The sequence below is a fragment of the Pseudomonas sp. SDO5522_S412 genome (assembly GCF_054071215.1).
This window is the reverse complement of the sequence record NZ_JBSVWQ010000013.1, coordinates 1-57,671: the sequence shown is the minus strand read 5'-3', so window position 1 is coordinate 57,671 and position 57,671 is coordinate 1. Positions and strand designations below refer to the sequence as shown.

Genomic DNA, 57,671 nt, shown 5'->3' with positions numbered 1-57,671 from the left:
TGCCCAGATGCGTGTCCAGCCGCAGGCCCATGAGCCGGGCCTGCTCTTTGAGTTGCGGTCGCAACTCCCGCAGATGCTGGTCGATACGCCCGCTTTGATAGAGCCGCGCAATCGCGCGCTGGCGGATAGAGGACAACCGGAATGCGCGCAACAGGAACTGGCGCTGCAGCTCGCCGCTGAGGTGGCGCGACAGCAAATAGCCAAACGGCGCTTCCGGCCCGAGCATCTTCTCGAACGTGGAAAACACCATCAGCCGCTCGGGATTGGCCAGGTCCCGTAACGCGGTGATTGGCTGCCCGAAGCCGAGGTCACCATGGCTGTCATTTTCTAACAACCAACAGCCATGCTGGTCCAGCAATCGCACTAGCTGCAGGCGATCATGGGTGGGCAGGACTACGCCGGACGGCAGGCTGACACCGGATGACAGCAACGCCAGCTGCACCGGCTCGGTGCTGAGCAATTGCTCGAACAACGCCAGGTCCAGGCCGTCGTCCGCCGTGAATGGCAATTCGAGAACCCTCACGCCTGCCCCCTGCAACAACCGCAGGATCAGCCAGTCACACGGGGATTCGACGATGATCGCAGCGCCTTTGAGACCCAGCACCTCGATCAGGATTTCCAGTACCCCGCGCAAGTCGGCGCCGATGTATACCTCGTCCGCCTGCCAGCAACGGGTCGGCGACGAGGTATAGCGCGCCGCGAGCGTCGCCCGCAGTTCCCACACGCCACAGGGCTGCGACCATGGCTGCAGATGATGCGGGTAATGCCGCAACAGTTCGCGCTCGAGCAGCAACAGCGCTGCGTCCAGTGACGCCGCAAGTGCCGGTTCATCGGCGCTGAGCACGCGCATTCCCGGACGTCGCGCACTGGCATAGAGGCGCTCCAGCAGGTCGCCACCGCTGCTGCCTGGCGGTTTATTCAACACCGGCCAGGCGTAGTAGCCCGACTTGGGCACCGAGTACACCCGGCCCTCCTTCTCGAGCAACGAATAAGCGTATTGAATGGTCGAGATCGACACATTCAGGCGCTCCGCCAGCTGCCGCAATGATGGCAGTTTTACCCGGGCATCCGTGCCCACCTCGCCGATGAGGTTGATCATGTAGCGATACACCGCCTGGTAGGCGAAGTCGGTTTGCCGGTCGTCCCTGAGGTTCATCGCTGGTCACCCGCCGCCACCCGCTTAACGCCCCGCCAGTTGGTAGGCTGCCAGGGCGGGAGCATCTTGCTGTGGCGTCTCGGCCATGCCCGGCACGCCGGTGGCTGGCCGCTTGCGATAGAGATGTTGCAGCAGGTCGATCGGCAACCCGCTGATGTCGATGGCCCATTGCACCAGCATCTCGGCCACCGGCTTGCCTTGCAGCGCCTTGTGCAGCTCGGGAAGTGCCACCAGCATGCCGGGGTGGCATTGGCGCAAAAAGCTTTCGAGGCGCTCGCCGTGACGGATAAACGGCGAAAACATCAGGCAGTTCAGCTGGCTTTCATCCAATCCGAAGAGCGCCTGGGCGTAGTCGGCCGCCAGCGCTCGGCCATCCTGGGTCGCTGCCTGGGCAATCAGGTGTTCGGGAATCTGCTTGCGCCGCATGAACAGCGCGGCCTGCTGCATGAAGCCCTGTGCGCCCTCCTCGTAATCCAGTTCCCGTAGGCACTCGGCCTGCAGGCCCCGCAGATGGGCCATCAGCAACGGGTTCGCATAGCTCGCGTGGCTGAAATGAAAGCCAATCTCGTCCGGTTCATAGCCCATGAACTGACGCAACAGCGGCCCGGAGGTGTATTCGGCCGCGTCCTTAAGGTCGGCAGCGCCGATATAGGCCAAGTGGCGATGGTTGTCCGTGTCGGACTTATCGGCGACGGCGTAGCGCTCGCCGTAAAGGTCGCAGTAATAGGCGTTGCTCCACTCGTCCATGCGCGCGAACAGCCCGCTGAGCACCAGGGGCTGGCGCGGCGGGATCTCTGCACCGCTCGCCAGCGCGGCCTTCTTCAGCCACGCCAGGTACTCCCGCTGCTTGCGCGCGGAGTCACCGCTGACCAGCGCGTGCACGCCGCCATTGCAAGTGGTGACGCGCTGGTAAAAGTCACCGAGGGCCAGGTAGGCGTCGTTGCACAGGGTTTGGCGAAGATCTCCCGAAGTCAGGTGCCCCACCATCAGCATATTGCGCCGGCTGGTGTCGCGCGCCGCACTGGAGGCCGGCCGCAGGTGGTTGAACGGCAAGACTTCCTGATTCTCGACCATCAGCAATTCGACACGCGCATCGTCATGCAGGAACAGCGCGCTGTAGCCGCGGTGCAGCGTGTCCAGGGCATTTTGCGACATGCCGGCATGGCGCAAGGTCGCGACCCGCAGTTGAAACGTCCGTGGCGCCCGGCCTGCAAGCGTCAGCTGGGCTGCGCGCAACAACGCCAGGACATAGCTGCTGCCGGCGCCTGCGCCGTGAGCGACCAGCACCTTGTATTCACCGATCCGCTCCATGCCTCCTGCCGCTACCACGATTCGTTGAATCAATAACTGGAGCGAGGTACGTTCTGTTCGAGAGAAATGCCCTATCAAGCGTTGCAATACTTGTTGATAGACATAGTTCATGGCTTGTTCGTGAATAGCGCTCATAGTTCTACTACCTGAGTTGAAATATCAGTTTCGGGCAATCGTTGACGGCATTTGCCTGACCTGTTGTTTCTGTAGGGGCGTTACAACATGTGACATTCAATGGAGATTAGCACCGGGCCCTACCTGCCAAGCCTGCCTTTGGGGGCTTCCAGTCCCGAAAAGGCGCCAAGCCAAGGGGCACGCAGCCCAAACCGAAAGTCTTAGGAACGCTCTGACAACTTCCTACGCTGCTTTAACTTACAAACTAGAGAAGCATCCGACATAACCCACTTCAATATTGATGTTCCGGCAAAACAGCCATGGGAAACATTATTGGGCTTGACGGATGTACGGGGTGATTTCATATATTCAATCATTGCTCAATCCTTGAGATAAAAGTGACGGGGCAATTATCGGCACTTGAATAATGATTAACAGATACAGAACGCCGGCTAAAACCGGTTCAGATGGGGGCTTGCATGGGGTATCGAGTGTGCAGACACGACAACGCCGCGCTGGGATTCAGGGCGGCGTCAGGGGCATACATCTGGTTTATCGGGCTGAAGTACTGAAATCCCGATTCAAGCGGTGGGCAGGTTAAGTCCTGTCAAATGGCGCATTTGCCCCATGCGCCCGGGGGCAGGAATACTCGCTTGAGAATATTCCCACAGATCAAACAGTTTCTACCTGCAAGGCAACCCGTTCACGGCACGGACATTCGTCCATATAGCGGTGCGCTTCAACGAACTGGCTGAACGGAAATACCGTGGTTTTCAGCGGTACCAGCACCTTGTCGGCGGTCAGTTGGTTGATGTCACGCAAGGCTCGCTGCAAGGCCACCTGGTCCTGGATGATGCCCAGTTCCGGTTTGCCGGTGAAGTTGCCTATGCAGTGCACAAAGAACTGAATGTTCTTCTGGAACGCCGCACAGGCCGGGAATGGCGTCTGGTTGCCACCTTGCAGGCCGTACAGCACCAGGCTGCCACGCGGCGCCAGCACATCACCCAGCAACGACATCTGCGGGCCACCCAAGCCATCGAACACCACGTCTACGCCGCGGTTGTCGGTGAACTTGTTGACTTGCATCAGCAGGTCCTGCTCTTCGGTGACGATGACCTTCTCGGCCCCGAGGGACAGCAGGTATTCGCGCTCATCACTGGTCTTGGTGGCGGCAATCACCCGCACCCCCAGGGCTTTGCCCAGCTGCACAAACGATGGGCCGGCACAGTGGCTGGCGTCCGTTACCAGGGCGAATTGCCCGGGTTTGACCCGCGCCAGGTCCATGTACGCAAAGTAGGCAATCAGCAGCGGCGTGTAGTGCACGCTGGCTTCGATCGGGCTCAGGACATCCGGGTAGCGGGTCAGGGCCGAGCGCGGCAGAACGATCTGTTCGCCGTACACCGGGTAGTCATTCGGGCTCTCGGCCGGGAAGCTGGCGACCTTGTCACCCACCGCCAGGTCGTCGACACCCTCGCCAACGGCCACAACCACGCCGGCCATTTCATGGCCAAGGCCGGAAGGCAAGCGGGCATGGGACGACGCCAGGTTCTGGCGCCACAGAATGTCGTACCAGCTGATGCCAATCGCCTCGACGCGCACCTGCACTTCGCCCGGTGCGGGCTTAGCGGCTGCATGCTCTTCGCATTTGAGCACCTCGGCCGGACCAAACTTGTGAAAACGGATCGTGCGGGACATCGCAAACCTCGTCAAAGTAACCTCTATTGCCATGAACTCTATCTGGGCTTTCGGGGCAAGACCACCGGTCGCCGTTAATAGTCGACATGCCTGTCATTGATTCCGCACATACGGAAAAGGTGCCAAGCCATGTAGGAAAACTGAATTAGCCGGTGCAGAGTACCAGCCTTTCCCCGTAAGATTCATGCCGGTCATTGTTCTTATATGACCGCTCCCGTCAAGTTTACTGACGCCGCCTGGGACACAAGATGAACCGTAACGACCTGCGTCGTGTCGACCTCAACCTGTTGATCGTATTCGAAACCTTGATGCATGAGCGCAGTGTGACCCGCGCTGCCGAGAAACTGTTCCTTGGCCAGCCGGCCATCAGCGCAGCCCTGTCACGCCTGCGCGGCCTGTTCGACGACCCGTTGTTCGTGCGTACCGGACGCAGCATGGAGCCCTCGGCCCGTGCGGTAGAAATCTTCGCCCTGCTCTCCCCGGCCCTGGACTCGATTTCCACGGCCGTCAGCCGCGCCTCCGAATTCGACCCGGCCACCAGCACCGCGGTATTCCGCATCGGCCTGTCGGACGACGTCGAATTCGCCCTGCTGCCGCTGCTGCTCAAGCGCCTGCGGGCCGAAGCCCCCGGCATTGTGCTGGTAGTGCGCCGCGTCAACTACATCCTGATGCCCGGCCTGCTGGCCTCCGGCGAAATCTCCATCGGCGTGAGCTACACCACCGATTTGCCGGCCAACGCCAAGCGCAAGGTATTGCGCCGCAGCAAGCCGATGCTGCTGCGAGCCGACAGCATGCCGGGTTCCATGAGCCTGGATGACTTCTGCGCCCGGCCCCATGCCCTGGTGTCGTTTGCCGGGGATTTGAGCGGGTTTCTGGATGAAGAACTGGAAAAACTGGGCCGCAAGCGCCACGTAGTCCTGGCTGTGCCGCAGTTCAATGGGCTCGGGACATTGCTGGCGGGCACCGATATTGTCGCGACCGTGCCGGACTATGCCGCTGAAGCGTTGACTTCAGCGGGTGGCTTGCGGGCTGAGGAGCCGCCACTGCCGGTGCGCACCTTTGAATTGCACATGGCGTGGCGTGGGTCACAGGACAATGATCCGGGGGAACGGTGGTTAAGGTCGCGGATTCAGATGTTTTTCGGGGACCCCGAGAGTTTGTAACTGAATTCCACAGAGTTCCAAAAACCTTTAATAACATCGGGTTATAGGATTTTTTCGTCCACTACCGCTTGCCTGAATCCACTGGATTCTAGCGCCCTTGGGGGCAAAATCAGGGTCAATTTCGGTTCCTTGAAAAAGTATGCCCCCACCGATGCCCTCCACTACTGCGGTTGTTTTCAAGCGAAAACTCAGCGACGCCATCATCCGCACGCTGACCGGGCCCGGTAAGCACTGTCGGCAAGTCCCCCTCCAAACGCTGGCGATTAAAATATCGGCTGCACGGCAAGGAGAACCGTTTCTCGATCGGTGCTTACCCCGATATCGGGCTGAAAGAGGCGTGCGAAATTGCCCGCGGTGCACGCCGTGACGTCGCAAACCACATCTTGCCTGCCATTGGCAAGCAGCCGGTTAGCGAGATCAGGCTAGAGCAAGGCACTACGATCATCACCGAACTGCGTCGCCTACGTACTATGGCCATGGCGCGGCGCGTGCGCACCATTATCCGTGCCATCCTCGGCTTCGCCGAAGAACGTGGCCGGGTTGAATGCAACGTGGTGCTCAGCAACATCGAGGAATTGAAAATCCGCCACGTCGTCACCAGCAACCCGGCGATCGAAAGGATCTGGCTGCACAGCATTGAGCAATGGGGCATGAAGCAGGCGAATCCAGGGCGATAACAGCCGCTACCGCCGAAGAAAAAATTGAATCGATTGCGATCAACTCAATGACTCGGCAGGAATCCTTTCTCTGCCAACCACTTCAATGCATCAACCATAATCTCCTCGTTGTTCACGACTTCGGTGAACCCCGCACGACGAATCTTATTCATGTCCGAGATCATGTCGAATTCGGTGTTGAAGATGAAGTCACCGAATGGCCACCCAACCAGCTTTTCATAAGGCAGTGTGTTCAGCTCATGCTCAGATACCAGTCGCTCCCAGTCCTCCGCTTTACCGGGCATGTGCTTGGCGAGAGAAAACGGCTGAGGCGTAGCGACCTCCATGTTTAGCGCTTCGGCGGTTTTGATCCAAATGCGCTCCCAGCGGAACGGCTCACCTGCCAGGTTGAACGCTTCGTTACGAGCTGTCGGTGCGAGTGCAGCCCAAACGCTCGCACGTGCCAGCCAATGCGCGTCGGTGAGTTGTGCAACGACCTCTCGATACGTGCGCATGGAACCAGGGAAACGCAGTGGCACCCCTGCCTGTTTACTCAGTGCTGCGAAGACACCTATGACCATCGCGATGTTCATCGGGTTGCCCGCAATGTCGCCTACCACCACATCGGGCCTGAGGATGCTCCAATCCAGGCCATCGGTGATCTGCCTTTCTCTGAGCAAATCCTCTTGGGCGTAGTAGAAGTTGGCAGCCACATGCCGTGGGTCGTCTTCATAGAAAGGTGCGACGCTGGCTCCCAAGTGAACGCCATACACTTTGGCGCCTTGATAGTGCACCACCCGCTGTAGCGGTGCTCCGTTGGCCTTCAACCCATCGAGCACGTTACGGAGCATGACGGTGTTGATTTCAGACTCACGCGCCAGATCAGGATCAGTCTGCAACGCCGCATAGAACACGTGGGTGGTATCGGATGCAGCTTCGAGCGCTTGTCGGGTTGCCTCTGCATCGCTCAAGTCACAATCGATCGCCTCGACGCCCGGCAAGTTTGTTTTACGCAATGCCCGAACATTCCAGTCAGGTGCGCTGAACAGCGTTTCAACCAATGCGCTGCCAATGATTCCGCTGGAACCAACAACGAGCGCAACGTGTTTATCGTTCATATCAAAATCCTCAAGTAGATCCGCAAAGACTTGGCGTCAGGCAATGCGACCACCACCATCAACGTGGAGCACGGTGCCATTGATGAAGCCATTTCCCATCAGTGACAGCGCAGCGTCTGCAAGATCGTCAGCTTGGCCGACGCGGCCGACGGGAAGGCTACCCGCGACGCTTTCGAGAAGCCCTCGACGGTCCTCATTGCTCAGGAAGTCCCATGTTGGGGTATCAACGACGCCTGGTGAGACGACGTTGACCCGTACCGGTTTGATCTCCAGTGCCAACGTCATCGCGAAACCTTCGAGCGCTGCGTTCAGCGCCGCGACAATCGATGCCCCAGGCGCAGGTCGGTAAGCTGCCAGGCCGGAGAAGAACGTGATCGAGCCCTCTTTGGCGATATTAGGAGTAGCGTATTTCGAGGCGTAGAACGGCCCCCAAAACTTTGAGACGAGCATCGATTCCACTTGCCCAGTCGTGAGATTCGCCACGGGAGCGAACGTCAACTCGGCAGCCGTGGTGACCAGATGATCAAACGCTCCAATATCCTCGAATGCGCTTTTGACTGCGGCTTCATCACCGAGATCAAATGCCCGGTAACTAGCCGAATCACCAAGCATGACTGCAACGTTGCTGAGCTTGTCAGCATTGCGGCCACCGATAACCACCTTGCCACCAGAAGAAATCACCTTCTTGGCAAGTGCCAGGCCCATACCGGAGCCACCACCGAGGATGACGACTTTTTTACCTTCAAATGACATACCAGAGTCTCCCATGTCTCATGGTCTTTTTGCGACGCGATATGCGTCCACTAAAAAGCTCAAGCGTTAAGTGGGACTCAGCGTATGCTTACGGAAAATGACTAGGTAGATCCAAAAAAGAGAAGCAGCTTTGCACTATGGGAAAGCCAAACATACTTGATGGAATACCGGAGCTGGTTGCCACGGTTGAAGGCGGCAGCTTCAGCGCAGCAGCGAAGATCCTGGACTCTTCGGTCGCCAACCTCAGTCGCAAGGTCGGCGCGCTGGAACGCAGCCTGGGTCAACAGTTGTTGCAACGTACTGCACGCGGCTGCGTACCGACCGAGGCCGGACAAGCTTTTTACAAGCAATGCCGGGGACTCATGGACGGGATCGAAGAGGCTCATGATGAAGTCCGCCTGGGCCGCTCCCAGCTTAAGGGCCATATCAAAATCAGCCTGGCTGGGCATTTCGCTGAAACCACCCTACCCCCGCTGCTGGCAGAATTCGCGCTGCAATATCCCAGCATTCATCTGTTCATTAACGTCACGGCGCGCAATGTTGACCTGGTCAGCGAAGGCGTCGACATCAGCGTTCGGCTGGGTCCGCTTGCCGACTCGAACCTCATCGCTAGACGACTCATCAACTTTCCCCTTCGCACGCTGATTGCCCCTGACCTGTTGCCATCGGTGGCTGATTGCAATCATCCTGGTGAGCTGCCGCCATCGCTTTGCCTTTCGCTATTGAGCCGACGCTGGAGTTTTCAAAAAGACAAAACCGTTTATCACCTGCAACCAGCGGGTCGGATCGGCAGCGATAACGGACTGGCGCTTGTAGCGGCAGCACAAAGTGGCTTGGGTATCATCCAAGTGCCGAGCTATTACGGTGATGCTGAGGTGCAACGCGGGGAGCTGATACCGATCTTCGATGATTGGCAATCCGAGGATGAATTCGAATTCTTCCTCGTATTTCCCCCAACTCGATACATCCCCGAGCGAGTGCGGGCTCTGGCTGATTTCCTGCAGAAGCGTCTGCAGTAAAGAGCCGATAACCGAGAACAGCTCTCATTGAAAAGCCAATAGATAGGATGTTAGGATCTATGACAGTTACCGACACTTCAAGGCTCCTTCGTGAACGAATCAATGCAGCAATATTACCGTGGAGTACTGGACGCTCTCGGTGAAAACCCGGAGCGCGAGGGATTACTCGACACACCTAAACGCGCAGCGAAAGCCATGAGGTATCTCTGCCATGGCTATGAACAGACCGTGGACAAGATTGTCAACGGTGCGCTGTTCAATGCCACGACCGACGAAATGGTCATTGTTCGAGACATTGAGCTGTACTCGCTCTGCGAACACCACTTGCTGCCTTTCATCGGTAAAGCCTACGTTGCGTACATCCCCACTGGGAAAGTACTTGGGCTGTCCAAGATCGCCCGTATCGTTGATATGTTCGCAAGGCGCCTGCAGATCCAGGAAAACCTCACTCGCCAGATCGCGGACGCGATTCGTGAAGTGACGGATGCAGACGGCGTAGGCGTCGTGATCGAGGCTCAGCACATGTGCATGATGATGCGTGGTGTTCAGAAGCAGAACTCGATGATGCAGACCTCAGTAATGCTGGGCTCGTTTCGGGCTTCAGATGTTATACGCCAGGAATTTCTTCAGCTGATCCGTAGGAGCTGACATCGTGAGCGACGTAACGTCAGGGTTGGCCAGAATCGAAATCAACAACTTGAGCATGCGTGGCTACATCGGTGTGCTCGAGGACGAAATGCGCTACAAGCAGGATTTGCGGATCAGTCTTACCCTCATGTACGACGCCATCGAGGCAATGGAAAACAACGATGTCGACGCGGCCGTCGACTACGAGAAGGTCGTAGACGCGTTGATGCCTCACGTGGAAAACGAGCGTTTTGCCTTACTGGAACGATTAGCCCAGGAGCTGCTCGGTAAGGTCATGGAGTTTCAGAGGATCGTGTACGCCAGGATCAAGGTCGAGCGTCTGTTAGCACTGAGGTTTACCGACTCTGTTTCAGTGACACTGACCTCGCGCAGATCGACAAACCCGCGTGTGTATAATAAAAATGATGGGATCTCAGGATCTATTGCTTTAGTCGAGAATGAATCAAACCATGGCAAAACTAGGTCAAACCCCGGTCCCGCGTCTCTCGCTGGTTGAGTCCACCATCGAAACCATCCGCTCGCTGATCGATCAGCGCGTCTGGAAGGTGGGTGAGTGCATACCAAAAGAAGCGGAGCTCGCCGAGCAATTCGCCGTCGGTCGAAATACTGTTCGTGAAGCGATCCGTGTGCTTTCGCACTCGGGCATGCTGGAAGTTCGCCAAGGCGATGGCACGTACGTACGGCGCGAGCTGGACCCTGCGCAAACCGTCAGCAAGCTGAACCGCTCCGGGTTACGGGACCACATCGAGCTGCAGTGCCTGCTGGAGTCCGAGGCTGCCCGATTTGCGGCCAGGCGTCGTACCCCTGAGGACATAGCCCGCCTGAAAGCCGCCCTCGATGTTCGCGGTGAGTACACGACCGAAAGCATTCTCGATGAGTTTCTGGATCAGGACCGCGACTTCCATGTCGCGATCGCAACCGCTTCGCACAATGATGCCCTACAGGCCTTGTACGCCTACTTCAACGCCTCTATCCACAGCCATACCAAAAGCATTTTCTCGGATGCTGACCTTCCGGAACCAAGTCTTGCCGATCACCATGCCATTCTTGATGCAATCATTGCCGGTGACGAAGAAGCTGCTTCCTCTGCGGCCCGCAACATGCTTACGCCCTTGATCGAGAAACTCGACGAATTGCTGGGGACCCGCCCGGGGAATGCCAAGTGGATAAACCGTATCGGCGCTACCTTCTGGAAGTGACCATCACATAAACCATTTGAAAATGATGTTGGGGGAGATGCGCTCGTAGCGGTCTCCTCCGATGTCGTAGTGGTGAGTCTCCACTCTGACGCCGAACTGAAACGATCCGGCCTTGTCGACGTGCCAGAGCACTTCAGGCCGGGTGAAATACTCAGTGCCGTTATGGTCTGTGCCGTTGATCAATGACAGCAAGGTGAAGTTGAACTGCTGTCCGGCAATCTCCCATGGCTTTGAAATCAGGTACGAACGCCACAGCCAGTTGGGGTCGTTGTAGTTGGTGGTACGCCGCAGCAGACCGGATTCGAAATAAACGAAGCCTGGCACATCAAAGTTGAGCGAAAGGCCGTAGTTTCTTGAGCGAAAGTCGGCATAGCTGGCATCTTCCCAGCGCGCGATAAGCGACACATCCGTCACCGGCCCATACGCAAACGATTTACCCGTCATCTTGCCCAGGCTCAACCTTGGGTTTGCCACCAGCAGGTTCTGAGAGCTTTTCCCCGAACCGCCAGAAGCGGCACCTTCGCCCCCGACGTCATCGCCTTTGTACACCTCTGCGTCCAGATAGATATCGCCGTACTTAAAGGTACTGAAGTGTTCAAACTGGTAGGTCGTCAGGTTCTTGTCCGACGTACCTGTGCCGAGAATGGGATCAGCCTTTGAATTGCCCGTGGCCATAACACTGAGAACGTTGAAATTGAATTCAGGGTAGTCAGCTGCGTACGAAGAAATAGGGAAACCGCACAGCACTGCAGCAGGGATAAGTACTTTTTTCATGGTCTATCTCGATTGTTGTTGTTATGGAGACACACAGCTACACCGCACGCGGACGAGATCAGCGAGCTTTGGGCAAAGGGGTTTCAAGACCCTGATCCTGCGATCAGCGCCGGTTTATCTGATGGATTGAATCAAGGCGCCCGAAGGCGCCCCGTATCAGGAATGCGCAGCTGCCATTGAATTTTTCTGGGCAGGCATGCGGTGGATGACAGCTCTCGGAGGCAGGATCTCGAAAGAGCTCTTGTGGATCGCGCCGTCCTTCATGACCAGCGCAATTTTTTCAGGGTTTTGCAGGACCCGGATGTCTGCCAGCGGGTTGCCAGTGACCAGCATCAGGTCTGCGAGGAAACCTTCCTTGATCTGACCCAGCTCACCCCCTTGCATCATGATCTGGCCGCCGTAACGGGTGGCCGCAATCAAGGCCTCCATATTGGTCATGCCCAGATAGGTGGTGAAATACTCGAGGTCCATGGCGTTGGTGCCGTGAGGCATCCAGGCAAATCCATAGTCACCACCGGGCAGCACTCGAATCCCACGCTTATGCATCTTCTGCAGTGTTTCGCAGGCGGCTTCCAGCTCGCGCTTGTAGCCCATTTTTTCTGCGATCGCTGGGGTGATCCCATATTCGGATGCGTTGTAGGTGGTGCGAATCAACCAGGCCAGACCTGGCGCCACGAAGTGCTTTTCCTTGTTGGCTTCGAGCATGTCCAACGCTTCTTCGTCCGCGAAGCTTGCGTGGTAGATCATGTCGATGCCGTAACGCACGCATTGCTTGACCGACTCCGCCGAACGCGCGTGTGCAGCGACGCGCTTACCGAAACGCTTGGCTTCGGAAACCAGCATGGCGATCTCTTCCTCGGAAAACGGCGAAGTCTCCGCCGCGATGCCGGCAATGTATTCACCGGAGAGGTTGATCTTCAGATGGTCGACCCCGTATTTGATGAAGGTCCGAACCGTTTTTCGAATCTCCTCAGGACCACAGCACAGAGCGCCGAAGTTAAGCTCAGGAAACGGCAGGTGCGGGAGCGTGTTGTCGCCCAATGCACCAATAGTGGAGACTTCCTGACTACCTGCGAGGTAGCGCGGTCCTGGAAACTGCCCCGCATTGATGGCGTTACGCAGAACAACATCAAGACGAGCCTTCGCGGCGGCTGCACCAATGCACGACGTCCACCCCATATCGAGGTAGCGCTTGGCGACACCGACACACCAGAGGATGTGTTCCTCCGGCGGCATCATCTGAATGGCTGCCAGCGAAGGTTGGTCATTCCAGGAAAAGTGCGTGTGAGCCTCGGTCATGCCGGGCATCAGAAACGCACCCTTACCATCGATGGTTTTCGCATCGAGGTCGTGAAGCTTGGCAGTGCCACGGACAATACGTTTGATGCGATTGTCCTCAACCAGCACGCTGCCTTTGTAAGGCTTGTCACCGCTTGCGTCGAAAATGGTGACATTCGTGAATGCAATCTTATTGTTATGCATCTGAATTCTCCGAAATCTTTATCAGGGTTACACAGGGCCGAAACGATTGGCGGCTGTAGAAACTCTCCCGCTTGAAGAATGCCGGTCAGGCTTAGGCGAAGCCCGACCGCCATGAAGATCACGCTATGGATGAATAGAACTGCTTGAGCTCGCCCATGCACTGCACGGGTTTTTCAAAGGTCGTCCAGTGCCCACACGCGTCCAACGTCACCATGCGACCATTGGACAGGCGCTCAGTGAACGCTTTGACGGCTGCAACAGGCGCGACGCCATCCTGATCCCCAGTCACCAGTAGGACGGGCGCTGTGATTTTTTCGACGGCCGCCGGTTGTGCTTTCGACAGAGCCTCACAACTCTGACTGTAGCCCTCTACAGGTTGACGCATGATGCATTCGCGCACCAAAGCGACCACGGCGGGCTGACCGTCCTTGGTTTGCTGTGCCGTAGCGCCTTTGACGATCGCATCGGCAATTTCCTGCATCGCTTCAACACCGCCGCTGCGGGCCAGGTCAGCACGGGCCTGAATGCCCGGACGGCCCGCATCGGGTGGCGCCAGCAACGGACCGAACAGCGCCAGACTGCTGACCCTTTGTGGATGGCGCGCGGCAAAGTGAGCCGCAACGATGGTACCCATGGAGTGCGCGACCACATGAACCTTGTCGACCCCCAGCGCTTCCAAAACCTGCTCCGCAGTTTGCACGTACAGTTCAATAGAAAGCGCTGTATTGCCCAGAGCAGAGCGACCGCTGCCCGGCAGGTCGAAACGGATGACCTTAAAACCGTCGAAAGCCGGCAGAACAGAGGTCCAAGTATTAGAGGAGCCGCCCAAGCCATGAATACACAGCAGCGGGGTGCCCTCCCCTGAAACCTCGACGGCGATGCCGTTCAGGAGTTGGGTAGTCACTCTGCCACCTCATTCTCCAGAGCGCCGATACCGGCGACTTCGATACGAACCACATCACCCGACTGCAGAAAGCGTGGAGGCGTAAAGCCGATACCAACACCCATCGGAGTACCGGTTACGATCACATCGCCCGGCTTAAGCTCGATGCCAGCGGAAATGGTTTCGATCAGGTGAGGGATGTCGAAAATCAGTTGACCGATGTTGGAGTTTTGGCGCAGCTCACCATTGACCCAGCACTGGATGGTGGCATCAGCAACGTTGACTTCATCAGCAGTGGCGATCCACGGGCCCATCGGTGCAAAACCATCGAGCGATTTGCCAAGGAACCATTGACGGTGGTTCTTCTGCAGGTCACGAGCGGTCATGTCGTTGACGATGGTGTAGCCAAACACGTGTGCGTAGGCGTCAGCCTTGGAGATGCCACGCCCTCCCTTGCCTATGATCACGGCAAATTCAGCTTCGTAGTCGAGCTGGTCGGTGACATCAGCGTGACGCGGAATTTTGTCATTGGTGGCAATGACAGTGTCTGGGGTCTTGGTGAAGACGACCGGGAATTCAGGAGCGATCTCGCCGTCTTTGGCGCTGTGGTCGAAACCGGACTTGCTGAACTCTGCCGCATGCTCGTGATAGTTCTTGCCGACACAGAACAGGTTGCGACGTGGCAGCAACGGCGCCTTGAGGGTAACGTCTTCCAACGATTGGCCTTCACCGCTCGGTACCAGGTCAGCTTTCAACTGATCCCACTGTAGTACCAATTGGTTCATGTCACCCGTGAAGCCGGAGATCAGTTCGGAAACAGGCCAGAAGCGTTCGGTTTCGCTGTTCACGACTACAACAGACAGCTCGCCGGCAGGGTTTTGAATGGTTGCGAGTTTCATTGTTATTGGTCCTCTTACGGTCTATTTTTGGTTCAACTGAAACCGAATATAGGACCACAAAAGAACCAATGCAACCATTTTTTTGCAGCATTAGACCAATTGGTATACCTTTCACTCTCATACACCCTCAACCCTCCTACCAAAAAGGCTTTCAGCGTGAGTGAAGCAGTGGCTCAAAAGTCCGTTCGTGCAGATGGCGCGCGGAACTTGGCCAAATACCTAGTCGAAGAGATCGAAAGCGGCCGGCTTGCGGCGGGCCAGAAGCTGCCTGCCGAAAGAGAATTGAGCGAATCCTTTCAGGCGTCGAGGGGCTCCGTCAGGCGCGTGCTTTCCAATCTCAAGGAAATGGGGTTGATCACTCAAACGGTAGGCAGTGGCACGTTCGTCGCTGATAACGTAAGGCTCGTGATGCCTGTCGTTGAACACCGCACTTCGGCCGTCCAGACGAGTCCTGCCGAGCTGATGGAGGCGCGGCTTCTGATCGAAACCCAAATGCCGAGCCTGATCGTTCGCTATGCCACGGGCGCTGACTTCGAAAAGATGGACGAGTGCATCACCCGATCCGAAGCGGCTTCCACTATCGAGGAATTCGAGCACTGGGATGGCGCCCTCCATCAAGCTTTCGCAGAAGCGACCCATAACAGTTTTTTCCTGAAAATCCTTGAACTCACCACGCAGATTCGCGAAGAAGGCGAATGGGGGCGTCTTAAAAAGAACTCATTGACCCCGGAGCGGCGCAGTCAGTACGAAGAGCAGCACCGCGCGATCGTCGATGCCCTGCGCGACCGTGATGAAAAGCTCTCACGCGAACTGATCGAAGGTCACTTAATTCAGGTCCAGCGCAACCTGTTCGGGCGCAACTAGACCCGTTTCATCACCCGAGGTAGTTAGGTGCCTGCTTGGTGATCTGCACGTCATGGACGTGCGATTCCTGCAACCCGGCACCGGTGATGCGCACGAACTCGGCCTTTTCGTGCAACTGCGCAATCGATGCGCAACCGGTGTAGCCCATTGATGAGCGCAACCCGCCAAGCAACTGATGAACAATGGCCGAAAGTGCCCCCTTGTATGGCACGCGGCCTTCGATACCTTCGGGCACCAATTTATCTACGTTCTGAGTGCTGTCCTGGAAGTAGCGATCCTTGGAGCCTTGCTGCATCGCGCCAAGCGATCCCATGCCTCGATAACTTTTGTAACTGCGCCCCTGGAACAACTCGGTCTCCCCAGGCGCTTCTTCCGTGCCAGCGAACAGTCCGCCGAGCATTACCGTATGAGCACCAGCGGCCAGTGCTTTGGCTATATCACCCGAGAAACGAATGCCCCCGTCAGCGATGAGGGGCACACCTGAGCCGACCAAGGCTTCGGCGATATTGGCGACCGCCGAAATCTGCAATACACCCACGCCGGTGACCACGCGTGTGGTGCAGATGGAGCCCGGGCCGATTCCGACCTTCACAGCATCCGCTCCAGCCTCAATCAAGGCGAGCGCGGCTTCTGGTGTGGCAATGTTTCCCGCAATGACCTGTGCATCGGGATAGTGAGTCTTGATCCAACGTACGCGCTCGATCACACCTTTGGAATGCCCATGGGCGGTATCGACTACGATGGCATCCGCACCTGCCTTGATCAGAGCATCGACACGCTCGTCAGTGTCCGCGCCCACACCCACAGCTGCCCCAACGCGCAAACGGCCAAAAGCGTCTCGACATGCCATCGGGTGCTCAGTCGACTTCAAGATGTCTTTCACCGTAATCAGCCCGGTCAGCTTGTAATTGTCATCCACGACAAGAACCCGCTCCAGACGATGCTGATGCATGAGCGCCTTGGCAATTGCGACACTGGTCCCATCGGTCACCGTCACAAGCCTGCTCTTCGGGGTCATGATCGATGACACCGGACCATCAATTTCGGAGGCAAACCGCAGGTCTCTGTTGGTGACCACACCTACCAGCTGATGATTCTGATCGACCACCGGAAAACCCGAAATTTGATAGTCGGCTGCTAACGCGATAACCGTCCGAATGGCCTGGTCAGCCGCAACAGTGAGGGGATCACGAACAACGCCAGACTCATAGCGTTTGACCTTGGCAACTTCCAGGGCCTGCATCGCAACACTCATATTTTTGTGAATGAAGCCCATACCGCCTTCTTGGGCGAGACCAATCGCAAGGCGCGACTCTGTCACCGTGTCCATGGCGGCCGCAGTCAATGGGATGTTCAGGCTGATCGTACGCGTCAGCCGGCTGGTCAGATTGGTGTCCTTCGGAAGAATCTCCGAATAGCCCGGTACCAGCAGCACGTCATCGAATGCCAGGACGTCTTGTTTGATTTTCATGGTTCAGCCTCTCAGCTCGGTCAACGACCAATAGAAATGGAATGGGGATAAATCATTTGGTCACGGTCTGACCTCACCCAGTGACGCGACTTCACGGCGAATCAGGAAGGACAGCACCAGCAAAACGCCGACGCACAGCGCGTAAAACACCGACCAGCTCAAATACGTGATAGCCGCAGGCACAGCCATCAGCGTCACCGTTGTGAGTAAGCGGCTGCTACCGCACAACACGGCATAGTCGGTTGCAGATTGGGTCTTGCTGGACCACTTGAGGATCAGGGCGTAGATGATCACCGACATTGCGCTGCTGGCCATTCCCTGCAGGAGCGCCCAGTGCATCACTGCCGAAGGTGAGTTGTCAGCAATGCTGATCACCGTTCCAGCCGCTGCCAGCGACGAAACAGCAACCAGCAGCAACAGTGATTTGACCGGGGCCATTCGCGACAGAAACGGCGCGACGACAAGCGCCGCCAAGGTGTTGGCAATCGGCGCGAGCGTTCCTAGCCCCCAGCCGATATCATTGAGCGCAACGCCCATCTCGACAAGGATCGGTCGCTGAAAATAGATCAGCGAGATGGTGGCGGTGGTTATAAGTGAAAGCAGGACGATCTGGCGCAAAGCGCCCGGCCGACTGAATGTGATCCACAGACTGGGCCGAGCGCGGCTAGTGGCACGCGGGTGATCGGCGCGGGTCAGGGCTAGCACGGGGAGCAGCGTCAAGATCGGCAAGCCCGCTGTTAGCAGGAAGGTGCCCGACCATCCAAGGCGGTCAAATGAACCGACCAGCACTCCACCGCCGATTAGACCGCCAAATGCCAGGGCAGCCACTTTCAGGCCCGCCGCCGTCGCTCTGTGGTTGGGGCCAATGATGTCCACAGCCAACGCATCGAGCGCCAGATCCATCGTCGCCACGGCAAAACAGACCGCCAGCCCCAGTGCGAACAACGTGTGGGCCGGGTAACCCTCCCCGAATGCAATAACGACCAAAAGCGCCGAACTGATGCACTGGGAGAGAGCAATCCAGCCGATCCGGTAGCTCAGCCAGGGCAAAGGTTTCCCATCAATCAACGGGGCCCAAAGAAAGGTCAAACCGAATGGAACATACAGCGCGATAACCCACCCCATCGACGCCAAATCGACGCCTCGGGACATCAGAATCGGCGGTACGCCGTATTCGAGCAGGCCGAAGCAGACACCGAATGAGACATAAAGCAGGCCGACCGCAAACAGCACCCAGAACGACCTGAATGCCCGATGAGGCTCTTGTGGCTGCGCATCTGGCTGGGCGTGATTCAAGACATTCATTTCGTCATCACCATGAATATTTCAGACTGGCCAATGTCGTGCGTTCGGCGCCATAAAAGCAGCCGCCGGCCGAGAAGCAGGATGCGACGTAGTGTTTGTCGTTGAGGTTGTTGACGTTGACTGCTACCGACCAGCCTTTCAAAGTTGTAGACGCTTTGTTCAAGTCATAACGCAGTGCCGCGTCCACAAGCGTGTAAGCGTCTACGGAGAGATCGTTGTTTGTGTCGCCGTAGGATTTACCGATATGGCGCAATCCGACTCCGGAAGTCAGGCCGTCAAAGGTGCCTCTGAAGGCGTAGTCAACCCAGGCAGAAGCCTGACTCAGCGGCACCGAGACCGGACGATTGCCCTCATTGGACTTGGTTGTGTCCTTTGTGACCTCAGGGTCAAGGATGGAATAGCCCGCCAGCAGGCTGATCTGGTCCGTCAGGTTGGCTCGACCTTCGAGTTCTGCGCCGCGTACACGAACCTCACCGGTCTGAACGTAGTAAAAGGCATTCCCCGGGTCCGTGGTACGAACGTTTTCCTGCTTGATCTGGAAGGCCGACAATGTGATGAAACTGTCCCACCCCACTGGCTGGTATTTGATGCCGACTTCGTATTGCTCGCCCTTGGTCGGCTTGAACGCCTGACCTTGCGCATCCGTGCCGACCACCGGTTCGAACGAGTTCGAATAGCTGGCATAAGGGGAGATGCCATTGTCGAAGGCATGCACCACCCCGACACGTCCGGTCAGCGCCTGATCGGATTGGTGGCTGTTGGTACCGGCAACTTTGTCCTCGGTCCGTGTTTTCGCCCAGTCCTGACGCAAGCCGGCAAGGAACGTCCATTGATCCCATTTGATCTGGTCCTGCAGATAGAGCCCCGTTTGCTCGGGCTTTTGCACCGTGTGACTAGTCAGCGCGGGTAATGCCGCCGAGTGGGCATAAACGGGGTTCACATAGTTGATACCCGACACGTCGTACGAGCGACCGAAGCGCATGCTGGATTGCGCCCGATCATACTCAAGGCCGATGAGCACCTTGTGCTGGAACGGTCCGGTATCAACGTTCGCCTCCAGTTGGTTGTCCACACTGAAGGTTTGCTGCTTCTCGATGCTGTGGTCTGCCAGCCGGTTGAGCTCACCCGCTGTGGTCGATGAATAGGGATTCACGTAATTGACCATGAACCCTTTGTATTCCGAGTTCAGATCCATGTAGCGGGTGTTCTGCTTGAACGACCACATGTCATTAAAGCGGTGGCTGAACTCATATCCGAACAGCGTCTGCTCGCGATCATAGGCATCGACTGAAGGCTCGCCAGGATTGAAATGCCGTGAGATCTTGCCAGTGGCGCTGCCCGATACCGATCCCTGCGCTGGCACCCAGCCTGTGTAATAACTCGAAGGATCTTTCTGGTAGCTCGCCAGCAGCGTCAGGGAAGTGTCATCGTTCGGCCGCAACGTCAGGCTCGGCGCCACCGCAATACGCTGCTCCTGCGTGTGATTGATCTGAGTGTCGGCCCTCTTGGTCAGGGCCGTGATGCGATAACTCCAGACGCCTTGATCATCGATCGGGCCAGAATGATCCGTAGCGATTTGCTCACGCCCGCGACTGCCGGTCTGCACTTCGACTTTGTGCAATGGCGTATCGGTTGGCCGCTTGCTGACCATGTTGACGACACCACCCGGACTTGCCTGCCCATAAAGAACGGACGCAGGCCCCTTGAGGACATCGATGCGATCAAGCAGGTACGAGTCGACAGCGGGAGTCGCAAGGTACTGGCCCGACTGCAGCGGCAGGCCATCCAACAGCTTTGAAAAATTAGCCAAACCGCCAAACCCGCCGAACCCTCGTATGAACAGGCCATCGAATAAACCGTCTGCACGGCTATCGGCAAAGACGCCTGGCGTGTACTTGAGGGCCTCAGCAACGGTCTGCGCTTTTTGCTGATCCATCTGGGTACGTCCCACTACCGATATCGACTGAGGGACTTCAACGATATCAGTATCGGTCTTTGTGCCGGCTGCGGATTGCCGCGCGACCACCCCCTCTATTTCATCGTCTTGCGTGACCTGGGTTGCGTCGATCTGAATGTCGTCGAGGACCACCGCACCCGAACTTGGCTCAGACGCCACGGCTTTGACGGGCTCCTCTGCCAGGAGCACGCGTGGGCTCAATCCCAAAACGAGAGCGAACGAAACCCCGCCGATGAATGTGCACCGGTTTTCCATGTCTTTTTTTCCGAGAGGTTGTGGGTGTTGTGTTGATTAACCGGCAGCCAGGTCGCGATGATCCTGCTCGCCACGCTTCCAATAACCCGCAGCCTGGACTCTGCCCAGCTCAAAGCCGCGATCGCGCAACAACTGCGTACGGATGCTGCGAATCACTGAAGCCTCTGCAGCAATCCAGGCGTCGCCGCCCGTGGTTGGAAGCGGGCTGTAGCGCAAGACCTCGCTGAGGGTCTCTGGCTCTTGCGTTGCGCTGCCTTTTCGGTAAATCCAGCGCACCCGAACCTTCGGCTGGATCTCAAGAAATTGCCGTTCGGTCTCATCTGCCACTTCGGCAAACACATGGACTTCAAGGTCCGCTGGCAACTGACGAACGATGGCAGCAATCGCCGGCAAGCCTGTTTCATCCGCAGCCATCAACAGCCAGGATCGTGGGGTCACGCCTTTGAAACCGCCTCGGGGACCCGCCAGTTGTAATTCGTCGCCTGGTTTTGCTGTCAACGCCCACTCGGACATTGGCCCGCCTTCATGCAACGCGATGTCGAAGGTCAGCTCTTTATTGATCGTGTCAAAGTTATGAATGGTAAATGCGCGACCTATGGGCTGCGCAGTCCCGTCAGGCAGGAAAATCTTTACCCACTGCGCAGGCAGATCAGTCTCGAAAGTTTTGAGCGAGTGCCCACCCAGAACGATCCGGCGGACCTGGGGCGTCGGTTTATGAACCGATACGACTCTAACAGTGCGCATTGTCCTGTCGTCCTGAAACGGTATGACTTGAGACGCGGCGCCCGGAACCGTTCTTCCCGCCTGTAGCGGTGATCGGGTCTTCATCGCAATGCGCGCCTTGCTCAGGGCGGTCCCACAACTGTCCACCAGGCTTTTTAGCACCGGTGCAATTTGAGGGTCAGACTGATCCGAGGTATTGCTGAATTTGCGCGATGCAATGCCCAACGCTGCCAATAGATTCAACTCATCTCGCGAGACATAAGCTGACATCGGCCCCAGCAGGTAGAAATTCGGATCGGCCTTGATAATGACCGAGACGAGATCGGCGAACACAAATGTCTGTGCAGAGCTCAAGCCGATTTCTTCAAGGAAAAAGCCAGCCTGGGCAGGCCAGTTTCCTTCCCAGTTCAGCGCCCTGAGAGCCTTCAGCAAACGCAGTTCAATGGACGAGCACTGGTTGATGGAAAAGATCATTCTGGTCATGGTCATACCCACAATAAGCCGAGGCGGTCTGCCACGGAAATGTCGCAGCTGTCGCCGCCCAAAAAATCATTGAGCTGCGCGATGGTCGGCAGCAGCATTGCCTTCACGGCCGCAACTGAGGCCTGCTCATCGCCGTAGATGATCGACTCCACCACTTTTACGTGCGCATCAAGGTCCGGATCGAGCAACTGGCCATCGGCAAAAATGGCCAGGACATGGCTCCTGATCGACACGCTGAACGAGCGATACATCGCCTGTAGCGCGAGGTTATGGGAGGCGATCGCGATCGCCATGTGGAGCTCGCGATCACGTGCAATGAAGTCGTTCAAATCATCATCAGCGCTGTATTCACCACGTGCGCCCAGACGCTCACGCAGACGGCGTATGTCATCCATATTTCGGCGACGCGCAGCCAGGCGAGCAGCCTCCACCTCAAGCACGTAATGCATCTCCAGATGGTCACGGATGCCGGCCCGATTGTGCTGGCGCCGTTCATCCACAGATTGAGTGGCTTGCCTGACGTACATCCCTTCGCCCGGGCGGAACTCCAGGAACTGCCAGTTCAGAAGCGTCTGCAGTGCTTGGCGGACGGTATGACGACTACCGCCGATTTGCTCAAGCAGCTCGACTTCGGTCGGTAACCGATCACCAATGCGGTAAGTCTGATTGGCGATCAAGCTACGGATCACGTCAATGGTGGACGCGATCCATCGACGGTTTTTTGCTGGACTGGCAAGAAGCGCTTGCATGATCATCACCGAGAACAGGATTAATTGAGGATGATCCTAACATCCTATGTTTAACTCGACAATGAGAGGTATTCTTAAATAGTGAGATATTTGATTTGGCCGACGAATAGCGTTGCGGTAACGATGACTGGTCTCGCCAGAATGTCTGCGGGAGTCATCAGTGTTGATAAACCCGCCGGTACGCCCGATTGAAAATGAGGCCAGGCTTTAACACGCTGGCGTCTTTGAAGCGGCGCAGGCAAAAACAGAAGCACAGCCAAGAACAAGTGCGGCCATGACAACCAGACAGCCACCCAACCAGCAGATCCCGATCCAGCCCGCGACGGACCAGACCCACCCGCCGATCAGTGCTCCAATCGCCCCGCCACCGAATGTGACCCCCATGTACAGGGTGTTCAAACGGCCGCGTATCTCCGGGCTCAGGCCAAAGATCCGCGCTTGATTAGCCACCTGGCCACTTTGCAGGCCGAAATCGAGAAGGTTGATCGCGATAACCAGCGCGATAACTGATGTTCGTCCCAGTGTCGCGGCCAGGAGAAAACAGGCAGCCATACAGACCAATGCGCAGGCATTGACTCTTCCTGGCCCCCATCGATCGGCGAGCCTGCCTGCTATCGGTGCGAGCAGCGCGCCTGGCGCGCCCCATAAACCGAATAAGCCAGCGGCGGCCAGGCCCAGCCCGAATGATGCGCTGGAAAGGTGAAACGCAAGGGTCACCCACAGCGCGGAAAAACCTGCAAAGCAGCACAGGCTCAACGCCATGGACAGTTGCAGTTCGCGATGACGCAACAGTGGAGGTAGCGACTTGATGAGGTGCCAGTAACCAATCCTCGCACCAGTGCTACGGGCGGGCAGATACCTTGGCAGCACGAAGAAGAGTACGGCAATCAGCAACGCTTCAAGCAGGAACGGCGCTCGCCACGAGCCCAAATATTCAGCCGCCAACCCCGAGAACGTTCGGGATAGAAGAATGCCTAGAATCAGCCCCGTACTGAGCTTGCTGACGATTCGCCCGCGAAATTCTGGGGCTGCCAGCGTTGTAGCCAGCGGAATGAGGATCTGGGCGACGACGCAGGTGGCCGCGATAGAGACGCTTGCCACCAACAACGCGGACAGTACAGGTGCCAGTGCAGCAGCAATAAGCCCCACGATGGTCAGCATCATCATCCGTCGTATGAGCTTCACCGGATCGCTGCCATCGGCGAGCGGCACCACAAACAAAATGCCAAGCGTATAGCCCACCTGCGTGGCCACGGCCACAAGTGCCGCTCGATCCGCCGCGATGCCAAATGAGCGAGCCATCTCTGCTAGCAATGGCTGGCACAGGTAGATAGTGGCAACCATCACCCCGCAGGCGAATGCCAGCATCGCCAATGTGCCGGAGCGACTGTCTTTCAGCGGGATTGAGGCAGACATGATGCGCAGACTCAGTTAGGCGATGCGTTGGCATCAAGCTCGGCAAACACTTCACTGGCCGCTTGCAGTGCCCCTAACGCGGTTGGCAGACCAGCAGCCATCGACACCTGGACTAATGATTCAACGATCTGCGCACGTGTTGCGCCATGACGCAATGCAGCAGGGATATGCATTTTGACTGCGCCCAGACCTGTAGCCCCCAGAGCCGCACAGGAGGCGATGATGATCAGCTCACGAGTCTTGATGTCCAGACCTGGACGGTTGTAGATCGCACCAAACTCCATCTCCACAATCAGCCGTCCAAAGCCCGGCGCGAGGGGTTCGACATTGGCCACAAACTGTTCGGCGGTGATGCTCAGGGATGAGTCAAACGTCTCTGCTCCCAATGCATACAAAGCCTGAAGAGTGGACGGGTTGCCATGGGAAGTAGACATAGGTAAAACCTCTGATTGAGCGCTTTTAAAAACTAGACTGTACTGTCCAATCTAGTCAAGCGCGTTCTTTCTGAGATTTTTTTGCCTATGTCCTCCACCTCTCCCTCTCTGTTCGACGAGATGCTTTCTTCCGAGCACAGCACATCCAAACAAGACGCGATTCTTGCAGCTGCAGGTCGTATCTTCATTCAGCATGGCTTTGAAGGCACCAGCATGGAGCTCATTGCCAAAGCTGCTGGTGTCGCTAGGCAAACGCTCTACAACCGATTCCCGGATGGTAAAGAGGCCTTGTTTGGTGCAGTTGCCGAACGGATGTGGCGTGCGTTCCCAGTGATGGACATTGCGAGCGACGAGGAGGCATTGGCCAATCCCGAGGCGGGATTGCGGACCATCGGTCGAGGGGTCGCAGCGTTTTGGGCCCCCCCCCTTGCAGTGGCTTTTCTACGGATGGTCGTTGCTGAAGGCCCACGATTTCCCGAACTGACTCGCCGCTTTTTTGAAGTCGGTAAAACACCTGCGGTCAGCGCAGTACGTAACTACATCGCGGAGCTCGGTCGTCGTGGCAAGCTGGCCATCGACGATCCGGAATTAGCCTCGCAGCAGTTCTTGGGAATGATCGATGAGACCGTGCTCTGGGTCCGGATCATGGGTGATCCACGGGAGCTGAGCGTGGCTCATACCAACAAGGTCGTGGATCAGGCTGTCGCCATTTTTCTGCGCTACTACTTGCAATAAGTGCCCACCCATCAACTGAGAATAAATCTCATCGACTTCTATAAAGATAGGATGTTAGGATCAATCCACTGCCGACTTTACGAGGGGTATAACCCTCGGGAGATATCATGGATTTCTACCTGCACGATGTGTCTGAATTTCCGTTTGTAGCGTTGCGCTCTGATCGCTGTCCGCCCGGATATGCTGAACAATGGGGCAAAGAGATGGATGCCCTCCTGGACAGCAACCGCGTGTTCGTCGTGGCGTTCGAGCCAGAGGCACTGAACGAAACCTCAGAAGACTTTCGCACCCGAGGCATCTGGTTCAAGAAGCATCGCCACCTGCTGCCTGGGCGGTGCGCTGCCATGGTCGCAATCGTTCCCTCATCCGAAGAGCGCGCGGCAAACGCCGATGACATGGCGAAGCGATCTAGAGGATTTGAGGTGTTGTACACGGCGATGGCCTCATTCGAGGCAGCCGAGCAGGCAACCGCCGAACTGATTTCAGATAGCCAATCGCGCATCACCTGAGCACAGCCTTGCGCGCATCGATGTATCAAAATCTAGAAGTCGGAATGAACGCCCCTTTGAACATGACACACAGCGCGTTCAGGGTTGATTTCAAGTGGTGCGTGCTTTTCAGCGCCTGACGCAAACACTCAACGATCAAACCGGTGAAACAAACCTGCAGGATATAGCTGGAACCTGTACATCTTAATTGTCGACCCGCTCACCTTTGCTCACGCCATGTCCCAGTAGAGCCGCCGCCACCAGATTTTGGCGAGTAAGCTCTGCGTCCCCAGCACTTTTTCTAGCCATTTCAATCATCTACTTAGTTTAATTTTCATCTGAAGATCCGGCTCACAAGCCCCACCACTGGAGCTGAGCCGCAAATAACCACACCATCCACAAGGCCAGTTAAGAATTTTTCTCATCGACGATATAAACATGGGATGTTAGGATCTATTTTCTGTTCCGCTTCACCCTCTGCTTGGTCAATGCCTGCCATTGGCCTGTCGACCTGAATTCGCACGGTTCTCGAACGGATTCCAAGTCTCTGTTTTGAATATCCTTTTCAGGAGATACACGAGTGAACTGCCTTTGGCCTACACGTGCCTTGCACATCCTTCCGCTCACCGCATTGCTGCTCGCTGGCTGCCAAAAGAGTGATCAACCCGTCGCGCAAAATCCGGTCACCGAGGTCGGCATATACACCATCAAGTCACAGCCATTGATGCTCATCACCGACCTTCCCGGCCGCACGTCAGCGTACCGAGTGGCAGAAGTTCGCCCACAGGTCAGTGGGATCGTGCAGCAACGACTGTTTAGCGAAGGCACCGAAGTGAAGAAGGGGCAGCAGCTCTATCAGATCGATCCTGCGACCTACAAAGCGCAGCTCAATCGGGCTGAGGCCAATCTGACCAGCGCCCAGAATCTGGCCGAGCGCTACGACCGACTCCTCAAAACCAACGCCGTGAGTCGTCAGCAGTACGACGACGCATTGGCTGCGTGGAAGCAAGCGCAAGCGGCCGTTCAGGTTGCACGTATCGACGTGCAATACACCAAGGTGCTTTCGCCGATCACCGGACGGATTGGCCGCTCCGCAGTGACTGAGGGTGCGCTGGTCACCAACGGACAGTCCCAGGAGCTGGCGACCGTTAACCAGCTTGATCCGATCTATGTCGACCTGACCCAACCCATCACCCGAATCCTGGCCCTGCAGCGGGCATTGGAATCCGGCAACCTGCAAATGGCAGCCAAGAATCAGGCACAGGTCACGCTTACCCTCGATGACGGAAGCACCTATGCGGTCGCCGGGACGCTGAAGTTTTCAGAAGTGAGTGTCGACCAGGGCACTGGCTCAGTCACGTTGCGAGCGGAATTCCCCAACCCTGACCGCAAACTGTTGCCTGGCATGTTTGTGCATGCTCAGCTCAAAGAAGGCATCCAGCAAGAAGCGAAACTGGTGCCACAAGCGGCTGTGATCTTTGACAGTCGCGGCATGGCTAATGTCTGGGTGGTCAATTCGGACGACAGCGTTGAACTGCGCGAACTCAAAACCGTCCGCACGGTGGGCAACACCTGGCTGGTCAGCGATGGCATTGAACCGGGGGACAAGGTTGTTACGAAAGGCATTCAGCGCCTGCGCAGTGGCAGCAAGGTGAAAGCGGTCGAGGCCAGCGACACCAACCTCGTTGAAACCTTCAGCACCGCCGCCAACTAAGGATACTTTCAGAATGTCCCGCTTCTTCATTGATCGACCGATCTTCGCGTGGGTGATAGCCCTCGTGATCATGCTCGGCGGTGCTCTGGCAATCCGTTCACTGCCGATCAACCAATACCCCAACATCGCTCCCCCTGCGGTGCAGATCAGCGTCACCTACCCAGGTGCATCTGCGCAGACCGTGCAAGACACCGTTGTTCAGGTGATCGAGCAGCAGCTCAATGGCATGGAGGGCTTACGTTACATCACCTCCAACGGCAATACCGACGGCAGCATGCAAATCATCGTGACCTTCGATCAGGGAACAAACCCCGATATCGCTCAGGTCCAGGTGCAAAACAAACTGCAACTGGCAACGCCGTCACTGCCAGAGGAAGTCCAGCGTCAGGGCATCCGAGTGGTGAAATACCAGGTCAACTTCATGTTGATCGTGGGCTTGGTCTCAACCGACGGTCACCTCAACGGCTTCGATCTGGGCAACTTGATCGTTTCGAACATGCAAGACCCCATTTCCCGCACCAAGGGTGTGGGTGACTTCCTGTTGCTGGGTGCTCAGAACTCGATGCGTATCTGGCTCGACCCAGCGAAATTGAACAGCTACCAGTTAGTGCCTCAGGACATCATCGATGCCGTGAGCTCGGAGAACGTTCAGGTGTCGTCCGGCTTGATCGGCGGTTTGCCTGCCAAGAAAGGCGTGCAACTGAGTGCGACGGTAATCGGCAAGGTGCGCATGCGCACGGCCGATGAGTTCAAGCAGATCCTGGTGAAGGTGAATCCTGACGGCTCCCAAGTGCGCCTACAGGATGTCGCCGAAGTCTCGCTGGGTAGCGAAAACTACTCGATCTTCAATAAGTACGACGGGGCTCCATCGGCAGGTATTGCACTGCGTTTGGCCACTGGCGCAAACCTTCTGGACACTGTTGATCGTGTTCACGAGACAGTCGACCGAATCAAACCGTACCTGCCCAAAGGCGTCGAAGTTATCTATCCGTACGACACCTCACCGGTAGTTGCGGCGTCGATTGAATCTGTAGTTCACACCTTGTTCGAAGCCATCATTCTGGTCTTCCTGGTGATGTACCTGTTCCTGCAGAACCTTCGTGCCACCTTGATTCCAACGCTCGCAGTGCCTGTCGTTCTGCTCGCGACATTCGGGGTTCTATTCGCCTGTGGCTTCACGATAAACGTGATGACCATGTTCGCCATGGTACTTGCGATCGGTCTGCTGGTGGACGATGCGATCGTTGTAGTGGAGAACGTTGAGCGCTTGATGGTTGAGGAGCATCTTTCGCCCAAGGAGGCGACGCGCAAGTCGATGGACCAGATTTCCGGCGCATTGGTGGGTATCGGGCTGGTGATCTCGGCGGTGTTCCTGCCCATGGCTTTCTTTGGGGGATCGGCCGGCATCATCTACCGCCAGTTCGCGATCACAATCATCTCCGCGATGGGGTTCTCGGTACTGATCGCTTTGATCTTTACCCCGGCACTCTGCGCAACACTGCTCAAGCCTCATAAAGCGGGTGCAGGTGAGAAGAAAGGATTCTTTGGCTGGTTCAACCGCACGTTCGAGCGAAACACGCAACGTTATCAATCGGGTGTCAGCGCCATGCTTGGCCGGCGTGGGCTGTTCATGCTCGTGTACCTGGTCTTGATTGGCGGGGTGGTTTTGCTCTTCACCAAAGTGCCGAGTTCATTCCTTCCGGATGAAGACCAAGGGGTATTCGTCGTGCAGGTTCAGTTGCCGGCAAACGCCAGTTCTGAGCGCAATGAAGAAGTGCTTACCGAGGTTCGCGACTACCTGGCTAAGGATGAGAAGGACAGCGTTGCGTCGTCGTTCACCATCAATGGCTTCAACTTCGCTGGACGCGGGCAGAGCTCCGGGCTGGTCTTCGTCAACATGCGCCCGTACGAAGAACGTCGAGATCCTGAGCGCTCGGTGTTTGCCGTCGCAAAACGCGCTCAGGCACGATTTGCCAGCATCAAGGAAGGCGACGTCATTGCTGTCGTTCCCCCGGCTATTTTGGAGATGGGTAACGCCACAGGTTTCGATATGTTCCTGCAGGATAACGCGGGGGTTGGACATACCGCGCTCATGGCTGCGCGCAACCAGTTTCTCGAACTCGCTGCGCAAGACCCTGTTCTTGCCATGACCCGGCCCAACGGCATGAATGATGAAGCCCAGTACCAGGTCATCATCGACAATGAGAAGGCTCGGGCCCTTGAAGTGTCGATCGCAGACATCAACCAGACCATGTCCGTTGCGTGGGGCTCCGCCTATGTAAATGACTTCATTGATCGCGACCGGGTGAAGAAAGTCTATGTTCAAGGTAACGAGGACTCCCGTCTCTCGCCTGAGGATTTCGACAAATGGTACGTGCGTAACGCCAAGGGCAACATGGTTCCCTTCTCGGCGTTCGCGACCGGCAAATGGGTCTATGGCTCTCCCAAGCTCGAACGCTACAACGGCATCCCATCGATCGAAATTCTTGGGCAACCCGCGCCGGGTTATAGCACCGGTGATGCCATGCGATCCGTCGAGCGTGTTGCCGCTCAGTTGCCTACCGGCGTCGGGATGGCCTACACCGGACTATCCTATGAAGAGCGGCAGGCCGGCTCCCAGGCGCCTGCGCTTTATGTGCTCTCACTTCTCATCGTGTTCCTGTGTCTGGCGGCCCTCTACGAGAGCTGGACGGTGCCCGTTTCGGTGATGTTGGTTGTGCCGCTGGGCGTACTCGGCGCGGTTGCTGCAACGCTGTTGCGCGGCCTATCGAACGACGTGTTCTTCCAGGTGGGGATGCTCACCACCATGGGCCTCGCCGCCAAAAACGCGATCCTCATCATTGAGTTCGCCAAAGATCTCTACGAGCATCAAGGGCGCACGCTGATTCAAGCCGCCACTGAAGCTGCTCGCCTGCGATTGCGCCCGATCATCATGACGTCAATTGCTTTCGTGATGGGTGTCCTGCCTTTGGCCCGAGCCCATGGGCCCGGCAGCGGCAGTCAGCACTCCATCGGCACTGGCGTCGTTGGCGGCACGCTGGCCGCAACCTTCCTTGCCATCTTCTTCGTCCCGCTGTTCTACGTCGTGGTGATGAAGCTGTTCAGCAAAACGGCCAAAAGCGAAGTGGTTGAAGGAGAACAAGCATGAGACTGAACCACTTCACCTTTGCGCTTATCGTTGGCTTCGGGCTTCAGGGATGCTCTCTGATCCCTGAATACATCCAGCCTGCGGCGCCGGTACAGAATCAATGGCCACAAGGTCCTGCTTACCAGATCAAGGGGAGCAGCGCGCAGATCAACGCAGTTTCTGGGTGGAAGCAATTCTTTCGCGACCCGGCAATGAGCCAACTGATCGAGACCGCGCTGATCAACAACAGAGACCTGCGCCAAGCCTTACTGAACGTGCAGGCCTACCGTGCTCAGTACAGGATCCAGCGCTCCGAGTTATTCCCGTCTGTGGATGTGAATGCTGACGGCTCCCGGCAACGCGTACCGTCAGACCTTTCCACCACAGGCAAAGCCGGGATCGAGAGCCAATATGGCCTGAACGTCGGGATTACGTCTTACGAACTGGATGTCTTCGGTCGCGTTCGCAGCCTTGAGCGCAGTGCGCTGGAAAACTATCTGGTAACAGAAGAAGCCCAACACAGTGTGCAGATTGGCTTGATTGCAGACGTCGCAACGGCCTACATCACCTGGAGAACAGATCAGGCTTTGCTGAAGGTCACACAAGCCACGCTGGACAGCTATGGCAACAGCCTTTCGCTGATTGATGCCAGCCATCTGGCGGGCACGGCATCGGCACTGGACGTTCGCCAGGCGCGAACGCTTGTGGATGGCGCGAGGGCACAAATGTTTTTGTACACCCGCCAAGTCGCCCAAGACTCCAACGCATTGCAATTACTGCTGGGAGCCCAGCTCCCCTCCTGGGTCACTGATGCGCCGCTGGGCAGAGACGTTCTTGCCGAGATCCCAGCAGGCTTACCCGCGACGCTCCTTCAACAACGGCCTGACATCCGCGCAGCCGAGCACGACTTGCTGGCAGCCAATGCCAACATCGGCGCAGCCCGAGCAGCGTTCTTCCCAAGCATACGTCTGACTGCAACAGCGGGAACTACGAGTGCAGAACTTGATGGGTTGTTCAAAGGCGGATCAGGCAACTGGAGCTTTTCGCCGCAGATCAACATTCCGATCTTCAACGGGGGGCGGCTGCGAGCGAGCCTGGACTACGCACAAATCCAGAAAGACATCCGTGTAGCCAAATATGAGAAAAGTATCCAGACCGCTTTCAGAGAAGTCGCCGATGGACTGGCTGCGCTCGGCACGTATGACGGCCAGCTCCAGGCGCAGCGTGATCTGGTGCGTTCCAGTCAGGAGTACTACGAGATGGCGAAGCAACGGTATGACGAGGGGGTCGACAACTACCTGACGTTGCTCGACGCCCAGCGTGAGTTGTTCTCGGCTCGCCAGCAATTGCTGACCGATCGTCTGCAGCAACTCGATAGCCAAGTGCAGCTTTACAAGGCTCTTGGAGGTGGCTGGAGCAAAAACGGTGTGACGACTTCCAACCGCTAATACCCGCTCTCAGCAGATTGGCCAGGGACGGCGATCGGCTGAAATTCAGGCGTTTTTTCATGCCCCGTACCAGAGTCATCCGAAGAATCAAAAAGCAGCAGGCATCACGGCGAGAACAACAGCGCGATCTACGCGAGGAGCGAGAACGCCCTGCGCCGCCGAAGATACCCCGCTCGGGAGGAAAGCCCTATGAGTATCAACGAAGATAATTTTGCCAACTTCGACATGAACCTGATTGTGGTCTTCATACTGCTGTATCGCGAACGTAGCGTCTCGCGAACAGCAAAATTGCTAAGCGTTGGCCAGCCAGCCGTAAGTGGGTCACTCATGCGGCTGCGCCGTAAATTCGAAGATCCGTTATTTACCCGGTGCGGGAGAGGGATTGTTCCGACCGAACGAGCTGAACAGCTCATCGCAGAACTGATTCCAGCGGTAAACAAGATTGAGGCATTGCTTTGCCTGAAAGGTTGAGCCTATTCCTAAATGAATCGGAACGAGCAGATTCGATCCAGTTTGGCCTGGGCAAGAAAGTGACCTTTTCATCACGCTCGATTGGGTTGGCGTTTTATCGTGCCCAACGGTAGAAAGCCAGACATCCCGAAGGCGGCCCAAAAAAGTCGGAGTAGGCTATCCACTCACAGCACCTGTCCCTTTACCAAACGACCACGAACTGGCCAGATACGGAGGCGCACTGAATACCAGCCACGGCCACCGAAGTCCGTGTCAGAAATCGCCATTCGCGATCGCTCGCACACCCGCTGTGAATGGGGGCAAAACTGGGGGCATATTTTAGATTTTTCGAGCTAAAAATCCCATCCTAGAGCCCAGTCCAAATGTTTTTTGGCGACCCCGAGAGTCTTTGAGAAACCGCCATCACCGTTACAAATAGCACTGGCACCCACAACACGCCCAGCACTGTCGCCGCGAGCATTCCGCCAATCACCCCAGTTCCAATCGATTGCTGGCTGGCGGCGCCCGGCCCGGTGGCGAGCGCCAGCGGCACTACGCCCAGGATAAATGCCAGTGATGTCATGATGATCGGGCGAAAGCGCAGGCGTGCAGCCTGGACCGACGCATCTGCAAGACGTGCGCCTTGGGCGTGCAGCTCTTTGGCAAACTCGACAATGAGTATCGCGTTCTTCGCCGACAGGCCGATGATGGTAATCAAACCCACCTTGAAATAGACGTCATTGGGCATGCCCATGATGGTGACGGCCGCCACTGACCCCAGCACGCCAACCGGTACGATCAACAGCACGGCAAACGGTATCGCCCAGCTTTCATACAAGGCCACCAGTACCAGCAGGACCGTCAACAGTGATAATCCCATCAACAGCGGCACCTGGGCACCGGATTGTTGCTCCTGCAGCGACAGCCCGGCCCACTCCAGGCTGAAACCGCCCGGCAGTTGCTCCGCGATGTTCTGCAATACCTGCATGGCCTGGCCGGTGCTGTAGCCAGCCGCGGCGTCACCGGTAAAGCGCAGCGATTGCGAGCCGTTGTAACGCACGATCTGCAGCGGGCCGACTTGCCATTCAAAACGGCTGAAGGCTTCGAGGGGCACCAGCGTGTTCTGCCGGTTGAGCACTTGCAGGCGCAGCAGCGCTTCGGGTGTCTGGCGGCTACCGCCGTCAGCTTGGACAATCACGCGCTGCATACGCCCCTGGTTGGCAAATTCGTTGATTTGCTGTGAACCGAGGGCCGCCGATAACGCAGCGCTGACCACATCGAAACTCACACCAAGGGCCTCGGCTTTTTCCCGGTCGATGTCGACTTTTATCTGCGGCGCGTCCGACAGGCCTTCATCGCGCAGGCTGCCGATCACCGGGGACTCTTTTGCGGCAGCGAGCAGTTGCGCGCGGGCGCCCAGCAGCTCGGCGTGACTGTGACCGGTCAGGTCTTGCAGGCGCAGTTCGAAGCCGGCAGACGTACCAAGACCATCGACCGCCGGCGGCACCGTGCTAAATACGGTGCCGTCGCTGACCTCTTCAAAGGCCTGGGTTGCGCGCTGTGCCACGGCGCGACTGGCCTGGTCGGCCCCGCGAACCGACCAGTCCTTGAGGCTGATATACGACAAGGCGGCATTGGCTCCCTCGCCGGAAAAGCTGAAGCCCAGAATGCTCAGCACCTGTTGGGTGGCCGGTTGTGCCAGGGCATATTGCTCCCACGCGTTCACCGTCACTTCGGTACGCGCTGCGGAGGCCGCTGGAGGCAACTGGATATCGGTGACGGTGTAGCCCTGGTCCTCACTGGGAATGAAGGAGGATGGCAAGCGGTGGTAGGCAAACACCAGCACCGCCAGCAACAACAGGTACAGACACACGCTGCGAGTGCCCCGCTGCACCCAGCTGCCGGCGATGCGCTCATAGTGTGCAGTCAACCTGTCAAAGTGTCGGTTGAACCCATTCAGCCGCTGTGCCGGATCAAAAGGCTTGAGCAATGCCGCACAGAGCGCCGGCGTCAGGGTCAGCGCGAGGAACCCGGAGAAAAGAATCGATACCGACAATACCAGGGCGAACTGCTGGTAGATCACGCCCACCGAACCGCCCATGAAGGCCAGTGGCAAAAATACCGTTGAGAGCACCAGTGTAATGCCAACAATGGCGCCGCTGATCTGGCCCATGGCCTTGCGGGTCGCGTCTTGGGGTGACAGGCGCTCCTGGTTGATCAAGCGCTCGACGTTTTCCACCACGACAATGGCGTCGTCCACCAGCATGCCGATGGCCAGGACCATGCCGAACAGGGTCATCATATTGATGGAAAAGCCCAACACCCCCATTACTGCGAGCGTGCCCGACAGGCATACCGGCACGACCACCGCCGGAATCAAGGTGTAGCGCAGCTTTTGCAAGAACAGCCACATCACCAGGAATACCAGCACCATGGCTTCGATCAAGGTGTAGACGACCTGCTTGATCGCGGCCTGGACAAAGGGCGCCGTATCGTACGGCACGCTAAAGCGCATGTTGCTCGGCAGGGTGCTCGACAGGTGGTCCAGACGCGCCTTGACTGCCTGCGCGGTCTGCAACGCATTGCCACCCGGCGCGAGTTGCACCGACATGGCCGCCACGGGCTTGCCGTTCAGACGGGCATCGAAGCGGTAGTCCTGGCGCCCCAGTTCCACCCGCGCCACATCGTGAATTCGCACACTGGCGCCGTCGTCATTGGCACGCAGCACAATATTGCCAAACGCCTCCACCGACTCCAACTGGCCCTGAACCATGACGGTAGCGGTAATCTGCTGGTCCACCGGCCCCGGGCGTTCACCCATGCTGCCGGCCGGCACCTGAACGTTCTGCGCCGCGATGGCTTTGCTCACATCCGCCATCGACAGGCCATAACCCACCAGCTTCGCCGGGTCGACCCAAATACGCATGGCGCGCTCGGCGGTATACATCTGCACGCGGCCGACGCCGGCCACACGACGAATTTCGTTATTCACTGCGCGGGCAGCAAAATCGGCCAGGCCGACCGAATCCTGCTGTTCGTCGGTGTACGAAAGGGCATAAATCATCAGAAAGTTGGCGCGCACCTGCTCGACTTTCAAGCCCTGCTCGATCACCGCTTGGGGCAAGCGCCCCACCACCCGTTGCAAACGGTTTTGCACATCAATCTGCGCGCGGTCCGGGTCAGTGCCCGGTTTAAAGGTGACGGTGGTGTCTGCACTGCCATTGGCACTGGTGGACTCGTAGTACAGCAAGTCAGGCAGGCCGTTGAGTTCTTCTTCCAGCAGGCTGGTGACGTTGAGGTTGATGATCTGCGCCGAGGCACCCGGGTAGCTGGCACTGACGCTGATTTGTGGCGGCGCAACGTCGGGGTATTGGCTGACGGGCAAACGGCCGAGCGTCAGCGCACCCGCCAGCACGACAAACAACGCGATGACCCAGGCGAAATTCGGACGATCAATGAAGAAGTCGGCCATCTCAGTCTGCGGCCTGTCGCGCAGCCAGAGCAACAACGCTGACCTTGCTACCGGCGCTGAGCTTGTCGACCCGCTCCACCACCACCCGCTCACCTGCCTTCAGGCCTTGAGTGATCTGCCAGTCGGGACCGAGCATCGCGCCGGTGCTGACGATGCGCTCCTGCACCACGCCTTGGGCGTCGACCAGCATCAGCCGGGCCTGCCCGTCAGTGCCGCGCTGCACCGCCTGCTGCGGCACGAACATCGCCTGTGGGTCCACCCCGGCCGGTGCCACTACCCTGACGTACATGCCAGGCAGCAGCACGTTATCGGGGTTGGGAAACTCACCGCGCAAAGTGACTTGGCCGGTACTGCGGTCTACGGAGATATCTGAGAACAACAGCTTGCCCGCGCGGGTCTGCATCGGGTTGCCGACCTGCAACGAGACCTGGGCCGCGCCCTCCCCGGTCAACACCAGGCGGCCGTTGGCGACGGCTTGGCGCAGCGCCACGACCTGTTCGGCGGGCTGGGTGAAGTCGGCGTAGATCGGGTCCAGTTGTTGAATCCGTGCCATCTGTGTGGCCTCGTCCTGGCCGACCAGTGCGCCTTCGCTGACCAGCGCACGGCCTATGCGGCCACTGATCGACGCACGCACCTGGCAGTAGTCCAAATTGAGTTGCGCGGTGGCCCGGTCGGCCTCTGCGGCCAGGCGGTCGGCCTTGGCGCGTTTGAGATCGGCCATCGCGTCATCAAATAATTGCGGGCTGACCGCATTGATCTCGACCAGTTGCGTATAGCGCTGCACATGGGCGTTGGCGCGATAGACATCCGCCTCGGCCCTGGCCAGGTCACCTTCAACTCGCATTAACTTGGCCTTGAGCGGCGCCGGGTCGATGCTGAACAGCAACTGGCCCGCCTTGACGTCACTGCCTTCGACAAAATGCCGCGCCAGCACCACCCCGGCGACCCGTGCGCGCACTTCTGCGACGCGCACCGGCTCAATGCGGCCCGGTAATTCGGCAGTCATGGCGAAGGCGCGGGGTTGTACGGTCAGGGTCTTGACCTGCGGCGGCAGCGTCTTGGAAGCAACGGGCAGCGGCCTAACATCGCAGCCGCCCAGGGTCAGCGCAGCAAACAGCAGTGTCGATACAGCCTTGTGCATGTGTCGTCCTTTCGCTGAAAAATGCGCCCTTCCATTCCCTTGGCAGGCACCGGGCATGGCTCGATCAGGGCCGCGTGGTGATCGCGTGGGCAGCCTGGAACAGGATTTGCGCAACAAAATCGATTTCTTGCTCGGTGATGATCAACGGCGGCAGGAAGCGCACCGTTGCTCCATGACGCCCACCCAGCTCGACGATCAACCCATGCTTGAGGCACGCTTGCTGGAAAGCCTTGGCCCGCGCAGTGTCCACCGGTGGGTGCCCTTGTACATCAGATACCCCGTGCGGGTCGACGATTTCCATGCCGAGCATCAGGCCGCGACCGCGAACGTCACCGACCCAGGCGAATTCACTCTGCAGCGCCTGCAAGTGTTTGCGCAAGTGCGCGCCGACGGTCTCGGCGTGCGCCACCAGGTCATTGTCGCGAATGAAGCGCAAGGTCGCCGTACCGGCCGCCATCGCCAACTGATTGCCACGGAAGGTGCCGGCGTGCGCGCCGGGCTGCCAGACATCCAGCGAATCGTTATAGACCATGACCGATAACGGCAAGCCACCACCGATGGCCTTGGACAGGGTGATCACATCCGGGGTAATGCCCGATTGCTCGAAGCCGAACATACGGCCACTGCGAGCAATGCCGCATTGGATTTCGTCGACAATCAGCGGGATACCGTGGGCGCGGGTCAAGCGTCGCAGTTCCTGCAACCAGCGATCCGGCGCGGCAATCACCCCACCTTCGCCCTGGATCGGCTCAAGAATCATCGCGGCCGGTAAGGTGACGCCGCTTTCCGGGTCGTTGAGCAGGTGTTCCAGGTAGCGCACATTCAGGGTCACGCCTTGATCGCCGGCGACACCAAACGGACAGCGGTAATCATGCGGGTACGGTAGGCGTTGCACGCCCGGCATCAACGCGCCGAGGGCATTTTTTGGGGACAGGTTGCCGCTGATGGCCAAGGTGCCGAGGGTCATGCCGTGATAGGCGCCTTCGAAGGCCAGCACCGAATGGCGCCCGGTCGCGGTGCGCGTCAATTTGAGTGCAGCTTCCACCGCATCGGCCCCACTGGGGCCGCAAAACTGGATGCGGGCATTGCGTGCAAAGTCGGGCGGCAGGCAGCCGAAGACTTCCTGAACGAAAGCGTCCTTGACCGGCGTCATCAGGTCCAGCGTGTGCATCGGCACACCGGCGGCCATCAGTTGTGTGATTGCTTCGATAATCACCGGGTGATTGTGGCCCAGCGCCAGGGTTCCGGCACCCGCCAGGCAATCGACAAACACTTGCCCGCGACTGTCCTGTACGTAAATCCCATGGGCGCGTTCAAGCACCAGCGGGATGCGTCGTGGGTAGCTGCGGGCGTTGGATTCTTGCTGTTGCTGGCGCTCGAGTATCGGCGTCAGGTCCAGGCAGTAAGGTTGGGACAGCCCAGTGTGCAACAGGCGTAGCTGTTGCGCACCACCGGTTGTGGCATTCGAAAAAGCGTTCATGAGGTCCTCCATGGAGGCTGGGTTTGGAAGCAAGCAGCGCTGCCTGGACACGAACGCGCCAGGCAGCAAAAGTCTTGAAACCAGACGCAGGGAATGCGCACCCCTGCGCCCATCGACTTACATGTCGTAACGCAGTACCAGGCCGAATGTGCGCGGGGCGCCCACATCGATGATGTCGCCGATGCGGTTGCTGGTGACGTATTCCTTGCCGAAGGCGTTTTTCAGGTAGCCGGACACGGCGACGTTCTTGGTCACCTTGTACTCGGTGCTGAAGTTGGTCAGGACGTAGTTGTCACTGCGGCGCACTTTGCTCACGTTGCCGTTGGCGTCAAATTCGAAGTCAGACGGCGCGGTGCTCTGGTAAGTGAGGTCGGTGTTGAGGGTCAAGCGATCGTTCCAACGGTAGGTACCGCCCACAGACATCTTGTATTTCGGCGAGTACAGGAACGGCTGGCCGCTGCGGTCAAGGCCGTCACCGGTATTGAAGTCCTTGTACTTGGCGTCGGTGATGGCACCGCCGATGTTCAAGGTCAACTGCTCACCGAAGTCTTTCTCGACGCTGACTTCCAGGCCCTTGATGTCACTGCGACCGGCGTTGTAGACGAGGAAGAAATCACCCGACGGGTCAAGCACGCTGACCTGCTGGTCTTTCCAGTCGGTGTAGTACAGGTTGGCACGTGCGCGCAGGCTCTTCTCGAGGAACGAACCCCGGTACGACAGCTCGTAGTTGGTGGTGTATTCCGGATCGTAAGCCTGGTGACCGCCACCGGCTCGCACGTTGACGCCACCCCCACGGTAGCCTTTCTGCACCATGAAACCGACGTACTGGTCGGGGATGAATTGATAGTCGACGCCCAGTTTCGGCAACAGCGCGTGGAAGGTCTTCTTGACCTTGCCAGGGCTGGAGAAGTCATCCTGCTCGATGTCGGTATCGTTGGTTTCGTAGTCGTAGCGCAGGCCGGTGATCAGGGTCCAGTTCGGCGCGAAATCCCAGTCCACTTCACCGAACAACGCGGCGTTGTTGATATCGACATCGCCCTTGGCGGCGCCGCGCTGAACGTTATTGAACAGCAGGCGGTCGTGGAAGCTGTTGGTGGTACGGCCGTAGTACACACCGCCGAAACTGCGGATGGTGTCGGACGTATAGCCCAAACGCAGTTCCTGGCTGAACATGTCGCCGGCCTGGTTACGCAGGATTTCGTTATTCACCGTGGCGGTCTGGTCGAAGTCCTTGCGCGCCGTATAGGACGAATGGGTGTAAGTGGTCAGGTTGGTCAGCGTCCAGGCCTCGTTGAGGCGCCAGTCGATCTTCGCGCTCACCGTATCCTGGTTAAGGTTGTCGTAGGCCTTGGTGTTCGAGGCAATCTTGTAATACTGGACCTTGTCGCCGATGCGGGTGATCGAGTTGTCGCCCTGGCGGTGTTCGTTGTGCGCGTAGGTCAGCAGCACGTCAGTGTCATCGTTCGGCGTGATCAACAACTTGCCGCGGTAGTTGCTGGTGCGGTGCGGGTTGGCATCGTCGTGGTTAGTGGTGTTGCGGATATAACCGTCGCCGTCCTGAGTGTCGATGGCGATACGGCCGGCGATCTTGTCGTCGACGATCGAGCCACCGCCAGCCACGGCCACGCCGCGTTCACCGTAGTTGCCGATGTTGGTTTGGGCGGAGAAGGACGGTTCAAAGGTCGGGTTCTTGGTCTGAATTACTACCGCACCAGCCAGGGAGTTGCGACCTTGGGTGGTGGACTGCGGGCCAAGGAAAACCTCGACCTGCTCCGTGTCCCACAGGCCGATCGGGCTTAGCGTCAACGCACGGTTGGGTTGTTGCGCGCCATCGACATACACCGACACTGCGCCGTTCAGCGTCGCCGGGCCCTGGTCATCGAAACCGGACACCGGCACACCACGGATACCCCAGTTTTCGTTGCCCGCCTGGTTGTACACACCCGGTGTACGGGCAAACACGTCGATCAGGTTGTGATCGGCTTTGTCGCGCAGTTGCTGTTCCGTCACAACGGCGACGCTCGACTGGGTCTGCTCAAGTGTGCGGTTGATTTTTTCACCAGTGACGGTGATCGGCGCAATCTCCACCGCCGAGGTTTGATCCTCCGCCCATGCACTGTTCAACAGGCACATAGCAGACCCTACCGCCAACGCAAGTGTATTAATTTTGTAATTCACGCCCCGCTCCCCTACCGCAGTTATTTGTATTTTTATCCGTTGGCAAATCGCTGTTTTTCCCCAGCGGGGCCGGAGTCTAGACGAAAAAAAATATTAAAGGAATAGTATTGATAATCCATCTCATTAACACCTAGTATGACCACATGTAACGAGATATAAGCATTTCGTTGCAAAGCTTCATCGAGGCCACTGCCCAGTTTTCACGGCCTGCTGTCACGTCGCTACAGAGCCAAAAAAAACAAACAGGATGTGCAAAGGATGACTTCAATCGAACACCCGAACGGACGTTCGGAGCCTGTTTCAATCATGGATCAAGCCCCTGGCGCAGCCGTTCTGCCAAGGCGCGTGCAAGCCAGCCCGGGCCAGTCGATCCATGCGCTCGAACAGTCGATCCGCGACAGCCTCGACGACAGCTTGCGTACGGCGGGCGGTGTGCTGTTTCGCGGCTTCAATGTCGCCACGCCCATCGACTTCAAGCGTTTCGCCGCCAGCTTCGGCGCGCCATTGGCCAGCTACGAATTCGGCTCCACCCCGCGCAGCAAAGTGTTCGCCGGGGTCTACAGTTCGACGGAATACCCGGCTCACCAATTCATCCCCCTGCACAACGAACAGGCCTATACCCGGCCCTGGCCTGCGCGCATCTGGTTCCACTGCATCAAGGCCAGTGAAACCGGCGGCGAAACGCCGATTTGCGATAGCCGCCTGATCTACCAGCGCATGCCGGCCGAGATTCGCGAAGCGTTCGCCAGCCGTGAGCTGCTCTATGTGCGCAATTACAGCGGCGCCCTCGATCTGCCCTGGCAAAAGGTGTTCAACACCGAAGACCGCGCCCAGGTCGAGCGCTACTGCCAGGACAACAACATCGAGTGGGAATGGAAAGCTGACGGCGACCTGCGCACCCGCCAGCGCTGCGCCGCCGTGCTGCAGCACCCCGAGACCGGTGAGTGGGTCTGGTTCAATCAGGCGCACCTGTTCCACGTCTCGGCCATTGAACCCGGTGTGCGTGCCAGCCTGCTGGCGGCCGTCGGTGAAGAGAACCTGCCGCGCCATGTGTATTTCGGTGACGGCTCGGCGATCCCCGATGCGATGCTCGATACGGTGCGTGCGGTCTATGACCAGACCGCCGTCAGCTTCCCCTGGGAGCCCGGCGACATCCTGATGCTCGACAACCGACTGGTCGCCCACGGGCGCAATCCTTATACCGGTGACCGTAAAGTCATCGTGGCCATGGCGTAAATCCCACCATGTTTGCATTCAATCACTGGATCGAAGTGCTGGAGGCTAACGCCCTGCACTTCCCACAGCGTGCTGCCTTGCACTTCCTGCCCGACGGCGTCGAGATCGGCGAAACCCTGACGTTTGCCCAATTGCACGAGCAGTCGCAATCCCTGGCCGCCGCCTTGCAGGCGCGTTGCAGCCCAGGCGACCGCGTGCTGTTGATGCTGCCCAGCAGCCTCGACTACGCCCGAGCGTTCTGCGCTTGCTTATATGCCGGGCTGATCGCCGTGCCGTTGTTCCCGCCGCCGTCGCGTAAACCGCGGCATCTGGACCGTGTGCGCAATGTGGTGATCGACGCGCAGCCAGCGCTGATCCTCACGCCGCTGGAACATTGCGACAGTCTGCGCGAACTGGTGGAAAACCGCGTCGAGGTGTTGACCGTCAAAGACCTCGGCACACCGGCGCCCAGCCAGTGGCAACGGCCGTCGGTCAATGGCGCTACCGTCGCGTTCCTGCAATACACCTCGGGCTCGACCGGCACGCCCAAAGGCGTCGAAGTGCGCCAGCGCAACCTGATCGCCAACGTCGAATTGATGCGCCAGGCCTACGGTTTCGATGAGCACGGCGCCATGGTCAACTGGCTGCCGCTGTACCACGACATGGGCCTGATCGGCGGCGTACTCGCCCCGCTCTACAGCGGCATGCCGTGCTACCTGATGGCCTCGCAAACCTTCGTGAATGCACCGTCCACCTGGCTGCAGGCCTTGAGCCGCTACCGCGCGACCGCGAGTTTCGCGCCGAACTTTGCCTATGCCCTGTGTCACCGCGTCGTCAGCGACAACCTTATCGCCCAGCTCGATTTGAGCGCCTGGCAGCATGCAATCAACGGCGCCGAACCGATCCACCCCGGCACGCTCGACGCCTTCACCCAACGCTTTGCCGCGTGCGGTCTCAACCCCTTGGCCATCAGCCCCGGTTACGGCCAGGCCGAAGCCACGTTGTGCGTCAGCGCAACACCTGCGAACAAGCTGCCGGTGGTGTTGCGCCTGGACAAAAGCGTACTGGAAACCGGCCAGGTCACCCTGGCGTCCGGCGACGCTGCTGCGGTTGAATTTGTCGCCTGTGGCTACCCGCAAGCGCTTCACGCTGTCGCCATCGCGGACCCGAACACCCACGAACGCTGCGCCGCGGACCGCATCGGTGAAGTCTGGCTGCAAGGCCCGAGCAACGCCGAGGCCTACTGGAAAAACCCCGAAGCCAGCCGCTACGCGTTTGAGGCGCAAATAGTCGGTGAACCCGGCCATTACCTGCGCTCCGGTGACCTGGGTTTCATGCATGAAGGTCAGATCGTCATCTGCGGGCGCCTCAAAGACCTGCTGATACTCAACGGTCGCAACCTTTACCCCCACGATATCGAGTTTGCGATCACTGACAGCGAGCCGGGCATCCGCACCGGGCGCATCGCCGCCTTCTCGCAGATGGACCCGCTGCTGGGCCGCGAGAAACTAGTGATCGTTGCCGAACCGCAGCGCAAGTTCGTTGACCCGGCGCATCACCCGGCGCTGTTCGCGTCGATGCAAACCGCCGTGCGTGAAGCGGCCGACTGCGGTATCGACCAGATTGTGCTGGTGCAAGCCGGCACCATTCCGATGACCACCAGCGGCAAGATCGCCCGTCAAGGCGCACGTAGCCAACTGGCGGCCGGCACCTTGAGCATCATCGCCCAGAGCGGCGGGCAAGCAAGCGCGCCGGTGGAACGGATCGAGGCCGAGCAATTGCGTGAGCAACCGAGCCTGTCTGCCTGCCGTCAGTGGTTGGAGCAGGTCTTGCACGAGGTCAATCCGTACCTCACGGTCGACGTTGAACTCAGCCTGATCGGATTGGGGCTGGACTCCATCGGCATCGCCGATTTTGCCGCCCGCCTTTACCGCGACCTGGGTTGGAACCTCGACACCCAGAGCCTGTTCGGCGAACAAAGCCTGGCCGAATGGGCGCAGGCGCTGCGGGTGTACCTCGGCACGCCAATGCCCATTGCCAGCCCCGAATCAGACGCGACTACTCACCATAGCCGCCAATCCTTCGCCCAGCGCCGCCTGTGGTTCCTGCATCAATTGAACCCGCAGGACACCCACCACAACCTGGTATTGCAACTGAAGCTGCACGGCCCATTGGATAAGGCGCTGTTGTCGCAACGGCTCAGTGCCCTGGTCGAGCGCCACAGCGTGCTGCGCACGATCTACCACGATAGCGTTGATGGCCCGCAGCAACAGGTGCTGGCGGCCAGCAACGTGCCGTTGATCCTCCACGATCATCTAGCGGACTGCCTGGCCCAGGAGCACGCGACCCCGATCGACCTCAAGCAAGGCCCACTGCTGCGCGCCCACCTGATCAGCCACGATCACCAGCACGATCTGCTGCTGACCCTGCACCACATCGCCTTCGATGGCCGTTCCGCGCAACTGCTACTGGCTGAATTGTCGACTCAGGCCACCGATGACGCACCGCAGCAGTACCTCGAATTCGCCCGCTGGGAAGCCGCGCACTGGACAGCTCAACGCATCGCTACCCACCAGGACTTCTGGCGCGAACACCTGGCCGATATGCCGCAAACCCTGGAGCTGGGCGGCAGCGGCACCACACACACCGAACACAGCGTGAATTTCAGCCTGCCCCAAGCCACATGCGACACCCTGGCCGGTGTCGCCCGTGAACAGGGCATGACGCTGTTCATGCTGCTATTGGCGAGCTATCAACTGGTGCTCAAGCAATTGAGCGGCCAGCAACGTTTCCTGCTGGGTACGGATGTGAGCGGCCGCCCGCTGGCCGCGCACAACGAGATGATCGGTTTCTTCGTCAACCAGTTGACCCTGCGCTGCGAGGTCGGCGAGGACGGCACGCTGGCCGATTTTTTCGCGCACGTGCGTGATCAGACCCGCCTGGCGTATGCCCACCAAGACCTGCCGTTCGATCTGGTCGTCGCGGCGCTGGCGCCAACACGCCGCCCCGGCCATTCACCGCTGTTCCAGGTCAAGCTCAACTATCAACCTTCGCGAGTCGAGCCAACCACTCTTGCCGGGGCGCAGCTGACGGCTGTGGACGTCGCGCAGGCGCCGGGAGACTTCCATTTGGTGCTCGACTTGGTGCATGCCAGCCACGGCATCGACGCCACGCTCAAATACCGCGGGGAATACTTCGATCAGGCACGCGCCGAACGCCTGCAACACTTGTGGACGCGCCTGCTCGACGAAGCTCGCGACCTGCTGGATGAGCCGCTGACTGCATTGGCCCAACGCATCGACACCTGGGATCAGGCTTTGCGCAATGAACGCCAGCAATCCCAAGCCCTCGCCGGTCGCAGCCAGTTGCTGCAAACCAAACGTCGCTCACTGACCCTTTGATCAAGGTGGATGCTTGTATGCCTATCGTGCCCCCAGCCGCACGCACACTGGGGGGTGTGCGCCGCAAAGCCATGAACGTCGCTCCCCAGCAACTGGTCAGCGAGCGCCTGCTCAGCCCCGATCACGCCTTGCCGCTGGTCATCGAGCCGGCAGTCAACGGTGTCGACCTGGTGGCCTGGGCCACCGGCGAACGCGAAGCCCTGGAACAGAAACTGCTGCAATACGGCGCCCTGCTGTTCCGCGGTTTCGACGTCGCATCGGTGGAACACTTCGATCAGGTCATCGCTGCGCTGTCGCCCGGCGCGCTGGAATACATGTTCCGCGCCTCACCGCGTACGCGGGTCGGCGGCAATATCTATACCTCGACCGACTACCCGGCCGACCAGATGATTTTCCCGCATAACGAACATTCCTATTCGCCGCGTTTCCCGCTGCGGCTGTTCTTTTATTGCCAACTGCCGTCCGAGACCGGTGGTGAAACGCCGATCGGCTCAACCCGCGCGGTCAAGGCCAGGATCAGCGCCGACATCGAAGCGCGCTTTCGTGAAAAAGGCGTGCTCTACGTGCGCAATTACGGCGACGGTTTCGGCCTGCCGTGGCAAAGCGTGTTCCAGTCCGCCGACCGCAGCGAAGTCGAAGCCTACTGCGCCAGCGTCGGCATCGAAGTGGAATGGAAAGAAAACAACCGCCTGCGCACCCGCCAACGCGGCCCGGCGGTGGTGCGTCACCCGCGTACCGGCGAAGAGGTCTGGTTCAACCACGCGACCTTTTTTCACATCAGCACCCTGCCGCCGGCCCTGCGCGATTCGCTGCAAAGCAACTTCAACGACCTCGACCTGCCGACCAACACCTTCTATGGCGACGGCGCACCGATCGAGCCAGAGGTGCTGGAGTCGCTGCGCGCCGCCTACCTGGATTCACTGGTGCGTTTCTCCTGGCAACAAGGCGACGTGCTGTTTATCGACAACATGCTCGCGGTGCACGGTCGTGAACCCTTTACCGGCAACCGCGCAATCATGACCGGCATGGCCGAGGCCTTGCTGTCCAGCGACGTGGCTGTCTGACCGCTATCCACCCCTTTTTTGCAGTTGAGTTGAACATGAACGGACTTCAAGGCTTTCGAATCTCACCGCAACAGGCGTCGCTCTACCCGCACCTCAACGACGCACCCGAACACACGTTCAGTTGCCAACTGCAATGGACGATCGACCAGGCGGTAGACGCCGACACCCTCACCCAGCGCCTGCAAGCAATGGCCAGCGGCAGCGAGATCCTGCGTACACAACTGACACCGGTGCCCGGCCTGCGCCACCCGGTGCAAGTGATTCATGACGAGGCCGCGCTGACCGTCGCGACCAAGGACCTGCGCCACCTCAGCCCGGCAGACCAGCGCGTTGCCCTGACCACCCTTGACTGGGTTGCGCCACTGACCGTAACGCTGGTGCAGTTGACCGAGGGGCACGTACTGCACCTGGCCGCAGCGAGCAGTCATCTTGACCTCACCAGCCTGAAACTGCTGGCAATTGCCCTGCTGCAAGACACCCCGCCGGACCTGTCCGAAACCCTGCAATACGCCGATTACGCCGAGTGGCGCTGGAGCCTTGCCGAAGACGAGCCCGAGCACCCCGGCGCGCTGTTCTGGAAGCCTTCGGCTGACAGCGAACAGCCCAGCTTGCAGCTGTCGCTGGAAACACCCCGTTCCGGTGGCTTCAGCCCGGAACGTATCGACATCAACCTGCCCGTCCACCCGGCATTGACTTGCGAGCTGATGCTGGCGGCCTGGGCCGTGCTGCTCGGTCGTCTGTCTGGCCAACAGCAGGTGCCGATCACCCTGATCCATGCCAGTCGCGGCCCGGAACTCGACAGCGCCTTGGGCCTGTTCGAGCAAACCCTGCCCGTGCGCATCGATCTGCAAGCCCAGGCGACCTTGCTGGAACAAAGCCGCCAGATCAACGCCGTGATCGAGCATGCCGCAGGCTGGCAGGACTATTACACCCACGAGTTGAAGGGCGGTTATGCCTACGCCTGGCGAGCCAGTGATGCGCGCCAACGCGACGCCAGCGCGGTGATGAACCCGGCCAAGGCGTGCCTGCAAGTCCACCAAGGCGCCGACCAGCTCGACGCACAGCTCATCTACGATCGCAACCTGCTAAGCCACGAGGTTGCCGCTTGTATGGCCGAGCAATGGGCGCAGTTACTGCAATCGGCTCTGGCCGCACCGCAACAACCCTGGGCGCACCTGTCCATGAGCGGGCCGCAGCAAGCGCACATCATCGCCAGCCAGGCGCAATCGCCGGTGATTGAAGCGGTGACCCTGGTAGAACTGATTGCTCGCCAAGTGCAGCAACAGCCAACAGCCATCGCCCTCAGCGACCAGCACGGCGAGTTGAGCTACGCGCAACTGGAAGCAAGCTCTGCACACTTGGCACACCAACTGTTCGCTGCCGGCATCGGTGCCGGTGTGCCGGTCGGTATTCTGTTCCCACGCAGCAACGCCGCGATTGTCGCCATGCTTGCCGTGTTGAAGGCCGGTGGCGCTTATGTGCCGATCGATCCGAGCTACCCGCTGGACCGCCGCGCCTACATGCTCGCCGACAGTGCCATCGCGCACATCGTCGTCAGCCCGGAGTTGGCCGACAGCGTCCCATTCGGCCTGCAAAGCTTTGTGCTGGACGACCTGCACGCCTCCAACACCCTGCCGCCATTGCCGCTACCCCGCGCCGACAGCCTCGCGTACCTGATCTACACCTCCGGCTCCACCGGCGCACCGAAAGCCGTCGAAATCACTCACGCGGCCTTGAGCTATTCCACCCAGGTACGCATGGCGGCGTATGAGGCGCCCATGAGCGCATACCTGTTGCTGTCCTCGTTTGCCTTCGACAGCTCCGTGGCCGGTATCTTCTGGACCCTCGCCCAAGGTGGCCGCCTGGTATTGCCGGCACCCGGCGAAGAACTGGACATGCCTCGCCTGGCGCACTTGATCGCCCAGCACCGCGTCAGCCACGGCCTGTCGTTGCCCTCGTTGTATCAAGCGCTGCTGGATCAACTTAGCAGCGTTGCCAGCCTGCAATGCTGGATCGTCGCCGGTGAAGCCTGCCCGCCACACCTGATCGCCCAGCACAGCAACACCCTGCCCCACGCGCTGTTGGTCAACGAATACGGTCCCACTGAGGCGACCGTGTGGGCGACTTACGATGTGCTCAGCCCCGACCGCGCATTAACCATCGGCCGCCCGATTGCCGGCATGGACCTGCGCGTCTTGAATGAACACGACATCGTCAGCGCCATCGGTGAACCGGGTGAAATCGTGCTCGCTGGCCCGACCCTGGCCCGCGGTTATCGCAATAAGCCTGAGGAAACCGCCAAGGCTTTTGTCACCCTGGCCGACGGTACCCGCGCCTACCGCACAGGTGACCTGGCGTGCTGGCTCGCCGACGGGCGCCTGGCGTTCCTGGGGCGCAAGGACCACCAGGTCAAGTTGCGCGGCTATCGCATTGAACTCGGCGAGATCGAGCGTCAATTGTGCAGCCATAGTGACGTGCGCGAAGCCGCTGTGATCGTGCAGGACCAGCCCGCGGGCAAGCGCCTGGTCGCCTACGTCCTCGCCGCCCATGGCTACGCGCCGGATTCGGAAGCACTCAAGCGCTACCTCGGCGAGCGACTGCCGGCGTACATGGTGCCAACGCGGGTGCTGACATTATCAGCCTTCCCCCGTACCCCCAACGGCAAACTCGATGCCCGCCAGCTGCCCGACCCGGACCAGTTCGACCACAGCGCCTATGTCGCCCCGCGTACGCCAATGGAAACCACGCTACACGCCATCGTCGCCAAGGTCTTGAAGCTCGACAACGTCAGTGTCACCGAGAGTTTCTTTGCCATGGGCGGCGACTCAATCCTTAGCCTGCAAGTGGTGGCCCAGGCCCACGAACAAGGTGTTGCCCTGTCGGCCAAGCATGTATTCGAACATCAGACCATCGCGGCCATGGCCGACGTCGCGCAGCCGCTGGAGGCCCGTCACGTCGAACCCGAAAGTGCCGAGTTCAGTGCCTCCGGCATGTCGCAAGACGAGCTTAACGCGTTGATGGCCGAGCTCAACGACGCCGACCTGTAACCGCCGCGCGTATCGCCGTTGCCCCTTTTTCTGCAGGACGTTTTGAATGACCACCGACAAGACCACCAGCAATCCGATCGAAGATGTCTACCCGCTGTCACCGCTGCAACAGGGGATGTTGTTCCACTCCCTGCTGCATGAAGACTCCGGCGTTTATTTGATGCAGGATCGCTACCGCATCGGTGGGGCCATTGATGAAGGCGCATTCCTTGAGTCCTGGCGTCAAGTCGTGGCATTGCACCCCTCGCTACGTGCCAGCTTCCAGTGGAAAACCCAGAAGCAACCGGTGCAGGTGATTCACCGCGAGGTCAAGGTGCCGCTGGACACCCTCGATTTGCGCGGCCTGGCGCCCCATGAGCAGGAAGCGCGGATTCGCGGTGTGCTCGAAGATGAGCAGAAAATCGGCTTCAACCTGTCCAAGCCACCGCTGATTCGCTTCCGCCTGGTGCGCCTGGCGGATGAGTCCTATGAGTTCATTCGCAGCTTTCACCATATCTTGATGGATGCCTGGTGCATTTCCCTGGTGACCGTGGACTTTCTCAAGGTCTACGAGGCGCTGTGCAACGACCGTACGCCACAGATCAAAAGCCCACGCCCGTTTCGTGACTACATTCAATGGCTGCAACGCCAGGACGCAGGCAAAGCCGAGCAGTTCTGGCGCGGTCAGTTGCGCGGGCTCAACGCACCAACGCCGCTGACCGTTGACAACGGCGTGAGCCGCGACCGCTACACCGACGCGGTGCTGGTGGCCGACCAGTTGATCCATCTGAGCGAGGACGAAACCCAGGCCCTGGCGACCTTCTGCCGTCACCGCCGGATCACCCCCAATACGTTTTTCCAGGGTGTCTGGTCATTGCTGTTGTCACGCTACAGCGGTCAGCGTGACGTGGTCTTCGGCGTTACCGTGGCGGGGCGTCCCGCTGAGTTGACCGGCGTCGCCGAGATGATTGGCCTGTTCATCAACACCCTGCCACTGCGGGTCAGCGTCGATCCGCAGGCGACGCTGGGCGACTGGCTCAGCGCGTTGCAGGGACTGAACGTCGAGATGCGCGACTACGAGCACACGCCGCTGACCGACATTCAGGGTTGGAGCGACTTCCCCCGTGGCGAAACCTTGTTTGACAGCATCCTGGTGTTTGAAAACGCGCCGATCGATGAACAGATTCTGGACGGCGGTTTTGAGTTCAGCCTCGACGGCATGGACCACAGCGTGCACACCCACTACGGCTTGACCGTAGTGATTCTGCCCGGCGAGCAACTGGGCATTCGCGTGTCCTACGACCGCGAACGGTTTGAAGCGGAAACGGTGCAGCGCCTGCTCGGCCACCTGGCCAGCCTGGTGCGCGGCATGCTGGCCGCGCCTGAAGCGCCGTTGGGCAGCTTCGAGCTGCTGGCCGCAGACGAGCGCCAGCAATTGCTCGGCGAGTGGGCACTCAACCCCCACGATTTTCCGTTGGATAAAAGCTACGCCGAACTGTTTGCCGCCCAGGTTGCCAAGCGTGGCGATCAGATCGCCGCGATCTGCGCCGGTGAATCCCTGACCTATGCAGAGCTGGATCAGCGCTCCACGCGCCTGGCCCATGCGCTGATTGCAGCCGGTGCCGCAGAGGATCAGTTGGTCGCGCTGGTCGCCCCCCGAGGCCTGGCGTTGTTGACAAGCATGCTCGCCGTGTTCAAGGCCGGCGCCGCGATGCTGCCGCTGGAGGTCAATCACCCGCCGGAGCGCCTGCGCGAGATCCTCAACCTCTCCCGCGCCCCGCTGCTGGTGGCGAGTGAAGGTTGCAGTGGCCTGCTCGATCAACTGCTCAGCGGCCTCGACCACGCGCCCACGGCACTGTTCGCCGAGGCTGCCTGGAACTCACCCAACGACACACCACTGGCGCTGGCCGGCGGCCCGGCCAGCCTGGCCTACGTGCTGTTTACCTCGGGCTCGACCGGTATGCCCAAGGGCGTGATGATCGAGCAACGCGGCATGCTCAATAACATCTTCGGTAAAGTCCCGGCCCTGGGGCTCAGCGCCAACGACCGCATTCCACAGACGGCTTCGGTGGCCTTCGATATTTCCGTGTGGCAATTCCTCGCCGCACCGGTCCTGGGCGCCACCGTGCATATCTTGCCGGATGAAGTGGCCCACGACCCGCAACGCCTGCTGCAAGTGCTCGCCAGCGAACGGCTCAACGTGCTGGAAATCGTCCCAAGCCTGATGCGCACCCTGCTCGCGCTAAGCCCGTGCGACTTGCAGTTACCCGACCTGCGCTGGGTGCTGCCCACGGGGGAAGCGCTGCCGCCGACCGTGGCGCGCGACTGGTTCGCGCGCTTCCCGGACATCGCGCTGATGAACGCCTACGGCCCGGCCGAGTGCGCCGACGACGTGGCATTCCAGCCGATTACCGAAGCTCCGCACGCCAACGTCAGCCACATGCCCATCGGCCAACCCACGGCCAACAACCGCCTGTACGTGATGGATGAGGCCTTGCGCCCGGTGCCGATTGGCGTGGTCGGGGAGATCTGCGTCGGCGGCGTGGGTGTCGGCCGGGGTTACCTGCATGATCCGCAGCGCACCGCCGAAGCGTTCATCCAACACCCACAAATCGAGGGTCGCCTGTACCGCACCGGCGACCTCGGCCGCTGGCGTGCCGACGGTGTGATCGAGTACCTCGGCCGTCGCGACCAACAAGTGAAACTGCGCGGCCATCGCATCGAACTGACCGAAATTGAACACCGCCTGGCCCAACACCCCAACGTGCGTGAAGCCGCGGTATTGCTGCGCGAGAACAACGTAGGCGAAGCCTGGCTGGTGGCCTACTGGTCGGCCCATGACGACACACTGGGCAGCACCGGCCTGAGCGAACACCTGCGCGCCCAACTGCCGCCGTACATGGTACCGGCAGCGTTCGAATGCATGGAACGCTTGCCGTTGAACAACAACGGCAAGGTCGACCGCAAAGCCTTGGCCGCGCTGCAATTGAACTGGCAGGCTGGCACCCGTGAAAGTCTCGCGCCACGTAACGAGCGCGAAGCCGCCATCGCCCGGACTTGGGCCGAGGTGCTCGGCCGCGACAGCGTCGGCGTGGAAGACAACTTCTTCACCCTTGGTGGCCACTCGTTGCTGGCGACCCAGATCGTCGCGCGCTTGCGCAGCCAGTTCAAACTTGACCTGCCGCTGCGTGTACTGTTCGAACAGCCGACCGTCGCGCTGCTGGCCGTGGCCATCGCTGAGCGTGAGGCAAGAGCCGCTGCACCGCAGACCGCCGTCCTCGACACACCGCATGCCAAGGCACGCCCGGCGTTGTTGCCGCTGTCGTTCTCGCAACAACGCCTGTGGTTTATCGAGCAACTGACGCCCGGCACCACGCTGTTCAATATCCCGTTTGCCCTGCACCTCAAGGGTCAACTCGACGTTGCAGCACTGCACGCCAGCCTGAATGACTTGCTGGTGCGCCATGAAATCCTGCGCACCGGCATCCGCAGCGTGGATGGCGTACCGAGCCAGCACATCAGCGAAGCCCTGGACTTTGCGCTCCCGTTTGAAGACTTTTCCGGCTTAGGCGCAACAGCCCGTGAGGGCGCGCAGTTCAACGCACTGCAAGCTACCTTTGAACAGCCCTTCGACCTGACCGCACCGCCGCTGTTGCGCGCCCGCCTGTTGAAGGTCGCGCCGGACGAACATGTGCTGGGCATCGCGCTGCATCACCTGGTCTCCGACGCTTGGTCGGCCACCATCGCCCTGCGCGAACTGGCCTTGGGGTATCAAGCCCGCTGCAATGGTGCAGCCGCGCAATTGCCGGTCTTGCCGCTGCAATACGCGGATTTTGCCCTGTGGCAACGGGAGCATCTGCAAGGTGCTGAACTCAAGCGCCAACTCGATTACTGGACCCACACTCTTGAGCGTCGCGACAGTGACGCCAGCCCGCTGCTGGCCCTGCCCACCGACCATCCTCGGCCGTCAGTGCAGAGCTATCGCGCCGGCCTGGTGCAACGCGAACTGAGTGCCGACTTGAGTGGCCGCGTGCAAACCCTCGCCAGCCGCTTGGGCACCACGCCGTTCAGCGTGCTGTTCGCAGGTTTTGCGGTGCTGATGCACCGTTTGAGCGGCGACGCCACCGTGTTGATCGGCACACCGGTCACCCACCGCGAACAACCCGGTACCGAAGGTCTGTTGGGAATTTTGCTGAACAACCTGGCGATCCGCGCGGACTTCACCGCACAGGCCGATTTCAGCGCCGTGGTCGCTCAGGTCGCCTCCCGACTGCGCGAAGGCCTGCAACATCAGGACCTGCCGTTCGAACAACTGGTCGACAGCCTGCAACTGCCGCGCAGCCTCAGTCATGCGCCGCTGTATCAAGTGATGGTCGCGCAGCAACTGGCCATGGAGTCGCGCCTGCAGTTCCCGGGGCTGGCCTTCGAAGCCCTGGATACGCCGCTCAAACACTCCGAGTGCGACCTGGACCTGCACGTACTGTGCCCGGCCAACGCACCGATTCAGCTGGAGCTGATGTTTGCCCTGGACCTGTTCACCCAGGACAGCGCGCGCCAGACACTCGCTCGCCTGGAACACCTGCTGGAACAGATGCTCGCCGAACCACAACGCCCGGTGGCGGCCCTGCCGCTGCTGATGCCGGCCGAATGGCAGCGCACCGTGGTCGAGTGGAACCGCACCGAGATGGACGTGCCGCAGCACCTGACGTTCGCCCAGTTGTTTGAGCAACAAGCCGAACGCACGCCGCAGCGCGATGCGTTGTGTTTTGAAGGCCAATGCCTGAGCTACGCCGAGTTGAACCGCCGCGCCAACCGAGTCGCACACTACCTGCGCGGACAAGGAGTGGTCGCCAATCGCCCGGTGGCGTTGTGCGTGGAGCGCTCGCTGGAGTTGTTGGTCGGCCTGCTCGGCATTCTCAAGGCCGGTGGCGCCTATGTGCCGCTGGACCCGAGCTACCCGGTTGATCGCCTGGCCTACATGCTCGACGATGCGCAACCGGCGCTGTTCCTCGGCCAGCAAGGCCTGCTCGAACAGTTGGGCAGCGACTTGCCACGCCTGCGCCTGGACGCCGATGCCGCGCTGTTCGCCTCGCAGCCCGAGAGCAACCCTGCACCGCTGGCAGGCCCGGATGACCTGGCCTACATCATGTACACCTCGGGTTCCACCGGTAAGCCCAAAGGCACCCTGGTCACCCAAAAATCGGTGGTCAACTTGGCCTGGGCGCGGATCCATGGCCTGTATCGCCGCTACACCGACCAGCCGATGCGCACCAGCTTCAACTATTCCTTCGCCTTTGATAGCTCGGTGGCGGAATTGATTCTGCTGCTCGACGGCCACAGCCTGTACCTGACCCCGGAAGACGTGCGCTACGACCCTGCCGCCCTGGCGCAGTTCTTCCAGGAAACTCGCCTGGAAGCATTCGAATGCACCCCGGCGCAACTCAAGAGCCTGCTCGAAACCGACGGCGTGCGCCGCGGTGAAACCTACCTGCCGCGCTTCGTGCTGTTCGGCGGCGACGCGGTAGACGCACAGCTCTGGCAACGCCTGCCGTCGATCAGCGGCAGCCGCTTTTTCAATACCTACGGCCCGACCGAGTGCACCGTGGATGCCACCGGGTGTGCGGTGGACGACTTCCCGCAACGCCCGATCATTGGTCGGCCCATCGCCAACGTACGCACCTATGTGCTGGACGCGTTCTTGAATCCGATGCCTGTCGGTGTGCCCGGCGAGCTGCATATCGGCGGCGCCGGGGTGACCCTGGGTTACCTCAACCGCGCCGAACAAACCGCCAAGGTGTTTATCAACGACCCGTTCTCGCCGCTGCCGCAGGCGCGGATGTACAAGTCCGGAGACTTGGTGCGCTGGCTGCCCGACGGCCAGCTGGAATACCTCGGGCGCATGGATCACCAAGTAAAGATCCGTGGTTTCCGCGTTGAGCTGGGCGAGATCGAAGCCTTGATCGGCGCACAACCTGGCGTGCGCCAGGCCGTGGTACTGGCCCGTGAAGACGTGCCAGGCGACAAGCGCCTGGTGGCGTACGTCACTTGCGATCAACCTTGCGAGGTGAATGCCTGGCGCAACAGCCTGGGCGCTGCGCTGCCCGACTACATGGTGCCGTCGGCCTTTGTGGTGCTGGACGAACTGCCGCTCACCGACAACGGCAAACTCAATCGCAAGGCCCTGCCCGCGCCGGATATCCAGGCCGAACCGGACGCCGAAGATCCGCCGCGCACCGACGCCGAGCGCCAGCTGGCGGCCTTGTGGGCCGAGCTGCTGAACGTACCCTTGGGCGCCATTGGGCGTGACAGCCAGTTCTTTTACCTGGGCGGCCATTCGTTGCTGGCGGCAGTGCTGTTTGCCCGACTGCGTCAGCAATTCGCCACGGTCCCGCCGCTGCGCGCGGTGTTTGAACACCCGACGTTGCAGGCCTTGGCTGCGCTGTTGGGGCAACCGCTGCAAACACCTGCCGCGACCTTTGTACCCGCGGCCCGCCCGGCGCACTTGCCGTTGTCGTTCGAACAGCAGCGCCTGTGGTTCCTCGAACAGCTGAGCGGCGCCAGCGAATACAACGTGGTCAGCGCCGTGCAATTCGACGGCGAGTTGAATGTGCAAGCGCTGCAATCGGCTTTGAACACGGTGATCCAGCGCCATGAAATCCTGCGCAGTCGCATCGTGCGTGAGGATGAAGGTGAGTTGGCGTTGGTGATTGAGCCGCAGGTTGAGCTGACGCTCGGCCTGGCGCGGTGGGATACCGTCAGCGATGAACGCTGGCAACAGCTGACCGACGCGGCGATCCAGGCCGCCACCGCGCAGCGCTTTGACCTGGCCAACGAGGTGCCGATTCGCGCCACCTTGCTTTCGCGCAACCACCAGGCGTTGCTGGTGCTGACGTTGCACCATTGCGCGACGGACGACGCTTCCACCCATAACCTGCTCGACGAACTCGCCCAGTGCTACAGCGCCGAATGCCAGGGCCACGTCGCCAACCTGCCGGGGCTGGCGTTGCAATACCCGGATTACGCGCTCTGGCAGCGCGAGCCGGCCCAGCAGGCGCTGTTCGACAGCCAATTGAACTACTGGCGTACCCAGCTGGAAGACGGCAGTTACCAGTTGGAACTGCCCACCGATCAGCCACGCCCGCCTGTGCTTGACCCGCGTGCCGGCTCCGTCCACTTGCAACTGCCTGCGGAACTGAGCGGCCGTCTGCGCCAGTTCGCACATCAACGCGGGGCCACGCTGTACATGCTGCTGCTCAGCGCCGCGCAACTGCTGCTGGGGCGCTACGCAAACCAGCGCGACGTACGTTTCGGCAGCCCGGTAGCCCAGCGCCCACTGGCCGAGTTGCAACCGCTGATCGGCTGCTTCGTCAACACCCTGGTGATGCGCACCGACCTGGCGCCGGGCCTGGATTTTTCCGGTTTGCTCGAGCAGGTACGAGACACCGTACTGGATGCACAACAGCATCAGGACGTGCCGTTTGATCAAGTGGTCGAACACCTGGCGCCAGAACGCAGTCTCGGCCAGACGCCATTGTTCCAAGTGTTGTTCGTGATGCAGAACGCCAACACCACTGCCAGCCAGTGGCCGCAGCTGCAAGTGAGCGAACGCGCAGTGACGGCCGACGCCACCAAGTTCGACCTGAACTGGGAAGTGCATGACGGCGAGGTCCTGTCGGTACTGCTCGAATACCGTAGCGCATTGTTCACCCAGGCCACCGCCGAGCGCTGGCTGGCGCAATGGCAAGCCCTGCTCGAAAGCATGCTGCAAGCACAACAGACGCGTTTGAGTGACTGGTCGCCGTTGACCGTCGCAGAGCGTCAACAGCAATGGGCGTGGAACGCTACCGAGCGCAAATATTCCGGCCCGACGAACTTGCACACGGCCCTGAGCCAGCAAGCCGCGTTGACGCCCAACGCGCCCGCGCTGGTGTTCGAAGGCCAACGCCTGAGCTACGCCGAACTGGACCAACGCGCACAAACCGTTGCCCGAGCCCTGCGCGCGGCGGGCATCGGTCGCGAGTCGATCGTGCCGGTGTGCATGGAACGCTCCGTCGACATGGTCGTGGCTTTGCTCGGCGTGGTGCACGCCGGGGCCGCATGGTTGCCGCTGGATCCGGAGTTGCCGCTCGCGCGCCTGGCGTTCCTGATTACCGACGCCGATGCCCAGGTGACGCTGACTCAATCACAGTGGCTGCCACATTTACC

Annotated in this window: 37 protein-coding genes and 1 pseudogene (1 of these 38 running past the window's edge); 18 read left to right on the top strand and 20 right to left on the bottom strand. The window is 59.4% G+C overall.

The genetic code is table 11. From position 1 onward, the window contains the following. The 3 genes from ACW9I6_RS05545 to ACW9I6_RS05535 form a co-directional block, all read right to left on the bottom strand. Positions 1 to 1,156, bottom strand: partial view of an aminotransferase-like domain-containing protein gene (locus ACW9I6_RS05545; protein WP_457339023.1) — the 5' portion only. Its footprint begins 257 nt before the window's first position; the window shows 1,156 of its 1,413 coding nt (coding positions 1-1,156); the start codon lies at positions 1,154 to 1,156; its stop codon lies beyond the left edge, outside the window. Between the two features lie 24 nt (positions 1,157 to 1,180). Further along, positions 1,181 to 2,602 (bottom strand): hypothetical protein, encoded by a 1,422-nt coding sequence (locus ACW9I6_RS05540; protein ID WP_457339022.1) that lies wholly within the window; start codon positions 2,600 to 2,602, stop codon positions 1,181 to 1,183. A gap of 651 nt (positions 2,603 to 3,253) precedes the next feature. Beyond that, a complete protein-coding gene (locus tag ACW9I6_RS05535) occupies positions 3,254 to 4,276 on the bottom strand; it encodes a zinc-dependent alcohol dehydrogenase family protein (RefSeq protein ID WP_003217140.1) in 1,023 nt (340 codons plus the stop codon). Between the two features lie 248 nt (positions 4,277 to 4,524). On the opposite strand from ACW9I6_RS05535, the gene ACW9I6_RS05530 reads away from it, so the two are divergent. Both ACW9I6_RS05530 and ACW9I6_RS05525 read left to right on the top strand, forming a co-directional pair. Continuing rightward, positions 4,525 to 5,439 carry a LysR family transcriptional regulator gene (locus ACW9I6_RS05530; protein WP_008433801.1) on the top strand — a complete coding sequence of 305 codons (915 nt, stop codon included), beginning with the start codon at positions 4,525 to 4,527 and terminating at the stop codon, positions 5,437 to 5,439. A 151-nt stretch (positions 5,440 to 5,590) separates the two neighbouring features. Then, positions 5,591 to 6,059, top strand: a pseudogene (locus ACW9I6_RS05525) (integrase arm-type DNA-binding domain-containing protein); the annotation flags it as partial. A 101-nt stretch (positions 6,060 to 6,160) separates the two neighbouring features. Here the strand turns inward: ACW9I6_RS05525 and ACW9I6_RS05520 are convergent. Beyond that, complete coding sequence (locus ACW9I6_RS05520) at positions 6,161 to 7,213, bottom strand: SDR family oxidoreductase (RefSeq protein ID WP_457339021.1); 1,053 nt, start codon at positions 7,211 to 7,213, stop codon at positions 6,161 to 6,163. A gap of 36 nt (positions 7,214 to 7,249) precedes the next feature. Then, positions 7,250 to 7,966 carry an SDR family oxidoreductase gene (locus ACW9I6_RS05515; protein ID WP_457339020.1) on the bottom strand — a complete coding sequence of 239 codons (717 nt, stop codon included), beginning with the start codon at positions 7,964 to 7,966 and terminating at the stop codon, positions 7,250 to 7,252. 137 nt (positions 7,967 to 8,103) lie between these two features. Here ACW9I6_RS05515 and ACW9I6_RS05510 point away from each other — a divergent pair, with 137 nt between their 5' ends. The 4 genes from ACW9I6_RS05510 (at position 8,104) to ACW9I6_RS05495 (ending at position 10,832) form a co-directional block, all read left to right on the top strand. Continuing rightward, on the top strand, positions 8,104 to 8,985 hold the full coding sequence (locus ACW9I6_RS05510) for a LysR substrate-binding domain-containing protein (RefSeq protein WP_457339019.1): 882 nt from the start codon (positions 8,104 to 8,106) through the stop codon (positions 8,983 to 8,985). 102 nt (positions 8,986 to 9,087) lie between these two features. Then, entirely contained in the window at positions 9,088 to 9,633 is a 546-nt protein-coding gene (gene folE, locus ACW9I6_RS05505; protein WP_457339026.1) for a GTP cyclohydrolase I FolE, read from the top strand. 4 nt (positions 9,634 to 9,637) lie between these two features. Then, a complete protein-coding gene (folB, locus tag ACW9I6_RS05500) occupies positions 9,638 to 10,129 on the top strand; it encodes a dihydroneopterin aldolase (protein ID WP_457339018.1) in 492 nt (163 codons plus the stop codon). After that, complete coding sequence (locus tag ACW9I6_RS05495) at positions 10,083 to 10,832, top strand: FadR/GntR family transcriptional regulator (RefSeq protein WP_457339017.1); 750 nt, start codon at positions 10,083 to 10,085, stop codon at positions 10,830 to 10,832. The genes folB and ACW9I6_RS05495 overlap by 47 nt, the downstream gene beginning before the upstream one ends. A 3-nt stretch (positions 10,833 to 10,835) precedes the next feature. On the opposite strand, the gene ACW9I6_RS05490 is transcribed toward ACW9I6_RS05495, so the two are convergent. From ACW9I6_RS05490 to ACW9I6_RS05475, 4 genes are all read right to left on the bottom strand, one after another. Next, the gene (locus tag ACW9I6_RS05490) at positions 10,836 to 11,606 is read right to left on the bottom strand and encodes a hypothetical protein (RefSeq protein WP_457339016.1); all 771 of its coding nucleotides are present in this window, start codon (positions 11,604 to 11,606) and stop codon (positions 10,836 to 10,838) included. 156 nt (positions 11,607 to 11,762) lie between these two features. Continuing rightward, a complete protein-coding gene (locus tag ACW9I6_RS05485) occupies positions 11,763 to 13,088 on the bottom strand; it encodes a metal-dependent hydrolase family protein (RefSeq protein WP_057023608.1) in 1,326 nt (441 codons plus the stop codon). 118 nt (positions 13,089 to 13,206) lie between these two features. Then, positions 13,207 to 13,992, bottom strand: coding sequence for an alpha/beta fold hydrolase (locus ACW9I6_RS05480; RefSeq protein WP_457339015.1), 786 nt, complete (start codon positions 13,990 to 13,992; stop codon positions 13,207 to 13,209). Further along, entirely contained in the window at positions 13,989 to 14,870 is an 882-nt protein-coding gene (locus ACW9I6_RS05475; RefSeq protein ID WP_457339014.1) for a fumarylacetoacetate hydrolase family protein, read from the bottom strand. Before ACW9I6_RS05475 ends, ACW9I6_RS05480 begins: the two co-directional genes overlap by 4 nt. A 156-nt stretch (positions 14,871 to 15,026) precedes the next feature. Between ACW9I6_RS05475 and ACW9I6_RS05470 the strand changes: the two genes are divergently transcribed. Then, positions 15,027 to 15,734 carry a FadR/GntR family transcriptional regulator gene (locus ACW9I6_RS05470; protein WP_057023605.1) on the top strand — a complete coding sequence of 236 codons (708 nt, stop codon included), beginning with the start codon at positions 15,027 to 15,029 and terminating at the stop codon, positions 15,732 to 15,734. Between the two features lie 10 nt (positions 15,735 to 15,744). Here the strand turns inward: ACW9I6_RS05470 and guaB are convergent, their stop codons facing one another. The 7 genes from guaB to ACW9I6_RS05435 form a co-directional block, all read right to left on the bottom strand. Further along, a complete protein-coding gene (gene guaB, locus ACW9I6_RS05465) occupies positions 15,745 to 17,205 on the bottom strand; it encodes an IMP dehydrogenase (RefSeq protein WP_457339013.1) in 1,461 nt (486 codons plus the stop codon). 60 nt (positions 17,206 to 17,265) lie between these two features. Next, positions 17,266 to 18,510: a hypothetical protein gene (locus tag ACW9I6_RS05460; RefSeq protein ID WP_457339012.1), complete on the bottom strand. Its 1,245-nt coding sequence runs from the start codon at positions 18,508 to 18,510 to the stop codon at positions 17,266 to 17,268. A gap of 7 nt (positions 18,511 to 18,517) precedes the next feature. Further along, complete coding sequence (locus ACW9I6_RS05455; RefSeq protein WP_457339011.1) at positions 18,518 to 20,722, bottom strand: TonB-dependent siderophore receptor; 2,205 nt, start codon at positions 20,720 to 20,722, stop codon at positions 18,518 to 18,520. 36 nt (positions 20,723 to 20,758) lie between these two features. Next, complete coding sequence (locus tag ACW9I6_RS05450; protein WP_457339010.1) at positions 20,759 to 21,928, bottom strand: siderophore-interacting protein; 1,170 nt, start codon at positions 21,926 to 21,928, stop codon at positions 20,759 to 20,761. Between the two features lie 2 nt (positions 21,929 to 21,930). Beyond that, positions 21,931 to 22,677 carry a FadR/GntR family transcriptional regulator gene (locus ACW9I6_RS05445; RefSeq protein ID WP_457339009.1) on the bottom strand — a complete coding sequence of 249 codons (747 nt, stop codon included), beginning with the start codon at positions 22,675 to 22,677 and terminating at the stop codon, positions 21,931 to 21,933. Between the two features lie 207 nt (positions 22,678 to 22,884). Further along, a complete protein-coding gene (locus tag ACW9I6_RS05440) occupies positions 22,885 to 24,093 on the bottom strand; it encodes an MFS transporter (protein WP_457339008.1) in 1,209 nt (402 codons plus the stop codon). Between the two features lie 11 nt (positions 24,094 to 24,104). Further along, positions 24,105 to 24,527: a carboxymuconolactone decarboxylase family protein gene (locus ACW9I6_RS05435; RefSeq protein ID WP_082636662.1), complete on the bottom strand. Its 423-nt coding sequence runs from the start codon at positions 24,525 to 24,527 to the stop codon at positions 24,105 to 24,107. Between the two features lie 87 nt (positions 24,528 to 24,614). On the opposite strand from ACW9I6_RS05435, the gene ACW9I6_RS05430 reads away from it, so the two are divergent. The 6 genes from ACW9I6_RS05430 to ACW9I6_RS05405 all read left to right on the top strand — a co-directional run bounded on the left by ACW9I6_RS05430 (position 24,615) and on the right by ACW9I6_RS05405 (position 32,510). Further along, positions 24,615 to 25,262, top strand: coding sequence for a TetR/AcrR family transcriptional regulator (locus ACW9I6_RS05430; protein ID WP_457339007.1), 648 nt, complete (start codon positions 24,615 to 24,617; stop codon positions 25,260 to 25,262). A gap of 107 nt (positions 25,263 to 25,369) precedes the next feature. Further along, complete coding sequence (locus tag ACW9I6_RS05425; protein ID WP_457339006.1) at positions 25,370 to 25,771, top strand: hypothetical protein; 402 nt, start codon at positions 25,370 to 25,372, stop codon at positions 25,769 to 25,771. Positions 25,772 to 26,330: 559 nt separating this feature from the next. Next, positions 26,331 to 27,464 (top strand): efflux RND transporter periplasmic adaptor subunit, encoded by a 1,134-nt coding sequence (locus ACW9I6_RS05420; protein ID WP_457339005.1) that lies wholly within the window; start codon positions 26,331 to 26,333, stop codon positions 27,462 to 27,464. A gap of 13 nt (positions 27,465 to 27,477) precedes the next feature. Continuing rightward, entirely contained in the window at positions 27,478 to 30,612 is a 3,135-nt protein-coding gene (locus tag ACW9I6_RS05415; RefSeq protein WP_457339004.1) for an efflux RND transporter permease subunit, read from the top strand. Continuing rightward, positions 30,609 to 32,039: an efflux transporter outer membrane subunit gene (locus tag ACW9I6_RS05410; RefSeq protein WP_457339003.1), complete on the top strand. Its 1,431-nt coding sequence runs from the start codon at positions 30,609 to 30,611 to the stop codon at positions 32,037 to 32,039. Before ACW9I6_RS05415 ends, ACW9I6_RS05410 begins: the two co-directional genes overlap by 4 nt. 189 nt (positions 32,040 to 32,228) lie before the next feature. Next, a complete protein-coding gene (locus tag ACW9I6_RS05405; RefSeq protein ID WP_457339002.1) occupies positions 32,229 to 32,510 on the top strand; it encodes a LysR family transcriptional regulator in 282 nt (93 codons plus the stop codon). 346 nt (positions 32,511 to 32,856) lie between these two features. On the opposite strand, the gene ACW9I6_RS05400 is transcribed toward ACW9I6_RS05405, so the two are convergent. The 4 genes from ACW9I6_RS05400 to ACW9I6_RS05385 form a co-directional block, all read right to left on the bottom strand. Beyond that, a complete protein-coding gene (locus ACW9I6_RS05400) occupies positions 32,857 to 35,961 on the bottom strand; it encodes a multidrug efflux RND transporter permease subunit (RefSeq protein ID WP_457339001.1) in 3,105 nt (1,034 codons plus the stop codon). Position 35,962: 1 nt separating this feature from the next. Beyond that, on the bottom strand, positions 35,963 to 37,102 hold the full coding sequence (locus ACW9I6_RS05395) for an efflux RND transporter periplasmic adaptor subunit (protein WP_087694509.1): 1,140 nt from the start codon (positions 37,100 to 37,102) through the stop codon (positions 35,963 to 35,965). Positions 37,103 to 37,166: 64 nt separating this feature from the next. Continuing rightward, complete coding sequence (locus ACW9I6_RS05390; RefSeq protein WP_087694510.1) at positions 37,167 to 38,582, bottom strand: diaminobutyrate--2-oxoglutarate transaminase; 1,416 nt, start codon at positions 38,580 to 38,582, stop codon at positions 37,167 to 37,169. A 117-nt stretch (positions 38,583 to 38,699) separates the two neighbouring features. Next, positions 38,700 to 40,760, bottom strand: a complete 2,061-nt coding sequence (locus tag ACW9I6_RS05385) for a TonB-dependent receptor (protein WP_087694511.1) — start codon at positions 40,758 to 40,760, stop codon at positions 38,700 to 38,702. Positions 40,761 to 41,066: 306 nt separating this feature from the next. Between ACW9I6_RS05385 and ACW9I6_RS05380 the strand changes: the two genes are divergently transcribed. From ACW9I6_RS05380 to ACW9I6_RS05360, 5 genes are all read left to right on the top strand, one after another. Continuing rightward, positions 41,067 to 41,996 (top strand): TauD/TfdA family dioxygenase, encoded by a 930-nt coding sequence (locus ACW9I6_RS05380; RefSeq protein ID WP_218231846.1) that lies wholly within the window; start codon positions 41,067 to 41,069, stop codon positions 41,994 to 41,996. Between the two features lie 8 nt (positions 41,997 to 42,004). Next, complete coding sequence (locus ACW9I6_RS05375) at positions 42,005 to 45,376, top strand: condensation domain-containing protein (protein WP_106803963.1); 3,372 nt, start codon at positions 42,005 to 42,007, stop codon at positions 45,374 to 45,376. 17 nt (positions 45,377 to 45,393) lie between these two features. Then, positions 45,394 to 46,440 carry a TauD/TfdA family dioxygenase gene (locus ACW9I6_RS05370; protein WP_087694514.1) on the top strand — a complete coding sequence of 349 codons (1,047 nt, stop codon included), beginning with the start codon at positions 45,394 to 45,396 and terminating at the stop codon, positions 46,438 to 46,440. A 35-nt stretch (positions 46,441 to 46,475) separates the two neighbouring features. Further along, complete coding sequence (locus tag ACW9I6_RS05365) at positions 46,476 to 49,487, top strand: non-ribosomal peptide synthetase (protein ID WP_457339000.1); 3,012 nt, start codon at positions 46,476 to 46,478, stop codon at positions 49,485 to 49,487. A 46-nt stretch (positions 49,488 to 49,533) separates the two neighbouring features. Beyond that, the coding region (locus ACW9I6_RS05360; protein ID WP_457338999.1) for an amino acid adenylation domain-containing protein at positions 49,534 to 57,671 on the top strand (8,138 nt) is incomplete at its 3' end.

Coding starts and splice junctions, on each gene's coding strand:
- ACW9I6_RS05540 (WP_457339022.1), bottom strand. CDS start 2,602: ATGAGCGCTATTCACGAACAAGCCATGAACTATGTCTATCAACAAGTA.
- ACW9I6_RS05535 (WP_003217140.1), bottom strand. CDS start 4,276: ATGTCCCGCACGATCCGTTTTCACAAGTTTGGTCCGGCCGAGGTGCTC.
- ACW9I6_RS05530 (WP_008433801.1), top strand. CDS start 4,525: ATGAACCGTAACGACCTGCGTCGTGTCGACCTCAACCTGTTGATCGTA.
- ACW9I6_RS05520 (WP_457339021.1), bottom strand. CDS start 7,213: ATGAACGATAAACACGTTGCGCTCGTTGTTGGTTCCAGCGGAATCATT.
- ACW9I6_RS05515 (WP_457339020.1), bottom strand. CDS start 7,966: ATGTCATTTGAAGGTAAAAAAGTCGTCATCCTCGGTGGTGGCTCCGGT.
- ACW9I6_RS05510 (WP_457339019.1), top strand. CDS start 8,104: ATGGGAAAGCCAAACATACTTGATGGAATACCGGAGCTGGTTGCCACG.
- folE (WP_457339026.1), top strand. CDS start 9,088: ATGCAGCAATATTACCGTGGAGTACTGGACGCTCTCGGTGAAAACCCG.
- ACW9I6_RS05495 (WP_457339017.1), top strand. CDS start 10,083: ATGGCAAAACTAGGTCAAACCCCGGTCCCGCGTCTCTCGCTGGTTGAG.
- ACW9I6_RS05490 (WP_457339016.1), bottom strand. CDS start 11,606: ATGAAAAAAGTACTTATCCCTGCTGCAGTGCTGTGCGGTTTCCCTATT.
- ACW9I6_RS05485 (WP_057023608.1), bottom strand. CDS start 13,088: ATGCATAACAATAAGATTGCATTCACGAATGTCACCATTTTCGACGCA.
- ACW9I6_RS05475 (WP_457339014.1), bottom strand. CDS start 14,870: ATGAAACTCGCAACCATTCAAAACCCTGCCGGCGAGCTGTCTGTTGTA.
- guaB (WP_457339013.1), bottom strand. CDS start 17,205: ATGAAAATCAAACAAGACGTCCTGGCATTCGATGACGTGCTGCTGGTA.
- ACW9I6_RS05460 (WP_457339012.1), bottom strand. CDS start 18,510: ATGAATGTCTTGAATCACGCCCAGCCAGATGCGCAGCCACAAGAGCCT.
- ACW9I6_RS05455 (WP_457339011.1), bottom strand. CDS start 20,722: ATGGAAAACCGGTGCACATTCATCGGCGGGGTTTCGTTCGCTCTCGTT.
- ACW9I6_RS05450 (WP_457339010.1), bottom strand. CDS start 21,928: ATGACCAGAATGATCTTTTCCATCAACCAGTGCTCGTCCATTGAACTG.
- ACW9I6_RS05445 (WP_457339009.1), bottom strand. CDS start 22,677: ATGCAAGCGCTTCTTGCCAGTCCAGCAAAAAACCGTCGATGGATCGCG.
- ACW9I6_RS05440 (WP_457339008.1), bottom strand. CDS start 24,093: ATGTCTGCCTCAATCCCGCTGAAAGACAGTCGCTCCGGCACATTGGCG.
- ACW9I6_RS05435 (WP_082636662.1), bottom strand. CDS start 24,527: ATGTCTACTTCCCATGGCAACCCGTCCACTCTTCAGGCTTTGTATGCA.
- ACW9I6_RS05430 (WP_457339007.1), top strand. CDS start 24,615: ATGTCCTCCACCTCTCCCTCTCTGTTCGACGAGATGCTTTCTTCCGAG.
- ACW9I6_RS05425 (WP_457339006.1), top strand. CDS start 25,370: ATGGATTTCTACCTGCACGATGTGTCTGAATTTCCGTTTGTAGCGTTG.
- ACW9I6_RS05415 (WP_457339004.1), top strand. CDS start 27,478: ATGTCCCGCTTCTTCATTGATCGACCGATCTTCGCGTGGGTGATAGCC.
- ACW9I6_RS05410 (WP_457339003.1), top strand. CDS start 30,609: ATGAGACTGAACCACTTCACCTTTGCGCTTATCGTTGGCTTCGGGCTT.
- ACW9I6_RS05405 (WP_457339002.1), top strand. CDS start 32,229: ATGAGTATCAACGAAGATAATTTTGCCAACTTCGACATGAACCTGATT.
- ACW9I6_RS05400 (WP_457339001.1), bottom strand. CDS start 35,961: ATGGCCGACTTCTTCATTGATCGTCCGAATTTCGCCTGGGTCATCGCG.
- ACW9I6_RS05395 (WP_087694509.1), bottom strand. CDS start 37,102: ATGCACAAGGCTGTATCGACACTGCTGTTTGCTGCGCTGACCCTGGGC.
- ACW9I6_RS05390 (WP_087694510.1), bottom strand. CDS start 38,582: ATGAACGCTTTTTCGAATGCCACAACCGGTGGTGCGCAACAGCTACGC.
- ACW9I6_RS05380 (WP_218231846.1), top strand. CDS start 41,067: ATGGATCAAGCCCCTGGCGCAGCCGTTCTGCCAAGGCGCGTGCAAGCC.
- ACW9I6_RS05375 (WP_106803963.1), top strand. CDS start 42,005: ATGTTTGCATTCAATCACTGGATCGAAGTGCTGGAGGCTAACGCCCTG.
- ACW9I6_RS05370 (WP_087694514.1), top strand. CDS start 45,394: ATGCCTATCGTGCCCCCAGCCGCACGCACACTGGGGGGTGTGCGCCGC.
- ACW9I6_RS05365 (WP_457339000.1), top strand. CDS start 46,476: ATGAACGGACTTCAAGGCTTTCGAATCTCACCGCAACAGGCGTCGCTC.